The sequence below is a fragment of the Mesorhizobium sp. M0088 genome (genome assembly GCF_040322895.1).
Lineage (GTDB): Bacteria > Pseudomonadota > Alphaproteobacteria > Rhizobiales > Rhizobiaceae > Mesorhizobium.
The window spans coordinates 37,501-81,654 of the sequence record NZ_JAMYUI010000033.1; the positions used below are offsets into that span (position 1 = coordinate 37,501).

At 63.1% G+C, this 44,154-nt stretch carries 43 protein-coding genes and 1 tRNA gene (1 of these 44 only partly in view); 16 read left to right on the forward strand and 28 right to left on the reverse strand.

The genetic code is table 11. The annotated features are described in order from the left end of the window. A protein-coding gene (locus NKJ67_RS30855; RefSeq protein WP_164892966.1) for a M23 family metallopeptidase crosses the window boundary here: on the forward strand, window positions 1–674 show its end. 1,294 nt of this gene lie to the left of the window's left edge; only the last 674 of its 1,968 coding nucleotides appear in the window; its start codon lies off the left edge, out of view; it ends in the stop codon at window positions 672–674. Window positions 675–680: 6 nt separating this feature from the next. Here NKJ67_RS30855 and NKJ67_RS30860 read toward each other — a convergent pair whose 3' ends face one another. The 9 genes from NKJ67_RS30860 to NKJ67_RS30900 form a co-directional block, all read right to left on the reverse strand. Then, the gene (locus NKJ67_RS30860; protein ID WP_352585047.1) at window positions 681–2,240 is read right to left on the reverse strand and encodes an MFS transporter; all 1,560 of its coding nucleotides are present in this window, start codon (window positions 2,238–2,240) and stop codon (window positions 681–683) included. Between the two features lie 221 nt (window positions 2,241–2,461). Beyond that, window positions 2,462–3,967, reverse strand: a complete 1,506-nt coding sequence (locus NKJ67_RS30865) for a L,D-transpeptidase family protein (protein ID WP_352585088.1) — start codon at window positions 3,965–3,967, stop codon at window positions 2,462–2,464. Between the two features lie 148 nt (window positions 3,968–4,115). Then, window positions 4,116–4,481, reverse strand: a complete 366-nt coding sequence (locus NKJ67_RS30870; protein ID WP_352585049.1) for an MmcQ/YjbR family DNA-binding protein — start codon at window positions 4,479–4,481, stop codon at window positions 4,116–4,118. Between the two features lie 115 nt (window positions 4,482–4,596). Then, window positions 4,597–7,203, reverse strand: coding sequence for an ATP-dependent chaperone ClpB (gene clpB, locus NKJ67_RS30875; protein WP_127408614.1), 2,607 nt, complete (start codon window positions 7,201–7,203; stop codon window positions 4,597–4,599). A gap of 219 nt (window positions 7,204–7,422) precedes the next feature. Continuing rightward, window positions 7,423–8,370, reverse strand: a complete 948-nt coding sequence (locus NKJ67_RS30880; protein WP_127266725.1) for a DUF4167 domain-containing protein — start codon at window positions 8,368–8,370, stop codon at window positions 7,423–7,425. A gap of 303 nt (window positions 8,371–8,673) precedes the next feature. After that, window positions 8,674–9,546, reverse strand: coding sequence for a peptide chain release factor N(5)-glutamine methyltransferase (gene prmC, locus NKJ67_RS30885; RefSeq protein ID WP_352585052.1), 873 nt, complete (start codon window positions 9,544–9,546; stop codon window positions 8,674–8,676). Continuing rightward, window positions 9,539–10,618, reverse strand: a complete 1,080-nt coding sequence (prfA, locus tag NKJ67_RS30890) for a peptide chain release factor 1 (protein WP_127266723.1) — start codon at window positions 10,616–10,618, stop codon at window positions 9,539–9,541. The genes prmC and prfA overlap by 8 nt, the downstream gene beginning before the upstream one ends. Before the next feature lie 10 nt (window positions 10,619–10,628). Further along, window positions 10,629–12,899 (reverse strand): phosphoenolpyruvate--protein phosphotransferase, encoded by a 2,271-nt coding sequence (gene ptsP / locus NKJ67_RS30895; protein ID WP_027038177.1) that lies wholly within the window; start codon window positions 12,897–12,899, stop codon window positions 10,629–10,631. An 83-nt stretch (window positions 12,900–12,982) separates the two neighbouring features. Continuing rightward, window positions 12,983–14,236: an aspartate kinase gene (locus NKJ67_RS30900; RefSeq protein ID WP_027038176.1), complete on the reverse strand. Its 1,254-nt coding sequence runs from the start codon at window positions 14,234–14,236 to the stop codon at window positions 12,983–12,985. 258 nt (window positions 14,237–14,494) lie between these two features. Here NKJ67_RS30900 and NKJ67_RS30905 point away from each other — a divergent pair, with 258 nt between their 5' ends. Next, on the forward strand, window positions 14,495–16,351 hold the full coding sequence (locus NKJ67_RS30905; RefSeq protein WP_352585054.1) for a CHASE3 domain-containing protein: 1,857 nt from the start codon (window positions 14,495–14,497) through the stop codon (window positions 16,349–16,351). Window positions 16,352–16,362: 11 nt separating this feature from the next. Here the strand turns inward: NKJ67_RS30905 and NKJ67_RS30910 are convergent, their stop codons facing one another. Beyond that, window positions 16,363–16,932: a putative glycolipid-binding domain-containing protein gene (locus NKJ67_RS30910; RefSeq protein ID WP_127379977.1), complete on the reverse strand. Its 570-nt coding sequence runs from the start codon at window positions 16,930–16,932 to the stop codon at window positions 16,363–16,365. Window positions 16,933–17,218: 286 nt separating this feature from the next. On the opposite strand from NKJ67_RS30910, the gene ubiG reads away from it, so the two are divergent. After that, the gene (gene ubiG / locus NKJ67_RS30915) at window positions 17,219–17,968 is read left to right on the forward strand and encodes a bifunctional 2-polyprenyl-6-hydroxyphenol methylase/3-demethylubiquinol 3-O-methyltransferase UbiG (RefSeq protein WP_023811162.1); all 750 of its coding nucleotides are present in this window, start codon (window positions 17,219–17,221) and stop codon (window positions 17,966–17,968) included. Window positions 17,969–17,988: 20 nt separating this feature from the next. Here ubiG and NKJ67_RS30920 read toward each other — a convergent pair whose 3' ends face one another. Next, window positions 17,989–18,507 carry a flavin reductase family protein gene (locus NKJ67_RS30920; protein ID WP_352585056.1) on the reverse strand — a complete coding sequence of 173 codons (519 nt, stop codon included), beginning with the start codon at window positions 18,505–18,507 and terminating at the stop codon, window positions 17,989–17,991. Between the two features lie 11 nt (window positions 18,508–18,518). Further along, complete coding sequence (locus NKJ67_RS30925) at window positions 18,519–19,643, reverse strand: LLM class flavin-dependent oxidoreductase (protein WP_352585058.1); 1,125 nt, start codon at window positions 19,641–19,643, stop codon at window positions 18,519–18,521. A 110-nt stretch (window positions 19,644–19,753) separates the two neighbouring features. On the opposite strand from NKJ67_RS30925, the gene NKJ67_RS30930 reads away from it, so the two are divergent. Further along, window positions 19,754–20,350, forward strand: coding sequence for a winged helix DNA-binding protein (locus tag NKJ67_RS30930; protein ID WP_127271360.1), 597 nt, complete (start codon window positions 19,754–19,756; stop codon window positions 20,348–20,350). Between the two features lie 13 nt (window positions 20,351–20,363). Here NKJ67_RS30930 and NKJ67_RS30935 read toward each other — a convergent pair whose 3' ends face one another. Next, complete coding sequence (locus NKJ67_RS30935) at window positions 20,364–21,278, reverse strand: DMT family transporter (protein WP_352585060.1); 915 nt, start codon at window positions 21,276–21,278, stop codon at window positions 20,364–20,366. Window positions 21,279–21,374: 96 nt separating this feature from the next. On the opposite strand from NKJ67_RS30935, the gene NKJ67_RS30940 reads away from it, so the two are divergent. Next, window positions 21,375–21,860 (forward strand): MarR family winged helix-turn-helix transcriptional regulator, encoded by a 486-nt coding sequence (locus tag NKJ67_RS30940; RefSeq protein WP_352585090.1) that lies wholly within the window; start codon window positions 21,375–21,377, stop codon window positions 21,858–21,860. A 77-nt stretch (window positions 21,861–21,937) separates the two neighbouring features. Here NKJ67_RS30940 and NKJ67_RS30945 read toward each other — a convergent pair whose 3' ends face one another. The 5 genes from NKJ67_RS30945 to NKJ67_RS30965 are packed head-to-tail and all read right to left on the reverse strand — an operon-like array spanning window position 21,938 to window position 25,032. Then, on the reverse strand, window positions 21,938–22,627 hold the full coding sequence (locus tag NKJ67_RS30945; RefSeq protein ID WP_352585062.1) for a hypothetical protein: 690 nt from the start codon (window positions 22,625–22,627) through the stop codon (window positions 21,938–21,940). An 8-nt stretch (window positions 22,628–22,635) separates the two neighbouring features. Continuing rightward, a complete protein-coding gene (locus NKJ67_RS30950; protein WP_023811158.1) occupies window positions 22,636–23,061 on the reverse strand; it encodes a DUF1178 family protein in 426 nt (141 codons plus the stop codon). Further along, on the reverse strand, window positions 23,058–23,924 hold the full coding sequence (locus tag NKJ67_RS30955; protein ID WP_127409141.1) for a carbon-nitrogen hydrolase family protein: 867 nt from the start codon (window positions 23,922–23,924) through the stop codon (window positions 23,058–23,060). The genes NKJ67_RS30950 and NKJ67_RS30955 overlap by 4 nt, the downstream gene beginning before the upstream one ends. 10 nt (window positions 23,925–23,934) lie before the next feature. Then, window positions 23,935–24,204, reverse strand: a complete 270-nt coding sequence (gene grxC, locus NKJ67_RS30960) for a glutaredoxin 3 (RefSeq protein ID WP_127271365.1) — start codon at window positions 24,202–24,204, stop codon at window positions 23,935–23,937. 27 nt (window positions 24,205–24,231) lie between these two features. Beyond that, window positions 24,232–25,032 carry a ComF family protein gene (locus NKJ67_RS30965; protein WP_352585092.1) on the reverse strand — a complete coding sequence of 267 codons (801 nt, stop codon included), beginning with the start codon at window positions 25,030–25,032 and terminating at the stop codon, window positions 24,232–24,234. A gap of 65 nt (window positions 25,033–25,097) precedes the next feature. Here NKJ67_RS30965 and NKJ67_RS30970 point away from each other — a divergent pair, with 65 nt between their 5' ends. Next, the gene (locus tag NKJ67_RS30970; protein WP_352585065.1) at window positions 25,098–25,973 is read left to right on the forward strand and encodes a class I SAM-dependent methyltransferase; all 876 of its coding nucleotides are present in this window, start codon (window positions 25,098–25,100) and stop codon (window positions 25,971–25,973) included. Window positions 25,974–26,001: 28 nt separating this feature from the next. Here the strand turns inward: NKJ67_RS30970 and NKJ67_RS30975 are convergent, their stop codons facing one another. The 5 genes from NKJ67_RS30975 to argJ form a co-directional block, all read right to left on the reverse strand. Then, window positions 26,002–26,187 carry a Flp family type IVb pilin gene (locus NKJ67_RS30975; protein WP_352441702.1) on the reverse strand — a complete coding sequence of 62 codons (186 nt, stop codon included), beginning with the start codon at window positions 26,185–26,187 and terminating at the stop codon, window positions 26,002–26,004. Window positions 26,188–26,296: 109 nt separating this feature from the next. Further along, window positions 26,297–26,611 carry a hypothetical protein gene (locus tag NKJ67_RS30980; RefSeq protein WP_352585067.1) on the reverse strand — a complete coding sequence of 105 codons (315 nt, stop codon included), beginning with the start codon at window positions 26,609–26,611 and terminating at the stop codon, window positions 26,297–26,299. 128 nt (window positions 26,612–26,739) lie between these two features. Continuing rightward, window positions 26,740–27,162 carry a (deoxy)nucleoside triphosphate pyrophosphohydrolase gene (locus NKJ67_RS30985; protein WP_352554399.1) on the reverse strand — a complete coding sequence of 141 codons (423 nt, stop codon included), beginning with the start codon at window positions 27,160–27,162 and terminating at the stop codon, window positions 26,740–26,742. Next, window positions 27,155–27,907: a GNAT family N-acetyltransferase gene (locus tag NKJ67_RS30990; protein ID WP_352585068.1), complete on the reverse strand. Its 753-nt coding sequence runs from the start codon at window positions 27,905–27,907 to the stop codon at window positions 27,155–27,157. Before NKJ67_RS30990 ends, NKJ67_RS30985 begins: the two co-directional genes overlap by 8 nt. Before the next feature lie 29 nt (window positions 27,908–27,936). Beyond that, a complete protein-coding gene (gene argJ / locus NKJ67_RS30995; RefSeq protein ID WP_352585070.1) occupies window positions 27,937–29,178 on the reverse strand; it encodes a bifunctional glutamate N-acetyltransferase/amino-acid acetyltransferase ArgJ in 1,242 nt (413 codons plus the stop codon). A 169-nt stretch (window positions 29,179–29,347) separates the two neighbouring features. Between argJ and NKJ67_RS31000 the strand changes: the two genes are divergently transcribed. Then, window positions 29,348–30,577, forward strand: coding sequence for a caspase family protein (locus NKJ67_RS31000; RefSeq protein ID WP_352585072.1), 1,230 nt, complete (start codon window positions 29,348–29,350; stop codon window positions 30,575–30,577). A 302-nt stretch (window positions 30,578–30,879) separates the two neighbouring features. Next, on the forward strand, window positions 30,880–31,479 hold the full coding sequence (locus NKJ67_RS31005; RefSeq protein WP_352585074.1) for a TetR/AcrR family transcriptional regulator: 600 nt from the start codon (window positions 30,880–30,882) through the stop codon (window positions 31,477–31,479). A 68-nt stretch (window positions 31,480–31,547) separates the two neighbouring features. On the opposite strand, the gene NKJ67_RS31010 is transcribed toward NKJ67_RS31005, so the two are convergent. After that, the gene (locus tag NKJ67_RS31010) at window positions 31,548–32,465 is read right to left on the reverse strand and encodes a peptidylprolyl isomerase (RefSeq protein ID WP_352585076.1); all 918 of its coding nucleotides are present in this window, start codon (window positions 32,463–32,465) and stop codon (window positions 31,548–31,550) included. A gap of 268 nt (window positions 32,466–32,733) precedes the next feature. Between NKJ67_RS31010 and secA the strand changes: the two genes are divergently transcribed. Next, a complete protein-coding gene (secA, locus tag NKJ67_RS31015; protein ID WP_352585078.1) occupies window positions 32,734–35,466 on the forward strand; it encodes a preprotein translocase subunit SecA in 2,733 nt (910 codons plus the stop codon). A gap of 14 nt (window positions 35,467–35,480) precedes the next feature. Here secA and NKJ67_RS31020 read toward each other — a convergent pair whose 3' ends face one another. Then, a complete protein-coding gene (locus NKJ67_RS31020) occupies window positions 35,481–35,897 on the reverse strand; it encodes a hypothetical protein (RefSeq protein WP_352441708.1) in 417 nt (138 codons plus the stop codon). Window positions 35,898–36,036: 139 nt separating this feature from the next. Beyond that, window positions 36,037–36,930 carry an IS1 family transposase gene (locus NKJ67_RS31025; protein ID WP_352585080.1) on the reverse strand — a complete coding sequence of 298 codons (894 nt, stop codon included), beginning with the start codon at window positions 36,928–36,930 and terminating at the stop codon, window positions 36,037–36,039. A gap of 109 nt (window positions 36,931–37,039) precedes the next feature. Here NKJ67_RS31025 and NKJ67_RS31030 point away from each other — a divergent pair, with 109 nt between their 5' ends. From NKJ67_RS31030 to NKJ67_RS31040, 3 genes are read left to right on the forward strand one after another with little or no spacing between them, the layout of a single operon-like run. Then, window positions 37,040–37,333 (forward strand): type II toxin-antitoxin system RelE/ParE family toxin, encoded by a 294-nt coding sequence (locus tag NKJ67_RS31030; protein WP_352441710.1) that lies wholly within the window; start codon window positions 37,040–37,042, stop codon window positions 37,331–37,333. A 14-nt stretch (window positions 37,334–37,347) separates the two neighbouring features. Continuing rightward, window positions 37,348–38,460: a HigA family addiction module antitoxin gene (locus tag NKJ67_RS31035; protein WP_352441711.1), complete on the forward strand. Its 1,113-nt coding sequence runs from the start codon at window positions 37,348–37,350 to the stop codon at window positions 38,458–38,460. A gap of 10 nt (window positions 38,461–38,470) precedes the next feature. Continuing rightward, entirely contained in the window at window positions 38,471–38,953 is a 483-nt protein-coding gene (locus NKJ67_RS31040) for a hypothetical protein (RefSeq protein WP_352461349.1), read from the forward strand. Here NKJ67_RS31040 and NKJ67_RS31045 read toward each other — a convergent pair. Continuing rightward, on the reverse strand, window positions 38,950–39,168 hold the full coding sequence (locus NKJ67_RS31045; RefSeq protein ID WP_352441713.1) for a histone H1: 219 nt from the start codon (window positions 39,166–39,168) through the stop codon (window positions 38,950–38,952). The genes NKJ67_RS31040 and NKJ67_RS31045 overlap by 4 nt on opposite strands. Before the next feature lie 513 nt (window positions 39,169–39,681). Between NKJ67_RS31045 and NKJ67_RS31050 the strand changes: the two genes are divergently transcribed. After that, entirely contained in the window at window positions 39,682–41,082 is a 1,401-nt protein-coding gene (locus NKJ67_RS31050; RefSeq protein WP_128304567.1) for a lipopolysaccharide biosynthesis protein, read from the forward strand. Next, window positions 41,082–42,362 carry a GNAT family N-acetyltransferase gene (locus NKJ67_RS31055; protein WP_352585082.1) on the forward strand — a complete coding sequence of 427 codons (1,281 nt, stop codon included), beginning with the start codon at window positions 41,082–41,084 and terminating at the stop codon, window positions 42,360–42,362. The genes NKJ67_RS31050 and NKJ67_RS31055 overlap by 1 nt, the downstream gene beginning before the upstream one ends. Before the next feature lie 123 nt (window positions 42,363–42,485). On the opposite strand, the gene NKJ67_RS31060 is transcribed toward NKJ67_RS31055, so the two are convergent. After that, window positions 42,486–42,570: transfer RNA gene (locus NKJ67_RS31060), tRNA-Leu, on the reverse strand. Between the two features lie 275 nt (window positions 42,571–42,845). Between NKJ67_RS31060 and NKJ67_RS31065 the strand changes: the two genes are divergently transcribed. Continuing rightward, on the forward strand, window positions 42,846–43,433 hold the full coding sequence (locus NKJ67_RS31065; RefSeq protein ID WP_023811139.1) for a YqaA family protein: 588 nt from the start codon (window positions 42,846–42,848) through the stop codon (window positions 43,431–43,433). A gap of 34 nt (window positions 43,434–43,467) precedes the next feature. Then, window positions 43,468–43,986, forward strand: coding sequence for a disulfide bond formation protein B (locus NKJ67_RS31070; RefSeq protein WP_352585084.1), 519 nt, complete (start codon window positions 43,468–43,470; stop codon window positions 43,984–43,986). Window positions 43,987–44,154: the final 168 nt, after the last annotated feature.

Here is a 44,154-nt window from a genome sequence, read left to right on the forward strand (position 1 = left end):
TCTCGCAGCCCGACGGTGACGACCAGACCTCGGACAGCTCCGAGCTTCTTTACGTCTCGGCGACGTTCGGCGGCCAGACCCGCAACTTCTACCGCTTCCAGATGCAGGACGGCGGTACCGACTATTTCGATGAGGACGGCTCGAGCGCCGAGCAGTTCCTGTTGCGCAATCCCCTGCCCGCCGGGAAATTCCGCTCCGGTTTCGGCGCCCGCAGGCATCCCATCCTCGGCTATGTCCGCATGCACACCGGCGTCGACTGGTCCGCGCCGATCGGCACGCCGATCATCGCCGCCGGCAACGGCACGGTCGAGAAGGTCGGCTGGGCCGGCGGTTACGGCAAGCAGATCATCATCCGCCATGCCAATGGCTATGAGACATCATACAATCACCAGAGCGCCTTTGCCAAAGGCATCGAACCGGGCGTGCACGTCCGCCAGGGCCAGACCATCGGCTTCCTCGGCCAGACCGGCCTCGCCACCGGCCCGCATCTTCACTACGAACTGATCGTCAACGGCACCAAGGTTGATCCGATGCGTGTCCGCCTGCCGGTCGGCAAGGTGCTGAAGGGCGATGACCTCGTCGCCTTCAAGCGCGAGCGCGAGCGCATCGACGAACTGCTGAAGCAGGAAGACAGCGATTCGCTGAAGGTTGCGAGCGCCAAGATCGACGGTTGATCCGCTTCAGCCTGGCGTATCTTCGGCCTGTCGCGGCCATGGCAATCGATCACCGGGAATGGTCGCCCAGGCGATAACAGCCGCAAGCAGGCAAAGCAGCGCGGTCACTGAAGAAACCGCGGCAAACGCAGCGTCGCTGGCGGCGAGCCTCGCCGCATCGATGGCCGGCGCAAGCCCGGCTGGCGCTGGTTCACCAAATCCTGGGATGGCGGACGTTGCGCTCGCGTCCAGTGCATTCGCGTAGACCCATGCAGCAAGCGAGCCCATCGCCGCCACCGCGATCAAACCGCCGATGCGTGAGACGGCATTGTTGATGCCGGAGGCGGCCCCCGTGTCCTTGTCTTCCACCGCCGTCATGATCGCGGTCGACAAAGGCGACACGACCAGAGCCATGCCGAGCCCCATCAGCGCCATCAGCGGGAATATTCCAATCCAGAAATTGTGGATACCGGCGTAGGTGAGCAAGGCCAGCCCGGCAAACGCGAAAGCCACGACTAGGCTGCCGCAGGCGATCGGAAAACGGGGTCCGATCCGGTCCGACAGCTTGCCGACCGGTCCCGACAAAAGCGCGATCAATGCCGACAAGGGCAGGAAGATGAAGCCGACCTCGGCCGTGCTCAGCTCCCAGCCGGCGATCAGCAGCATCGGCAGATAGAAAAGGTTGGCCGATAGCGCAAAATAGAGGAAGAATGTCGCCACATTGGCGCCGGCGAAAGCACCGACGCGAAACAGGCTGAGGTCGATCATAGGCTCGCACTGCCGAAGCTCGAAGACGATGAAGACAGCCAGCAATACAACGCCTGCGGCAATGCTCGGCCCTGCCATGAGGCCCTCGCCGCTGGCGCTCATCGATGTCAGCCCATAGGCAAGCGCGCCGAAGGCCAATGTCGCGAGCGCTGCACCACCGAGATCCAGGCTGCGTTTCTCCGTCGGCGTATCGGCAGGAACCTTGGCCAGCAGAAGCCAGATCGAGATCAAGCCCAGCGGCAGGTTGATGGCGAAGATCGCCCGCCAGATGCCGTCGCCGAAGGCCGACAGCACGAAACCGCCGAACACCGGGCCAAGTGCCGTGGTCAGCGCTGAAGCCGCCGCCCAGATCCCAATCGCGCGGCCGCGTTCCTTCTTCGGGTAGGCCTTGGCGATGATGGCGAGGCTGCCGGGCACCATGATTGCCGCACCGATGCCCTGCAACGCGCGAAATGCGATCAGCACAATGGCATTCGGCGCCAGCGCACAGGCCAGCGAAGCGACGATGAACAGCGCAATGCCGGCCACGAAGGCGCGGCGCAGACCGAATCGGTCGCCGGCGGCACCCCCGGCCAGGATCAGCGCCGACAGCGTCAATGCATAGGCATTGGAAATCCACTGCGCCTCGGCAAGGCTGGCGCCGAGGTTGACGCGAATCGCCGGTGTGGCGATGGCCAGGATCGAGCCGTCTATGAAGCCAAGCGCCGAGGCCAGAATTGCCGCGATCAGCACAAATCGCCGCTGCGACTGCGGACAAAACGTTCCATGCGTGACCGGGCTGGTCAGCGGGACCGCGGCAGCTTTGCTCGGTGAATGCATGAAACCTTGCTTAAACCCCTAGCGCATCGGCAACAACCGGCCAGTGGCTTGCAGTCATTGAAACCAGCCGTTTGGCCAGGGTTGCACCCCGACAGGGTGCAAATGGCACAGTCATTCCAGCCCCGTTACGTGCAGCCGGCGGGGATTTCGATGAGGCGGCCGCTTGAAAGCTCGGCTTCATCCTGATCATGCAGCTGGTCTATCCCGCCGCACTTCCCAGTTCACTGCTGCGCAAGGTTATCGGCTGAAGGTCCGCCGACAAACTCCACCGTGACACCCGGCGAAACCAGCTTGGCCAACTCCCGCGCATCCCAGTTGGTCAGGCGTACGCAGCCATGGCTTTCGGTTTTGCCGATCTTCGACGGATCCGGCGTGCCGTGGATGCCATAGGTCGGCTTGTCCAGGGCGATCCAGACCGAGCCGACGGGACCGTTCGGCCCAGGCGGAATGGTCAGGACTTTGTCGTTCTGGCCCTGCTTGAAATTGATGCTGGGATTGTAGGTGTAGTTCGGATCGAGCGCGACGCGCGACACCGTGTGAATGCCGGACGGTGACGGCGTGTCCGAAGAGCCGATGGTTGCGGGATAGGCCGCGACCAGCCTGCCGCCGGCATCATAGGCGAAAACCTCTTTCTTGTCCTTGTCGGCGACGATGCGGGCCACCGGCGTCGAAACCAGTTTGCCGAAATTGGCGACCTTGATGGTCGTGCCGGGACGATTGAAATCGAGGTCCGGGTTGAGCGCTTTGAGATAATTCTCATCCATGTGGAAGCGCTCTGCGAGCGCCTCGGTCACCGACGTATAGCCCATGCGATCGAGTTGCGCCTTCTGGCTGTAGTCTTCCGGGATCGACGCGACATAGGGACCGGCCGCATCCTCCGCTGTGATCGTGTAGTTGGCGAAGGCATCGCCGCCGGATTGCGCAAGTGCCGCCTGGATGGCGACCGCGTCGGTCGATCGCAGATTGGCGCCGGTGATCTGGTTGTAGGCAGCGAGCGCTTTGTCGACGTTCGAACCGAAACGCCCGTCGATGACGCCAGGCGAAGCGCCACCCCGGTCGAGCAGCACCTGAAGGGCGGCGACATCCTGGCGCGCTCCCAGCGACAGTGCCGGGGCAACAGTGGTCTTGCCGCCAGTCTCTGGTGGCAGAGCTGCCTGATCGGCTGACGTCGCCGGCTGGGCAGGGTCTATCGAGGCTTCGTCCAGCGGCTGGCGCTTGATGGTACCCGGCTTTGCCGGCTGCAGCGCGTCGGGATAATTGTCATCGTAGCTGCCATCGTCCTGCGGTGCCGGCGGATAGGCTTCGACGGCATTGTCCCCATAGGGATCGTACTCGTCCGCCGGCGGCGGGATAACGCGGCCTTCCTCTTCCAACTGCTGGCGGCGGAACCGCGCCATGTCTTCCGGATCGTCGAGATAGTAACGGTCGTCGCCCTCGGGGGCGCGGCCCAGTTCGCGCAGTCGTGTCTCACGGCGCAAGGCGCGGCGGTCCAGCCGGGTCTGCGGCGGCTGGATGGCGATGACCTTGCCGGTATCGGCATCGACGATCACGCGGTTGCCCCTGGCGTCGTAGTAGATGTCGAGATTGCCGTCCTGGGCGACAAGGATGCCACCGGTATCGGCGGCACGGACAATCGGTGGTGCGCTGTCCTGCGTCGGGGCTGCGATTGCATTGGCAGACAAAAGCCCGCCGGCAAGTACCGAAAGGGTGAAGATCGTACGCAGCATAGTGGCGAAACTCTCCGGTCCGTAATTGCCGCCGCCCGGCATTGTTCTCTGGCGAAGCCCCTCGTCAGCAAACCAGTTACCCACCATATGGTTCCAACATGAACCGGGCATGAAGATGGCGGTTTTCCAGCGCCTCGAGGAATATAGACTAGCTTGCGGCAAGTCCCAATTCCTTGCGCGCCTGTCTGGTCAGTTTCAGGGCTACAAGGCGATGGCTCTCGCGCAGATAATCCTTCAGCGCGGCATCATCCATGCTCTGGCTTGTCCGACGCTGGATCCATGTCATACCGCGCGAGGCAAGATAGGGCGCGGGCCGCAGGCCCGGCTGCTCCTTGAGCACATCATAGGCGATATCGGAACATTTGAAGGTGACGAAGAGCTGCTGGCCCTGATCCCAGCCGCCAACCGCGAAGACCTTGTTTCCGACTTTCCAGACATGGGCGCCACCCCATTGGAAAACGTGACTCGTCGCGGGCAGCGAGGCGCAGAAGCCGTTGTAGTCGTCCAGCGTCATCCCGCCCCCCTTTTTTGCGCACGTCGCCCAAAACTGGCCCCGGTTTGGGGAAAACGACATGCATATGACAAAGACCTAAAACGCCGCGGGTCCGGGAAGGACGCGCGGCGTAGGATCAGGCTGCCACTTCCGCCGCGACGATCGCCGGCTTCGAGCGGAAGTTCAGCCGGTCGGAACCGGCTGTCACCTTGACGGTCGAGCCGTCGAGGATGTCGCCGAGCAGGATCTTCTCCGCCAGCGGGTCCTGCAATTCCTTCTGCATCACCCGCTTCAGCGGCCGCGCGCCATAGGCCGGATCGTAGCCCTTGGCCGCCAGCCAGTCGACCGCCTCCTGGTCCAGCGACAGCGTGATCTTGCGGTCGACAAGCAGGCTCTCCAGCCGCTTGAGCTGGATCTCGACGATGCGACCCATATCCTGCCGGCGCAGCCGGTGGAACAGGATCACCTCGTCGACGCGATTGAGGAACTCCGGCCGGAACGACGCCCTGACGACACCCATCACCTCGTCGCGAACCAGATCGACGTCCTGATCCTCGGTGAGATTGACGAGATATTCGGCGCCCAGGTTCGACGTCATGATGATCAGCGTGTTGCGGAAGTCCACCGTGCGGCCCTGCCCATCGGTCAGGCGGCCGTCATCAAGCACCTGCAACAGCACGTTGAACACATCGGGATGCGCCTTCTCGATTTCGTCGAACAGCACGACCTGATAGGGCCGGCGCCGCACCGCTTCGGTCAACGCGCCGCCTTCCTCATAGCCGACATAGCCGGGAGGTGCGCCGATCAGCCGGGCGACCGAGTGCTTTTCCATGAACTCCGACATGTCGATGCGCACCATCGCGCCCTCGTCGTCGAACAGGAAGCTTGCCAGCGCCTTGGTCAGTTCGGTCTTGCCGACGCCCGTCGGCCCGAGGAACATGAACGAGCCGATCGGCCGGTTCGGGTCCTGCAGGCCCGCGCGAGCGCGCCGCACCGCTTTGGAAACAGCCTGCACCGCCTCGCCCTGGCCGACGACACGCTTGCCGATCTCGTCTTCCATGCGCAGCAGCTTGTCGCGCTCCCCCTGCAGCATCTTGTCGACCGGAATGCCGGTCCAGCGCGAGACGATATGCGCGACGTGATCCGGCGTGACCACCTCTTCGACCATGCCAGCCTTGCCGTCCTGGGTTTCGGCCTCCTTCAGCTTCTTTTCCAGTTCCGGGATCTTGCCATAGGCAAGCTCGCCGGCGCGCTGGAATTCACCCTTGCGCTGCGCAATGGCGAGCTCGTTGCGCGCCTCGTCGAGCTGCTTCTTGAGGTCGGCGGCGAGCCCGAGCTTCTGCTTCTCCGCCTGCCATTTGGCAGTGATCTCGGTCGATTCCTCCTCGAGGCCGACGAGTTCCTTTTCCAGGCGGGCAAGCCGATCCTTCGAGGCGTCGTCCGTCTCGACCTTCAGCGCCTCGCGTTCGATCTTGAGCTGCATGATGCGGCGATCGATCTCGTCCAGCGCCTCGGGCTTGGAATCGACCTGCATGCGCAGCCGCGATGCGGCTTCGTCGACCAGGTCGATCGCCTTGTCCGGCAGGAAGCGGTCGGCGATGTAGCGGTTGGACAGCGTCGCCGCCGCCACCAGCGCGGAATCCGAAATGCGCACCTTGTGGTGCTGCTCGTACTTCTCCTTCAGGCCGCGCAGGATCGAGACGGTGTCTTCCACCGTCGGCTCGTCGACGAACACCGGCTGGAAGCGGCGGGCAAGGGCTGCATCCTTCTCGACATGCTTGCGATACTCATCGAGCGTGGTGGCGCCGACGCAGTGCAGCTCGCCGCGCGCCAGCGCCGGCTTCAGAAGGTTCGACGCATCCATGGCGCCATCCGCCTTGCCGGCACCGACCAGGGTGTGCATCTCATCGATGAACAGGATGATGTTGCCGCTGGCCGAGGTGACTTCGGAGAGCACGGCCTTCAGCCGCTCCTCGAACTCGCCGCGATATTTGGCGCCGGCAATCAGCGCGCCCATGTCGAGCGCCATCAATTGCTTATCCTTCAGCGATTCCGGCACGTCGCCATTGACGATGCGCAGCGCCAGGCCTTCGGCGATCGCCGTCTTGCCGACGCCCGGTTCGCCGATCAGCACCGGATTGTTCTTGGTGCGGCGCGACAGCACCTGAATGGTGCGGCGGATCTCGTCGTCACGGCCGATCACGGGGTCCAGCTTGCCGGCACGGGCATCCGCGGTCAGGTCGCGCGCGTATTTCTTCAGCGCGTCGTAGCCCTGTTCGGCACTCGCCGAATCGGCGGTGCGGCCCTTGCGGACGTCATTGATGACCTGGTTGAGCGCCTGCGGGGTGACGCCGGCCTTGGCCAGTATGTCGGCGGTCTTGGCCGACTTCTCCATGGCCAGCGCCTGCAAGAGCCGCTCCACCGTGACAAAGCTGTCGCCGGCTTTCTTGGCCAGTTCCTCGGCGGTCGAAAACGCCTTTGCCAGCGGCTGGGCCAGATAGAGCTGGCCATTGCCGCCCTCGACCTTGGGCATCGCTTCGAGCGCCGTCTCGACGCCAAGCTTGACGTCGCGAACGTTGCCGCCGGCGCGTTCGATCAGCGACGCGGCCAGGCCCTCATCGTCGTCGACGAGCACTTTCAGGATATGCTCAGGGGTGAATTGCTGATGGTTGCGGGAAAGCGCCATAGTCTGCGCGGACTGGATAAAACCGCGCACGCGCTCTGAGTATTTCTCAAGGTTCATATCTGTCTCCTTCCATCACCGGCCCGCTTTGCGGCACCGGATCCGATTGCGGTGACGGACCCTCCCATTCGAGCCGGGTCCAGTTGAGGCTGATATGGTGCACAAGCTCCGAACCCTCAAGACGTCTCGATATCGGCAACTTCATAATATTGCACGGCCGCCCAAACGAAAACGGCGGAGATTTCTCTCCGCCGTTCAATGCCTTGAAATGCCGTTCGATCAGTTGTCGATATCGACATTGATCGGTTGGGCGTTGCCGCTGTCGACCGGGGCCGCAGCCGCCTCGCCGGCGTTGGCCACGGAATTGGCATTGTCACTACCGCCATCAACCTGATCGGCGTTGACGCGCGGGCGGCGCGGCCGCCTCGGACGACGGGCAGCACCGCTTTCGGCGGCCGCCTCGTTGAGTTCGGCCTGGGCCGCAAGGCCTGCCGGCGAAAGATTCTCGAACGACGGAGCCGGTTCGGCCGCAGCAACGGATTCGGTCGGCGCGGCGGCTTCGGCCTCGCTCGGAGCCTCGTTGCGCTGGGGCTGGCCAGCTTGCTCGGCGGACGATGCATAGTCGCGCTGGCCGTTCTGGCCGTAACCGCCATTGGGGCGACGATCGCGATGGCGCCCGCCATTGTTGTCGCGGCCACCATTGTTGCGCCCGCCATTATTATCACGGGCCTCGCGGCCACCTTCCCGGTTGAGCGCAACCTCGGCCGGCGTCCCTTCGATGACCGGCTGCGGGCCGGCGCCATGGTTGATCACCGGGATCTGGGCATCGGAAACAGTGTTGCTGTTGTTGCCGCCATTGTCGAAATCGTCGCGGTCCTCGTCGCCGTCATCGTCGAAATCATCGCGATTCTGCTGCGCGTTCTGGATCGGCATCTGCGCCTGTGCGGCCGCGATGATGCGATTGTAGTGCTCGGCGTGCTGGAGATAGTTCTCCGCCATGACCCGGTCGCCGGAGCTGTGAGAATCGCGGGCAAGGGTGGCGTACTTTTCGGCGATCTGCTGAGCCGAACCGCGGATCTTCACATCCGGGCCATTGCTCTCGTAGTTGCGCGTCAGGGGATTAGGCCCCTTGCGGTTGTTGTTGTTATTGTTGTTGTTATTGTTACCACCGCCGCCGCCATTATTATTGCGACCGCGCATGCGCCTGTTCTGCTGTTGTGGCCTCATCAAACTCTCTTCATTTTGAAATTTTCGAAAAACTCTTCACGAACGGAGGCGCTCATGCAGCCAGCCGTTTCGTCTCTTCACCGGCGTTCGCCCGCATCGATTGCGTTGGCGCCACGTGCCATCCTGTTCCGGTTACATCACTTGCCGGACGATTCCCGCACGAAGCTTGGGCATCGTTTGCGCAAGAAGGCAGCTATTTCCAAGGAAAACCGAATCGCTAAGAGCACTGCCTGCTTCGTCTCATCCGGTTAAGGCGACCCTAGCCGCATTCCCCGGCATTGCCAAGCGCTTTTTTGCACTGCGTCAAGGCTTTATCCTTTCAAAGACAATAACCCTGTCATTTCCGCCGAGGTCACGAAAAGCACCGCCCGACACGTAGCCGGCTGCAGCGAATATCTCGCAGACCTCGTTGCGTTGCGTATGGCCGATCTCGACCGCAATCCTGCCTTCAGTTTCCAAAAACCTTGCCGCTTCCGCAGCGATGGTTCTGTAGGGGTTCAGACCGTCCGCGCCGCCATCCAGGGCCAGGCGCGGGTCGAAATTGCGGACTTCGTCCTGCAGATTTCCAATGTCTTCGGAGCTTATATAGGGAGGGTTTGCGGCGATTAAATGGTACCGGCCGGAAACTTTTTCGAACCAGTCCGACTGCAGTGCCGTGAACCGGCCTGCAAGACCCAGTTTCCCGGCATTACTGGCCGCCGTCGCCAGCGCACCTGCGGACAGATCGACGCCCGTGGCGTTAGCCGTCGGCACGACGCTGAGCAGCGCCAGCGCAATGGCGCCGGTGCCGGTGCCAAGATCGAGGATGCGACACCTGCCTTCCCGCGCCGCAACTGCCTTGACGAAGGGCAATATCGCCTCGACCAGCGTTTCGGTATCCGGCCGCGGCTCCAGCGTTTCCGGCGACAGCGACAGGCGCAAACCGTAGAATTCACGATAGCCGAGGATGCGATGCACCGGTTCGCCGCCGGCGCGGCGTTTCAGGGCGGCATCGATTTCGGCAACGATGCCGGCGCCGAGCCTGCGTTCGGGGTCCGCAATGGCTTGCGTGCGCGTCGTGCCCGAAAAATGCTCGACGATCAGCCTCGCATCGAGCGCCGGGTCGTCGACAGTGGTGCCAAGCCGGGCCCGCGCTTCCCGCAGCAGCGGGCCGAGTGCGTCGGGCAGGTCAGTCATCGATGCCGATGTCGGCGAGCAATTTCGACTGGTGATCGGCAATCAGCGCGTTGATGATCTCGTCGAGTTCGCCCATCATCACCCGGTCGAGCTTGTAGAGCGTCAAATTGATGCGATGGTCGGTGACGCGGCCTTGCGGGAAATTATAGGTGCGGATGCGCTCGGAGCGATCGCCGGAGCCGACCTGCGACTTGCGCGATTCGGAACGCTCCTCGTCGGCCTTGCCGCGCTCCAGATCATAGAGCCGGGCACGCAGGATCTGCATGGCTTTGGCGCGATTCTGATGCTGCGATTTCTCCGCCTGCACGACCATGATGCCGGTCGGCAGATGGGTGATGCGGACGGCCGAATCGGTGGTGTTGACATGCTGGCCGCCCGAACCCGAGGCGCGCATCGTGTCGATGCGGATGTCTTCGGCCCTGATGTCGATGTCGACCTCTTCGGCTTCGGGCAGCACCGCGACGGTTGCGGCCGAGGTGTGGATGCGCCCGCTCGCCTCGGTCGCCGGCACGCGCTGCACCCGATGAACGCCCGATTCGAATTTCAGATGCGCAAAGACGCCCTTGCCCGACACGGTGGCGATGATTTCCTTGAAGCCGCCGGCGTCGCCATCGCTGGCCGAGGCGGTTTCGAAACGCCAGCCGCGTTCGGCGGCGTAGCGCTCATACATGCGAAACAGGTCGCCGGCGAACAGCGCGGCCTCGTCACCGCCGGTGCCGGCGCGGATTTCGAGAATGGCGTTCTTGTCGTCGGCGGCATCCCTGGGCAACAGCAGGATCTGGATATCCTTCTGCAATGCCTCGATGCGCTCCTCGATCTCCGGCAACTCGGCCTCGGCGAGCGCCCGCATCTCGGCATCGGTGCCCTTGTCGGCAAGCATGGCTTCCAGATCGGCCTGTTCACGCTCGGCCAGGCGCAATGCCCTGACCTTGGCCACCATATCCTGGATTTCGGCATATTCGGACGCCATGCGCACATAGGCATCCGGCGCCGGGCCGGCCGACATCTGCGCTTCGAGCATCTCGAAACGCTTGACGACTTGATCCATACGATCGCGGGGCAAATTGACCATGATGAGGCTGCTACAATGGGATCGAACGGTCGTCGGCAAAGGCCTGCAGCAGCGCCCGCATCGGCAAGCCCTGTGCCGGAGCCATCAGATTGTCGTCGAAAAACGCCTTCAACTCGTCCAGCGGCAGTTCCGTCAGCATCGCCTTGACCGGACCGATCGAGGCCGGCGACATCGAGATCGAACGGAAACCGAGGCCGATCAGCGCCATCGCCGAGATCGGCTTGCCGGCGAGTTCGCCGCACAGCGTCACCGGCGTATTGTTGCGGACGCCGGCATCGGCGATCTGCTTGAGCACACGCAGGAACGGCGCCGACAGCGTGTCGAAGCGGTTTGCCAATTGCGTGTTGCCGCGGTCGACGGCCATGACGAACTGGAACAGGTCGTTCGAACCGACCGAGACGAAATCGACCGCCTTCATCAATTCATCGAGCTGGAACAATAGCGACGGAACTTCCAACATCGCCCCCAGCTTCAGGCTGGTCGGCAAATGATGGGCAAAGCGCGACAAATGCCGCACCTCGCGGTCGATAATCTCGCGTGCCTGGGCGATCTCGCCCAGCTCGGTCACCATCGGCAGCATCAGCTTCAATTCGCGGCCGCCGCTGGCCTTGAGCAAAGCGCGGATCTGGGTGCGCAACAACCCCGGCCGGTCAAGCGTCAGGCGGATCGCCCGCCAGCCAAGCGCCGGGTTCTCTTCCTGGATCGCACCCTTGAAATAGGGCAGCACCTTGTCGCCGCCAATATCGATGGTGCGGAAAGTGACCGGCTTGCCGCGCGCCGCTTCGAGCACGTCGCGGTACAGCTTTTCCTGGGCTTCGGCCCGAGGAAATGTCGAGGCGACCATGAATTGAAGTTCGGTGCGGAACAGGCCGATACCGGCCGCACCCGCTTCGGCAAGCTGCGGCAGGTCGACGGCGAGACCGGCATTCATCAACAGGTCGACCTGGACACCGTCCCTGGTCGTCGACGGCTTCTTGCGCAGTTCGCGGTAGACCTCTTGCCGGCGCGCCCTGAAGCGCACTTTTTCGGCATAAGCGGCTTCGAGGTCGGGCTGCGGCCGCAAATGGATCACGCCCTCTTCGCCGTCGACAATGATGGCATCGCCGTTTTCCGCCATGGAAACGGCGCCCTTCATCTGGCCGGCGACGGGGATGCCCATGGCGCGTGCGACGATGACGACGTGGCTGGTGGCGGCACCATCCTCGAGCACCAGCCCGCGCATCTTGTCGCGGGGATAATCGAGCAGCTCGGCGGCCCCCATCGAACGGGCAACGATGATGGCATCCTTCGGCAGCGATGCGGCGACATCTTCCGGCCCGCGCCCCATCAGCTGGCGCAGCAGGCGGTTGGCGAGGTCGTCGAAATCGCTCATCCGCTCGCGCAGATAGGGATCGGTCATGTGCAGCATGCGGGCGCGCATGTCGCTCTGCACCTTTTCCACCGCCGCTTCGGCCGTCAGGCCGTTGCGGATGGCCTCTTCCAGCCGCCGCACCCAGCCGCGATCGTTGGCGAACATGCGATAGGCTTCCAGCACCTGGCGATGCTCGCCTTCGAAGGCGACGTCGCGGCGTTCCAGCATGTCGTCGATGGACAGCCTGAGCGAGCTGAGTGAGGTCTCCAGCCGGCGGACCTCTTCCTCGCTGTCTTCGTTGAACAGATTGGTGACGACAATGCGCGGCTCGTGCAGCACGACATGGCCGAGCCCGACGCCTTCATTGAAGGACAGGCCGGTGAAGCTGACAGGACGGCGCAGATCGAGTTCGAGGCCGGGCCGGGTCAGCCGCGCCAGATCGCCGGTGGCGATCATCTCGGCGATCACCATCGCCGTGGTTTCCAGCGCCTCGACCTCGTCGTCGCGGTAGTGGCGCATGGTCTTGTTCTGCACCACCAGCACGCCCAGCGTGCGCCCTGCCCGCAGCACCGGCACGCCGAGGAACGAGTTGTAGATCTCTTCCCCGGTCTCCGGCAGATAGGCAAAGGCAGGGTGTTCCTGCGCATTGGACAGGTTGAGCGGCCGCGCGCTGGCGGCAATCGTGCCGACCAGGCCTTGGCCCAGCCGCAACTGCGCCAAATGGACGGCGTTCGGGTTCAGACCTTCGGTGGCGTAGAGTTCGAGCACCGAATCGGCGCGCAGCACATAGAGCGAGCAGACTTCCGCGACCATGTTGGAGGCGATGTCGCGCACAATCCGGTCAAGCCGCTCCTGCGGCTCCAGCGGCTCCTGCATGAGCTCGCGGAGCCGTTTGAGCAAAACGCGCGGGCCACTGGCCTGATCACGCATCGCGGCTTCTTCTCCAATGGGCATTCTGCCCGCCGCAGTTTCCACTGCGACCGGCGCACACGCAACAACTCAAATCGTTCTCGCTACTGCTTATCCAGACCGTAGACGGAATGCAAAGTACGAACCGCAAGTTCCGTATACGGACCGTCGATCAGGATCGAAATCTTGATCTCGGAGGTCGTGATGGCGCGGATGTTGATCGATTTGTCGGCCAGCGCCTTGAAAGCGGTGGCGGCGACGCCGGCATGGCTCCTCATGCCGATGCCGATGACCGAAACCTTCGACATGCCGGCTTCCGACTGCACGACATCGTAGCCGATCTCGGCTTTCAGCCGTTCAAGCACGGCCAGCGCCTTGTCGACATCACCCGACGGCACGGTGAAGGTCATGTCGGTGAACTTGCCGTCCTCGGAAATGTTCTGGACGATCATGTCGACATTGATGTTGGCCTCGGCCAGCGGCCCGAAGATGCCGGCGGCAACGCCCGGCCGGTCGCCGACCCGGCGCAGCGAAATCTGCGCTTCATCCTTGGCGTAGGCAATTCCGGTGACGACCTGCTGTTCCACGATCTCTTCCTCGTCGCAAATGAGCGTTCCAGGCGGATTGAGCAAATCCCCCATTCCGGGCGCGTCGGGATCGTCGAAGGACGACCGCACGAAGGTACGCACCCTGTGCACCATGGCAAGCTCGACCGAACGCACCTGCAGAACCTTGGCGCCGAGCGAAGCCATTTCAAGCATTTCCTCGAACGAGATCTTGGCCAGCCGCCGCGCCTTGGGCTCGATGCGCGGATCGGTGGTGTAGACCCCGTCGACGTCGGTATAGATGTCGCAGCGATCGGCCTTGACCGCCGCGGCGATGGCAACCGCACTGGTGTCGGAGCCGCCGCGGCCGAGCGTGGCGATACGATTGTCCGGGCCGATGCCCTGGAACCCGGCGATCACCGCCACCTGGCCCTCGCCGAAGCGCTTGACCAGGAACGCGCCGTCGATGTCGAGGATGCGCGCCGCCCCATGCGCATTGTCGGTCTTGATCGGGATCTGCCAACCCTGCCAGGAGCGGGCATGCACGCCCATGTTTTGCAAGGTGATGGCCAGCAGGCCGGCCGTGACCTGCTCGCCGGAAGCGACGACCGCATCATATTCGCGTGCGTCGTGCATCGGAGAGGCCTCACGCGTCCAGCCGACCAGTTCATTGGTTTTCCCGGCCATCGCCGAAACGACCACCGCCACCTCATGGCCGGCGTCGACCTCGCGTTTGACGTGACGCGCCACGTTGCGGATGCGGGCGATGTCGGCGACCGAGGTTCCGCCGAATTTCATCACGATGCGCGCCATGGGAGCGAAATGCCTTTGCCTGAAGCCGGAGCCCGGCCAAAAGCCGGAATCCCGAAAAGCGGAAGGCCGGCTGACGCCGGCCGCTGAATGCGCGGCCTCCTTAGCCAAATGATGAAGGTTTCGCAAGGCTGGCGGCCGATTGCCGGCTCCAGAGGCCGGCATATTGCCTTCCGCCCCGCCGCCGCTTACGAAATGCTGCCTGCGGGGAATTCTTTTGGTTCGGCATAACAGATGATGATTGCTCGTCTTCGACGTGCCATGCGATGGCAATCGCTCCCGCTTGTCGCCGGCTTCGCCGTGCTGGCGCTGATTGTCGGCAGCCGTGCCATGCTGGTCGAGGAACAGCGGGCCAACCGCGCCGCCGCGCGCGAGGCAATCGAATATCAGCAATTGCTTTCGGGCCTGCTTTCTCTGGCGCAGGAAGCCGAGGGCGGCCAGCGGGGCTACCTGCTGACCGGCGAGAAATCCTATCTCGAACCCTATCGGAGCGCTGTCGGCGCCATTCCGGGCCAACTTGCCCGCATCGACAGCTTGACCGCCCCCGACGACCAGCTCGTCCAGCCGATCAACCATATCAAGGACGCGCTTTCGCAAAAGCAGGCTGAACTGGCCGAGACGATTGCCCTTTACGACCAGGGCAATGCGACGAAAGCGCTGGATCTGATTCGCAGCGGCCAGGGCAAGGCCGTGATGGACGAAATCCGGACCAGCATGGATACGGTCCGACGCATCAGTGCCGCAGCCGTCGCCGCGCGCGACGCGCATACCGACCAGGTCGAGGCCTGGCTACGCATCGGTTCGCTGGCGGCGCTGCTGGCGATCTTCCTGCTTGCCGGCTACGCGATCGGGGAATCGCGCCGCCGCTTCCGTGAGGTTGCCGTTGCCCAGGATGAGTTGGTGCGCAAGAACGTGGCGCTGGGCAATGAGATCGAGACACGTGAAAAGGCCGAATCCCAGATCCGCCAGATGCACAAGATGGAGGCGGTCGGCCAGCTTACAGGTGGCATCGCCCACGACTTCAACAACATGCTGGCGGTGATCATCAGCGCCATGAATCTCGCCCAGCGCAAGCTGGCGCGCGGCGAGCACGACATCGCACAATTCATCGACGCGGCGATCGATGCCGCGACCCGTGCCGCCAATCTGACGGCCCGGCTGCTCGCCTTCTCGCGTCAGCAGCCGCTGGCGCCGCAGGTCGTCGACGCCAACCGTCTGCTGACCGGCATGTCCGACCTGATCCGGCGGGCACTAGGCGAAACCATCCGCATCGAAACGGTGCTGGCGGGCGGCTTGTGGAAAACCCATGCCGACCCGAGCCAGATCGAGAACGCCGTTCTCAATCTGGCCGTCAACGCGCGCGACGCCATGGGCGATGACGGCAAGCTGACCATCGAGACCGCCAACAGCCATCTCGATGAGAGCTACGCAGCCGCCCATGCCGAAGTCGCGGCCGGCCAGTATGTGATGATCGCCGTCAGCGATACCGGTTCGGGCATGACCCCCGATGTCATCGCCAAGGCCTTCGAACCCTTCTTCACCACCAAGGCGGTCAACAAGGGCACCGGCCTGGGCCTGAGCCAGGTGTTCGGCTTCGTCAAACAGTCGGGCGGCCACGTCAACATCTATTCCGAACCCGGCGAAGGCACGACGATCAAGATCTACTTGCCGCGGTATTTCGGCGCCGAAGAGCCGGCCCTGCCCGACGGGCGAGGCAACAGCCCCGCCGCAGCGGTCGCCGAAACGATCCTTGTCGTCGAGGATGATGCCCGCGTGCGGGTCTCCACCACCGAGGCCATACGCGAACTCGGATACACCGTCATTCATGCCGCGAGCGGCGAGGAAGCGTTGCAGAAACTGGCGGAGAGCCCGAACGTCGCCCTTCTGTTCACCGACATCGTCATGCCCGTCATGAACGGCCGCAAGCTGGCGGAAGAAGCGGTCGCGCGCATGCCGCAACTGAAGGTGATCTTCACCACCGGCTTCACCAGGAACGCCGTGGTCCACAACGGCGTGCTCGACCACGACGTGCATTTCCTCGCCAAGCCCTTCACCATCGAGCAACTGGCGGCGAAACTGCGTGACGTGCTCGGCACGACGCAGGTCGCAGCGGATTGATCACAATCGCTTCAGCCTGACGCAGCCGCACTTCTCCACAGGCCGGGATAATCGACAACGAAGCCGTGCGGCGAGACGTTGAGCGTCTCGTCATAGCCGAACACCGGCGCGGCATAGGCGTAGCGAACGGTGTCGAGACGCCGATAGCTCTGATCGAGGCGCACCAGGCTCAGTTCAGGGAAAGTCAGGTAGGCGGCCGGAGCAGGCGCCGCCTCGCCGATGCCTAGGTCGAACCGGCGGATCGCCAACAGGTTCGATGCCGGTGTGAAGCCAAGATCGACATCGACAAGGCCGTCGACACCCTGCTGGACTTCGCCGTTCAGCATCCACTGGCCGTTGGAATCGCGTTCGATCGCATAGTGCAGCTGGCGCGTGCCGAGAAAGCCTTCGATAAGCGCCGCCCGTGTGTGCCAGCCGGCATCGCAATTCACCTCGTAGGCGAGGCAGCACGGCTTGCCGTCCTGGATGAAGATGGCTTGTCCCTTGAGGCTGTGCCCGCCATCGTTCTGCGAAAGCAGACAGGCATCATGCCCCTCCACGTCCAGCCGATGCCAGAGGATCGAAGCCGTCATTGCTGTCATCGTCACCTCCTTCGAATTCAAAACGATGATGTATTCCTTCGCCCGCCAGGCCAATTGTGTTTCACCGCGGCGCGCTTCAGCTGACATGCCCTGACAGAATCCGGGTCCCTGCCGGCAGAGGAAAATTGTTGCCTTGACATTCGCGGCCTCACGCCCGACTTCCTAGCGCACGACCCCGAAATCGAAGTCGATTTCGGAAAGGATCATGCGCAGAATCTAAAGTGCTACAGCGTCCTTTGCGCGTCCAAGAGGACGTGCGGCGCTGTAGTGTCGAGGAGACCAACCCATGCCAGAGCCCCGACGATCGACGATCGATGCCGGAGAAGTGGAACGCTTTTCCGCCCTTGCCGCCGAATGGTGGAACCCGAACGGCAAGTTCCGTCCCCTGCACAAATTCAATCCGGTCCGGTTGGCCTATATCCGCGACCAGATAGCGACGCGCTTCGGCCGTGACCCACGCGCTGCAAGGCCTTTCGAGGGCCTGCGCATCCTCGACATCGGCTGTGGCGGCGGACTTCTGTGCGAGCCGATGGCGCGGCTTGGCGCCGAAGTCGTGGGCGCGGATGCCTCCGAAACCAACATCGAAGTGGCCAAGCTGCACGCCGCCGAGGGCAATGTCAGCGTCGACTATCGCGCCACGACGGCCGAGGACCTTGCCGACGCCGGCGAGAAATTCGACGTCATCCTCAACATGGAAGTGGTCGAGCATGTCGCCGACATCGACCTGTTCGTCGCCAAATGCGGCGAGATGGTGCGGCCCGGCGGCATCATGTTCGTGGCCACCATCAACCGCACGCTGAAGGCGCTGGGCTTAGCCATCATCGGCGCCGAATATGTGCTGCGCTGGCTACCGCGCGGCACCCATCAGTTCGGCAAGCTGGTGCGCCCGGAAGAGCTCGAAAAGGCGCTGGGCGGCGCCGGCCTGACCATCATCGACCGCACCGGCGTCACCTACAACCCGCTGGCCGACCGCTGGGCGCGGTCGAAGGACATGGACGTCAACTACATGGTCCTGGCGGAAAAAGGCTCGGTCTGATCTTATTCTGAATTCTGGCCTTATTCAGATTTCAGCGGCCTGTAGCCGCCGCGCCAGTAGATCAGCGCCTGGCCGGCATCGTGGGTGCGCACGGTCTCGACCGAGCCGATGACGATGGAATGCGTGCCGCGATCGATCATCTCGTCGAGGCTGCAGTCGAACGCGGCCACCGCGTCCGAAAGCAGTAAAGCTCCGGTCTTGAGCGTCATCCATTCGGCGCCCTCATAGCGGTCCTTGCCCTTGATGCCGCCAAAGCCGGAGAACCGCTCGGCCACGCGCTGATGCTGGGGGCCAAGCGAATTGACGCCGAAATGCCGGTAGCGTTCGATCACCGGCCAGGTCGACGACGACCTGTTGACGCAGGCGATCACCTTGGGCGGCTCGGCCGACAGCGAGACGACCGAAATGACCACCAGGCCGGAGCGATCCTCGCCGGTGCCAGCGGTGATGACGCTGACATTGCCGACGATCAGCCGCATCGCGGCCCGAAAATCCGCGACACCGACAGGATTTGCCTCCGAAGTCGTTGGTTCGGTCATGGGGGTTGCTCCTAGGCCGCCGACTGCATGGCGGCCGCTGCGATACGGATGCCCCGCTGTTCGAGGATAGGCAGGACGGTGTCGCGAAAATACGGGAATTCCTCGACATAGTCGACGAAGGACAGCGTCGAGCCGCGAAATCCGGCCTCGTGCAAGGCGGTGATCCCATCAGCGACCTGTTCGGCCGTGCCGGTGAGCGGGAAGCCGCCATGGCCCGCCGCCATCCGATCGCGGATGAGCGCCAGGAGGTCATGCGGGAACGACTGCGCATGCGCAAATTGCAGCTTCACCAGATTGTCGACGGCTGCCCAGTCGGCATTGGCGCGGGCGAAATGCTCGAGATAATCCTTCGCTTCCTTCTCGGTCGGCCGGCAGACGACATGGGCAAAGGTCAGCACGTCGACAGTGCTGCCGGCGGCGACCGCCTGTTGCTTCAGCGCGGCGATCTCGTCCCTGGAGCGTGACAGATCGATTGCCGGCGTGAACAGGAAGTCCGCATTGCGGACAGCGAATTTGCGCCCTTCTTCCGAGCCGGCGGCGTTGAGGATCGGCAGGCGCGCCGACGGCCGCGGATCGCCAAGCACGTTCTTCAGCTTGAAATAGGTGCCGTCCCAGTCGAACGCCTCGGTGCGATCCCACAGCGCCCTGACGATGTCGAACCATTCCTGTGCGTAGCCGTAGCGTGTGATGTGATCGTCGGGCAGCGTCAGCCCGAGCGCTTCATATTCCGGCTTGTTCCAGCCGGCGACGATGTTGAGGCCGATACGGCCGCGGCTGATCTGGTCGATCGTCGCCAATTGCTTGGTGACGACGACAGGGTGATTGGCCGCCGTGTGGGTGGTGGCGAAAACCGTGATGTTGCGGGTGAGCGCCAGGAGCCCTGCGGCCCAGGTGATCGTCTCCAGCACGTTGCCGTGGAAATTGGTCTCGCCCCCATAGCCGATCCAGCGGGCGATCGGCAGCATGAAATCGATACCGGCGTCGTCGAGCAGATGCGCCAGCCGCAGATTGTTGTCCCAGGAACTGACCCATCGTTCGGGAACCTTGGTGACGGTCATGCCGCCGGAACAATTGGAAGCGAAGGTCCCTAGAAAGAAGGGCTGTGCGTTGGCTGCGGTCTTGTCGAGCATGCTCATCGGTCGCGTTCTCCTCATTTTTAGGTTATATTTTATAATAGAAAGTCTATCATAAAATCATATGGACGCAATCGGCCGGATCGGCGCATGCTGCCGGGCGGGGAGACATGATGAACGACCGGCGCAAACCATTGGAAACACAAGCCAAGCTGCTGGATCGCGGCTGGCATCTGGCGCGGACGCCGCTCGAAATCGACGTCGCCGAAATCGAATATGCGCTGATGCGCTCCTACGAGGCGTTCGGCCACTGGCAGGCGGAATGCCTGGCGACGGTGATCGAGTTTTCCGCCAGCGGGCCGGAAAATGCGCTGCTTCACATCATCAGGATGAACGACCGGCCAAAGAGCGTCCGCGACCTGGCGCAGATGACCAACAGAGACGACATCCCCAACATCCAGTACAGCCTGCGCAAATTGCTCAAGGGCGGCCTGGTCAAGCGAACCGGCAGCGGCAGGGCCGGCGTCACCTACGAGGTCACGCCGCTTGGGTTTCGAGTCACCGAACGCTATGCCGACATCCGGTCCGTCCTGCTCATCGAAGCGGTGACACGCGTCCCGGAGATGGCGGCCAAGCTCGAGGAAGCGGCGCGCACACTGGAGCTGATGACCGGCATCTACGAACAGGCGGCCCGCGCCGCGGCCACTCATCGCCGCCGGCACCCAAGGCCGGAACCCGGTGGCGAAGAGAACGAAACCGACGCCGGCTGAGGCGCGAAAGCGCTTACGCCGCCTGCCTTTGCAGCTTCGTGCCGGTCTGGCTTTGTGCCCTGGTGGTGATGAACACGCCCGCGGTGATGATGACCGCGCCCGCCCAGGTCAGCAGCTGATAGTGCTCGCCGAGGAAGATGGTTCCGGCAAACAGGCCGACGGCCGCCGCCACATAACCGATCTGGCTGAGATAGACCGGACCGCCAACCGCCTGCAGCCGGAAGAAGAAGGCGAACATCGCCGATGCCGACGCAACCTGCGCGACCACCACCAGCGGCACGCCGCCGAGTGGCGCGAAAGCCTCGCCGCCGAACAGGAGGAGAATGCCGGCAAGCAGCATCGCCGCCGACGCCAGATGGCTGCCGACGGCAAGCTCGATCGGGCCGGTGCCGTCCGGCCAGTCGACCGTGCGGTAGATGTTGCCGGCGGCAAGGCTGACCGGAATGAGCAACCCCATCGCCACCCAGAACAAATCGGCCGGCTGGCCGGCCTCGCCGCGCGTCACCGCGACCATGACGGCGCCGACGAAGCCGACGGCGATGCCGACAATGCCCAGCATGTTGGGGCGCCGGACACGCAACAGGATCGAGAACACCAGTGTGATGACAGGCGACAGGGTGAACATGATGCCGGTGTAGCCGGCGCCCAGATGCGGGATGGCCGAGAACATCAGGAGGTTGGGGACGGCATAGGACACCGCGGCGGTGACGAAGAAATAGCGGAATTTGTGCGCGGTGAGCCGGACCCGCTGGCCGCGAGCCAGGAGCACGCACAGCAAGACGCCGCCGGCGCCGAGCGAGATGACGAAGGCCCAGACCATGGCCGGCACGCCGGCAGCCGTGGCGAGCTTGCCGAATGGCAGCGTCAGGCCGAGCAGGCCGCCGGTGACGACCAGCAGGCCGAGCGCCGAATCCCAAAGACGTTTCATTGACCGAATCCTGTAGCGCGGCCCTTGGCCGGCATTGCATGTTAAGATAAGATAATGGAAAGATTCTTAACGTCAAGATATATGATGGTGAGACAATTGGACAGGGCAGCAAGAGCGATCGAGCAATGGAGGCGGGAGCGGCCCGATCTGGATGTCTCGCCAATGGGTGTGCTCGGGCGGCTGAACGAGGCCGCCTCGCTGATCGCCCGCGAGCGCCTGGCGCCGTTGTTTGCCCGTTATGGATTGCAGTCCGGGGAATTTGACGTGCTGGCAACGCTGCGCCGTTCAGGCTCTCCCTACGCGCTGACGCCGACCGCTCTCTACGAGGCGACGATGGTGACGTCCGGCGCCATGACCAACAGGCTAGACCGGCTCGAAACGTCCGGATTGATCCTGCGCGGGCCGCATCCCAACGATAGGCGCGGCATTGTCGTGCGGCTGACCGACAAGGGCCTGGCCTTGATCGACGACGCTGTTGCCGCCCATGTCGCCAACGAGCATGAGGTTCTCGCGGGCCTCACCGGCGACGAACGAGAGACGCTGGCTCAGCTGCTTGGCAAATTGATCGGAAGCTTGAGCTAGCCTATCAATTATGATCATCGGCAACGCATCAGCTGTTTCGGATCGGAATGCGCCAAAGCCTACGAAAGAGGGGCAGGTCAGTTTGACGAATGCCTTTCGGCTCGCCTGATACGCCTCTGATGTCGCCGTCGCGCGAAAAAGACGATCACATCGGCCAGCCAAGCTGGCGCATTGAGATCGAGCAAGGCATTGCGCGAGTCATCAATTCTCCTGGCATGCATCGCTACATTGGAGAATTCCAAGGACTCCAACTCTACCCGACTGGCTTCGACCCAATTGCGGATACTCGCCCCATCCGGCAATTTGGCTGCGAAAGCCTGTTCCCGTCCCATACAAATCCCCTCCACGCGCGCGCGCAATTGCTCTTCATAGCCAATGCCGCGCCGAAAGAGACGTGCATGCGTCGCCTCATGCACGATGGTGCTTGCGATCTGCTCAGTCACCGTCTGTTCGTCCAGAACAAACCGTCGGTCGATCTCACAAGTAGCGGTTGATTTTATGAAGCGCCCAAGAGCTCCGGGAATGGTTGTGATCCAGATCCGATTTAGATCGCGGATAATTCGCCTGTATCGAACAGGATCGAATTGTTTAATCAATCCAAGAGCGGCAACAACCCTGTCTGCATCTTTCCCGGCATGATCGTTGTTACAAAAGACCGGCAGCCCGTCGATCGTTCTCTTGGAGACAAACTTTATGGCCAGCCAATCGAAAAAGCGGATCACCCTGTCCGATAAATGCCGTTTTTCGATTTTCTCCGGCTGGGGCAAGACTGTCCTCAGTTGCGATCGTCCGGGAACACCGGGATGGGCATGAACTCGACGCCGTCCTCGGCTAGGCTCTTGGCCTCGTCCAGCGTCGCCTCGCCATAGATGCCGCGCGGGTCGCTCTCGCCGAAATGGATCTTTCGCGCTTCCTCGGCGAACTTGTCGCCGACATAGTCGGCATTCTCGCGCACCTTCTCGGCCATCGCCTTCAGTTGCGCCAGGGCCTGCTTCTGCGCCTCGCCCATGGCCAGCGCTATGGTTTCCTGCTTGCGCGCCGTGGAGACGGCCGGCGCCATCAGCGCCTTCTGCACCTTGTGCGACCCGCAGGTGGGGCAATCGACAAAGCCGCGCTTCTTCTGGGTGTCGAAATCGTCGTTGCTGCGGAACCAGCCTTCGAATTCGTGCTCGTGCTCGCAGATCAGGGCAAAGCGGATCAAGAGGCTGCACCCCTGAGCCGCGGCGCCTCGCCCGAACCGGCATTGACGGCGAAATCCCGTGCATTTCTGAGATTGGGGATCTTCTTGCGCGCGGCAAGCGACTGCGCCGGGTCGATCTCGGCGACGATCACATCAGGCGCGTCATGCGCGGCTTCCGCGATGATACGGCCCCACGGATCGACGATCAGCGAATGACCGTAGGTCTCGCGGCCATCCTCATGCAGGCCACCTTGCGCAGCGGCGACGACATAGGCGCCGTTCTCGATGGCGCGGGCCCTGAGCAGCACGTGCCAGTGTGCCTCGCCGGTCTGGCGGGTGAAGGCGGCAGGTACGGAAAGCAGGTCGGCGCCGGCCAGTGCCTCGGCGCGGAAGAGCTGCGGAAAGCGCAGATCGTAGCAAACGGCGAAGCCGAGCTTTGCACCCTCGATCTCGGTGACGACGGCCTCGGTGCCCGGTTCGTAAGCCGCGGATTCGCGCCAGCTTTCGCCATTATCGAGGTCGACGTCGAACATATGGATCTTGTCGTAGGTGGCGAGCGCGGCGCCGTCCGGCCCGAACAGCAGCGCCCGGTTGGCGAGCTTGCCGTCCGCGCGCAAAATCGCGGTCGAGCCGATATGCAGGAAGACGCCGAGCTCCCTGGCCAGCCTGCGCGCGGTCGCGACGACGATGTCCTTGTCCTCGGAGGTGAAGGAGGCTGCGCGGGCTTGCCTGTCGCGGATCAGCGCCCCGGTCATTTCCGGCGTCTGGATATAGGTGGCACCCAAGCTGGCTGCTTCGCGCACCAGCCGTTCGAGATCCACGGCGTTGCGCTCGGGACTCTCGCCCGAGCGCATCTGGATCGCAGCGGCTTTGAAAACACCCATCGTCATTCCCTCAATTCGTCGCGCCGTTGGCGAGCAGTTTGTCCAGCCGGCCTTCGGCCTCTAGCTCGTGGAGGTCGTCACAGCCGCCGACATGCGTATCGCCGATGAAAATCTGCGGAAAGGTCGTGCGGCCATGCGCCCGTGAGATCATCTCCTGGCGCAGTTCCGGCGAGAAGGAGGCATCGTGCTCGGTAAAGGCGACGCCCTTGCGCTCGAGCAGCCGCTTGGCTGCCGTGCAATAGCCGCACATCATGCGGGTGTAGATCGTGACATCGGCCATGACGAATTTCCGCTGTTCGTTGCCGACTTATATAGTCGCGGACTCGTCCGCCCGGAAGTCCCCCGGCAACACACGGGCAAAGGTCAGCACGTCGACGGCGGCCGCACCTCCCCTTTTCAGCGCCTTGGTGGCGGAACGCACCGTGGCGCCGGTGGTGTAGACATCGTCGATCAAAAGCACCCTGCGGCCGGCGATCTCGATTTCCGCCTCGGCGGGTACCCGAAAGGCCGCCCGGACATTCTCCTCGCGCTCGCTGCGCTCCAGCCCGACCTGCTGGCGGGTGAGTTTCACGCGCCGCACCGCCGAGGGGGCGAAGGGCAGTTGACTAAGCGTCGAGACCGCCCTCGCCAGTTCCGCAGATTGGTTGAAGCGCCGCCTGAAAAAGCGCCGCCAGTGCAGCGGCACCGGCACCACCACATCCGCGTCGGCGATGAGATCGGCACCGGCGCGAACCATCCAGCGCGCCATCCATGGTGCCAGATCGGTGCGATCCTGGTATTTCAGCCCCTGCACCATCTGTCGGGCAACGCCGGAATAGGCGACCGCCGCCCGCGCCCGCTCGAAAGGCGGCGGATCGGCAATCGCCTCGGCCGACAGAAAGCCTTCGCCCCTATGGTGGGTGAACGGCGTGCCCATGACCGGGCACCATGGCCGCTCCAGCAGCCTGAGCTTCGGCCAGCAGGCGCCGCACAGCACGCCTGGCTGCGAGACATGCCGGCGGCAACCGGCGCAGACCGGCGGAAACAGCATCCGCGCCGGCCAGCCGACAACCGACCGGGCCAGGTTCGTGATCGCGATGGACTTGATCTTGGGCATCGGATCGGCCAGGTGGTTGCTCCTGCACGCCACTATATCAACGATCTCGGAGCGTGGACAAACAAAGGATCTGCCCGTTGCAGCCGATAATGGATACCTCTCTGTGGCTGGCGCACAAGCGGCGCGCGCTTGCCCATCCGGTCGACGGTGCGGACTTTCTCATGCGCCGCACGGCCGAGGACCTTGCCGACCGGCTGGGCGCCGTCGAGCGCAGGTTCGGCAAGGCGGCTGTGCTGTTTTGCCAGACGCCGGCGGCGGCCGAAACGCTCGCCGAAAGCAGCAAGGTCGCCGACATTGTCCGCGTCGAGGCGGACACGGCCTTCCTGAGCGGTGGCGGCGCCGGCTTGATCGCACCGCTCGAAACCGTGCCGTTCGAACCCGAAAGCCTCGATCTGGCGGTGTCGCTTCTGTCGCTGCAGGCCATGAACGACATCCCCGGCATGCTGATCCAGATCCGCCGTGCGTTGCGGCCGGATGGGCTTTTCCTCGGCGCCTTTGCCGGCGCCGGTACGCTTTTCGAATTGCGCGAAAGCCTGCTTTCGGCCGAGACCGAGCTTTACGGCGGCGCCAGCCCGCGTGTCGCCCCGTTCACCGACGTGCGCGATGCCGGTGCGCTGCTGCAGCGCGCCGGTCTCGCTCTGCCGGTCGCCGACGTCGAGACGGTGACCGTGCGCTATGCCAGCCTGTTCAACCTGATGGCGGATCTGCGGGCCATGGGCGAAACCAATGCGCTCACCGATCGCAGCCGGCGGCCGGGCTCGCGCAAGCTGTTTGCCCGCGCGGCGGAAATCTACGCCGAGCGGTTTTCCGACCCCGATGGCCGTGTCAGGGCAAGTTTCTCGATTGTCTGGATGTCCGGCTGGGCGCCCGACGCATCGCAGCAAAAACCGCTGAAGCCAGGGTCGGCCAAGGTCTCGCTGAAAACAATCCTGGAGGCGCCCGACGGGCAATGATCCTGCCCGCAGGCGCGGAAAAGTTGGATCAGGGAGTGGGTGCGAAAGCGTTCGCAAGCTTGCTGTTGTTGTCGCTGAACAGCCAGACGATCCCGTCACGGACCTCACCGATACCGCCGATGATGGCCAGCGACAGCACGGCGATGATCACGCCATATTCGACGGCCGTGGCGCCGGTCTCGTCGTTCAAAAAACCCAGCAGGACTGCTTTCATGGCCTCAACCCCTCTGTCCGGGACCCTACAGCCGACCTGTTAAGAAAGGTTAACGGCAAAGGCTTAACAGGCGATGAAACCGCCGCCTTTCCGAAATCTCTTAACCATGTCAGCAGTCGCCGCTGCTCCTGCCATTGGACCTGATGATGCAGACCGAGCTCGGCTGCGGCTGCAGCACGCTGCGGCGCAGCGTGTAGGTTTCGCGATGGCCGATCGAGCCTGTCGCCGCCATGTCAAGCCCGCCGAAACCATCACGGGCCGACAGCGAGCGTGTCTGGCTGTCGAGGAAAGGGGTTACAATCAGCGCCAGCGCCACCGCGGCCGAACCGAACAGCAGCGTGATGCGCAATATGCCCATGCCCGCATCGGCGGCGCGAAAGCCGCGCTCGGGCCGGATCGAATCCCAATCCCTGTCTAGGCTCATGCTATCGCTCCCCGGCAAATCGACGGCTCGGCCGCGAACGGCCATGCCTCAATTTTTCACGACGAGATAAATCTTCCATTAACGCTGGCTGATACACGCCTCGGCCAGGAACCGACCGAACGCGAGCCTCAGAGAAGATCGATGAGGAACGGGATCAGCGGCGCATCGGCCGGCGGCATCGGATAGTCGCGCATCTGCTTCGGCCGCACCCATTTCAGCGTCTGCCCTTCCCTGGGCTGGGCTATGCCGCGAAAGCGGCGGCAGACGAACAGCGGCATCAGCAGGTGGAAATCGTCGTAGGAATGACTGGCGAAAGTAAGCGGCGCCAGGCACGGGATGTCGGTTTCGATGCCGATTTCCTCATGCAGTTCGCGAATGATGCATTGTTCGGGCGTCTCGCCGGGCTCGACCTTGCCGCCGGGAAATTCCCACAACCCGGCAAGTTGCTTGCCCTGAGGCCGCTGCGCCAGAAGCACCCGGCCGTCGGCATCGACCAGCGCGCAGGCGGCGACCAGCAGCAGGCGTTTGCCGGCGGTCACGACCTCATTCATGACCCGGCGGCCGGCGGTAGTGGTAGCGATAGACTTCCTCGAAGCCGAGCGAATGGTAGAGCGCCAGCGCCGGCACATTGTTGGCCTCGACCTGCAGCCAGGCTTCCCGCGCGCCCCGCAGCCGCGCCCATTTGAGCGCCGACAGGATCAGGTTGCGGCAATGGCCCCTGTTGCGCGCCGACTTGTCGGTGGCGACCTCGAACAGGCCGGCGAGATCGCCGTCATGCACGCAGATAAGCGTCGCCAGCGCCTCGGCTCCATCTTCGAGCGCGAACAGCCCGGCTTCGGGCTGGATGGCGCCGAGGATCTCCGACAGGCCGGGCCGCAGCGAAACATCCGAACCGCTGACCTTGAGCAACGCGCCGATGAAGCGGCTGATGTCCTTGAGCGGAATCTGGTCCATGGCGGCGTCGAGCTGCGCGCCGGCCAGCGGCAGCCGCATGACCAGCGACTCGTCGAACCGGCTCCAGCCCTCGCGGTCGAGATGGCTGGCGAGATCTGGGCCCGACAGCGGCGACATGCGGAACGTCAGCGGCCTTCCATAGGCATCGAAACGGCGGCTGGCCCGGCCGATACGGTCGGCCATGTGCATGATATCGCCGGGATCGAGCGGATTGACCGAGTTCAGCCGCTTGGCCGGATGGCCGGCGGTCAGCCGCACCACCCAGGTGCCGTCATAGTGGACGGCGGCTGCCGGCCAGGCGCGAAAGCCGGCCGCCTCGTAGCGGCGTACGATCGCGAGCATGCTTGCCGGATGCCTGGAGCTCAAAACCGTCAGCTCCGATAATCGCCATTGATGGCGACATATTCCTTGGTGAGATCGCAGGTCCACACCGTCGCCTTGCCGCGACCGATGCCGATATCGGCACGGATGCGGATGTCGTCGCGCTTCATGTAGGCCGACGTCGCGGCCTCGGAGTAGCCGGGGTCGCGCTCGCCTTCATGCGCCAGCCTGTTGTCGCCGAACCAGATCGACAGCCGGTCGCGATCGGCGGGTTCGCCGGCCTTGCCGACGGCCATGACGACGCGGCCCCAATTGGCGTCCTCGCCGGCGACCGCCGTCTTGACCAGCGGCGAATTGGCGATCGACAGCGCGATGCGCTTGGCCGAGCGCGCCGATTTGGCGCCGGTGACGGTGACTTCGACCTGCTTGCGGGCGCCCTCGCCGTCGCGCACCACTTGCAGCGCCAGCGATTTCAGCACCTTGCCGAGCGCCCGGCGGAACGCGCCGAGACGGGCATCCCTGGGATCGGTTATCTCCGGCGCGCCGCGGCTGGCGGCCTTGCCGGTGGCGAAGATCAGCAGCGTGTCGCTGGTCGACGTGTCGCTGTCGACGGTGACCGCGTTGAAGGTCTTGGCCGTGCCGCGCGACAACAGATCCTGCAGGACAGGGGCGGCGATCGGCGCATCGGTGGCGATGAAGGAGAGCATCGTCGCCATGTCGGGCGCGATCATGCCGGCGCCCTTGGAAATGCCGTTGATGGTGACATCGGCGTCGCCGAGCTTGACGGTCGCAGTCGCCAGTTTCGGATAGGTATCCGTGGTCATGATCGCCTTTGCCGCCTCGGTCCACAGCCCTGGCTTGCCGTTGCTGACCAGTCCCGCGAGCAGATGGCTGAATTTGCTGGTATCGAGCGGCTCGCCGATGACGCCGGTCGAGGCCAGGAAAACCTCCGCTGCCGTGCAGCCGGCCGCCTTCGCCGCGGCCTCGCCGGTCAGCGCGGTCGACTCGCGGCCTTTCTTGCCGGTGAAGGCGTTGGCGTTGCCGGAATTGACGACCAGCACCCGGGCCTTGCCTGCGCCGAGATTCTGCCGGCAGAAATCGACCGGCGCCGAGGGGCATTTCGATTTCGTGAACACGCCGGCGATCGCGGTGCCTTCATCGAAGACCATGGTCAAAAGATCGGTGCGGTTCTTGTACTTTATCCCTGCCTCGGCGGTGGCGATGCGCACCCCTTCGATTTCCGGCATTTTGGGGTATTTCTTCGGCGCGAGCGGCGAAATCGTCGTGGACATGGAGGCCTCGGGCGGGAAAAATCGCAGGGGAAGGCCGGTTTGCCCGATAGACCGCGCGGGCGCAAGGCGTTTTCGTCGCTCTTGCCCGGGAGCTCGAACCCGCTCGTGGTTAGGCCTGCATTTCAAATCCGATGGCGTCGCCGGGGCCGATGGCGTTATGATCTGCCCCATGGGCAGGCTTGCGATCCTTGCATGGGCATTTCTGGGACTTTTGCTGCTGAGCGCGGATGCGCAGCCGCAACGGCGGGTAGCGCTTGTCATCGGCAACGGCACTTACGCCGAAGCCGGCACGCTGGCCAATCCTGTGAACGACGCCCTCGACATCGCCGACAAGCTGCGCTCGATCGGCTTCGAGGTCATCGAGGGCAATGATCTCGGCAAGCGTGAACTCGAACGCAGCATCGGCGCGTTTTCCGATGCGCTCCAGGGCGCCGGCGTCGGGCTTTTCTATTATGCCGGCCACGGCCTGCAAGTCGACGGGCGCAACTACATCGTGCCGGTCGACGCCAGGCTGGACGTACCGGTCAAGCTGCAGCTCGAGGCCGTGCCGATCGACGAAGTCCTCGACATCATGGAACAGCAGACCAAGGTCAGCCTGGTGTTTCTCGATGCCTGCCGCAACAATCCATTTGCCCGCAGTCTCAGCCGCACCGCCACCACGCGCTCGGCGAAGGCGCTGGCCGGGCTGGCGCAGTTCGATTCGACGCGTGGCTCGTTCATCGCCTTCTCGACGGCACCTGGCGCTGTCGCCATGGACGGCAGCGGACGCAACTCGCCCTTCGCCGCCGCCCTGCTGCGCCACATCGCCGAGCCCGGCCAGAGCATCAACGACATGATGATCGCGGTGCGCCGCGACGTGGTTTCGCAAACCCGCGAAACCCAGCGCCCCTGGGAGCAGGGATCGCTGCTCGAACGCTTCGAATTCGTCTCGGACGGACAACCCGCAGAGCCACAAAGGCCGGCCGCGGTGCCGGCGCCTTCGACGGAAGTCGCCGCACTTGAACGCTCTGTCGGCGACGACAAGGGATCGATCGAGAAATTCCTGCGCCAGGACTATCTGACGCCGGACACCAGGGCGATGAGCGAGACCGTCAAACGGCTCTACGGCCCATCCGCCATCATCTTCGGAACCCGCTACGACGCCGACGCCATCGTCAAGGTCAAGGCCGACTGGTTCGCGCAGTGGGCCTCCTGGTCGCTAAGCATGGAGGCCGGCAGCCTGGAAGTCGCTCCGCAGGGCGAAGATCGCGCCGAGGCAGTCTTTGCGATGCGCTACGACTATCTTCCAAAGGACACGTCGGCGGCACGCCTGACCGGCAAGGCGCGCGTCACGCTTGGGCTGGTCAAGGCCGGCGGCGGCTGGCGTATCGAATCCGAGACATCGCAGGCGATGCAGTAGGCGTGATCCCACGGCAGCCGGGCAATTTAAGCCGGCAGCGTCTCATAGCGATAGGAATTTTTTCTTGACTCGGTGAGGGCAGCTATGCTACATTTTTGCCCATGGTGCTGATTTGCGCCAGTGACCCGCCGCCCGGCGGGTTTTTGCCTTTGGAGCTTCGCCAACCGACACGCCGGTAGACTTCCAGAGAATAAACTTAACCCCTGCCGCTACCATCCGTTCCTGAAGCTTGAAAACGCGCCGTTTCGTTTGAGCATCGGGTCGCCTATATTGCCGGCGATAGTGTTGGCGAGGAGACAGAGATGGCCGAGGACGCCGATCCGGCGCGCAGATCAATCGGTGCGCGGCGCAACCCCGACAGCGCCGATGCCATTCTCGAAGCCGCCGAGGCCGTGCTGGTCGAAGCCGGTTATGCCGGTTTTTCCATCGAAGCCGTGGCGCGGCGGGCCCGCGCCGGCAAACCCACCATCTATCGCTGGTGGCCGAGCAAGGCAGCGTTGCTGCTTGAGGTCTACCAGCGCCAGAAGCGCGTCGATGTTCCCGATACGGGCCGGCTGGAGGAGGATCTCGTCGGCTTCCTGAAAAACCTGTTCACCCACTGGCGCGAGACATCGTCGGGAAGCGTGTTCCGGTCGCTGATCGCCGAGGCCCAGTCCGACGAGACCGCTGCCGCAGCCCTTGCCGACTACTCGCTGGGCCGACGGTCCCATACCGGCCAGATCATCGAACGCGCCAAGGCAAAGGGCGAAATCCCGGCCGACATCGATTCAGCTGTTGTCGCAGACCTCATCGCCTCCTTCGCCTGGAGACATCTGTTGACCAACCGGCTCGACGAGGATGAAGCGACCATCGGCAAGGCGGTCAAATACGTGATGCGAGGCATAACGGCACTCGCCCCCTAAAAATACGGCAACGAAAAAGGGCGCGGCAACCCCTGGCTGCCGCGCCCTTTTTCAAGGAGCTATCAGTCTTACTTGGCGCTTTCCAGCGTATCGACCGTCTTTTTCAAGTTCGCGTCGGGGATCTCGATCTTGGCGCCGGCGCGCAGCGACTTGACCAGTGCGAAATACTTGTCGCGGATGACCGCCTGCTTGGCCTGGTCCTTGACGTCGTCGAAGGCCGGCGGCTGCTTGGTGCGCTTGTCCTCGAGCTTGATGACATGCCAGCCGAACTGCGTTTGCACCGGCTGCTCGGTGTATTTGCCGACCTCGAGCGCGGAGGCCGCCTTGTCGAACTCCGGCACCATCTGGCCAGGTCCGAACCAGCCGAGATCGCCGCCGCTGGTCTTGCCCGAGGGATCGCTGGTGTGCTCGTTGGCGAGCTTCTGGAAGTCGGCGCCGCCATCGAGCTGCTTGATGATGGCCTCGGCCTCTTCCTTGGTCTTCACGAGGATGTGACGGGCATGCAGCTCATTGGTGGGCGGCGTGTTGGCGATTTCCTGGTCGTAACGGGCGCGGACCTCGGCGTCGGTGACCTTGTCGACGACGCCCTTCTCGACCATCTCGCCATGCAGCGCGCGCTGCTGCAGGAAAGCCATGCGGCGCTGGAAGTCGGGATCCTTGTCGAGCCCTGTGGTGACCGCCTCGGCGGCCATGACGCGGATCTCGATGGCAGCCGAAAGGGCGGCGGCACGGCGCTGCTCGGGCGGCAATTGCGCGAACTGCTGCGACAATTCCCCTTCGGCAAGCACCAGATCTGCTTCGGTCAGGGGCTGGCCGTTGACCGTGGCGATAACCTTATTCGGATCGACCGGTGCCGCGGCTGGCGCTGCTGCATCCGCCGGAGCGGGAGCGGTTTGCTGCGCCATCACAGGCGAGAGCGAAAGGGCCGACAGGCCGACGGCCAAGCCAAGGCTGGCGAGCGACGCGCGGCGGAACAACAGGGGCATAGGGCGACTCCGGTGGGGATTGTTAAGAGGGGTGCTTCCAGATCGGCCAGATTGTGGCGGAATTTGGCGCAGCCAGCAGGGCCGGCGCGGCGTTGACATCAGTTGAGCCCCCTCTTATCTGTCCAACGACTTTGCGTCCAGAACCGTTTTCCGGGCGCTTTTTGTGTTTGCCAGTGTTCACTAATGTGTTTGCCAGTGTTCACGTGGAATTGATGGGGCCGGCCGGCGCTCATCTCAAGATTGAGAATTCTATCGAAAGGACCATTGGATGGTCAGTCTCGGCGGTCTCGCCCGTAAGGTTTTCGGTTCCTCCAACGACCGTCGGGTCAAATCGACCCGGCCGCGTGTCGAGGCGATCAACGCCATGGAAAACGAGATGCGGGCGCTTTCCGACGAGGAGTTGGTCGGCCGCACCGCGAAATTCCGCCAGGACATCGCCAATGGCGCCACGCTGGACGACCTGTTGATCCCGGCCTTCGCTACTGCCCGCGAGGCAGCGCGCCGCGTGCTCGGCATGCGCCCCTTCGATGTCCAGCTGATCGGCGGCATGGTGCTGCACAATGGCGGCATTGCCGAGATGCGCACCGGCGAGGGCAAGACCCTGGTCGCGACGCTGCCGGTCTACCTCAACGCGCTCGCCGGCAAGGGCGTCCACGTCGTCACCGTCAACGACTATCTGGCCACCCGCGACTCCGAATGGATGGGCCGCGTCTACAAGTTCCTCGGCCTCTCGGTCGGGGTCATCGTCCATGGCCTGTCCGACGAGGAGCGCAGCGCCGCCTACGCCGCCGATGTCACCTACGCCACCAACAACGAGCTCGGCTTCGACTATCTGCGCGACAACATGAAATACGAGCGCGCCCAGATGGTGCAGCGCGGTCACAATTACGCGATCGTCGACGAAGTCGATTCCATCCTGGTCGACGAGGCGCGCACGCCGCTGATCATTTCCGGTCCGCTCGAGGACCGTTCGGAAATGTACAACACCATCGACACCTTCATCATCCAGCTGCAGCCGCAGGATTATGAGATCGACGAGAAGCAGAAGACCTCGATCTTCACCGAGGAAGGCACCGAGAAGCTCGAGAACCTTTTGCGCGACGCCGGCCTGCTCAAGGGCGAGTCGCTCTACGACGTCGAGAACGTCGCCATCGTCCACCACGTCAACAATGCGCTGAAGGCGCACCGGCTGTTCCAGAAGGACAAGGACTATATCGTGCGCAACGGCGAGATCGTCATCATCGACGAGTTCACCGGCCGCATGATGCCGGGCCGCCGCTATTCGGAAGGCCTGCACCAGGCGCTCGAAGCCAAGGAGCATGTGGCGATCCAGCCGGAGAACCAGACGCTGGCCTCCGTCACCTTCCAGAACTACTTCCGCCTCTACAAGAAGCTGTCCGGCATGACCGGCACGGCGCTGACCGAGGCCGAGGAATTCGGCAACATCTACGGCCTCGAAGTCACCGAGATCCCGACCAATCTGCCGGTCGTGCGCATCGACGAGGACGACGAGGTCTACCGGACGGTCGAGGAGAAATACAAGGCGATCGTCAGGGAGATCCGCGAAGCCAGCGCCAAGGGCCAGCCGACGCTGGTCGGCACCACTTCCATCGAAAAGTCCGAGCAGCTGGCCGAGCGCCTGCGCAAGGAAGGTTTTACCGATTTTGAAGTGCTGAACGCCCGCCATCACGAGCGCGAGGCGGCGATCGTCGCCCAGGCCGGCAAGCCCGGCGCCATCACCATCGCCACCAACATGGCCGGCCGCGGCACCGACATCAAGCTCGGCGGCAATGCCGAGATGCGCATCGAGGAAGAACTCGGCGACATGCCGGCCGGACCCGAGCGCGAGGCGCGGGAAAAGGAAATTATTGCCGACATCGAGCGGCTGAAGGAAAAGGCGCTGGCCGCCGGCGGCCTCTACGTGCTGGCCACCGAACGCCACGAATCGCGCCGCATCGACAACCAGTTGCGCGGCCGTTCCGGCCGTCAGGGCGACCCCGGCCGCTCGAAATTCTTCCTGTCGCTGCAGGACGATCTGATGCGCATCTTCGGCTCCGAGCGCATGGACGGCATGCTGCAGAAGCTCGGCCTCAAGGAAGACGAGGCGATCATCCATCCGTGGATCAACAAGGCGCTGGAAAAAGCGCAGAAGAAGGTCGAGGCGCGCAACTTCGACATCCGCAAGAACCTTCTGAAATATGACGACGTCTCCAACGACCAGCGCAAGGTGGTGTTCGAGCAGCGCATCGAGCTGATGGACGGCGAGGGCCTCTCCGAAACGATCGCCGAGATGCGCGAAGGCGTCATCGACGAGATCGTCGCCAAGGCCATTCCCGAAAACGCCTATGCCGAGCAGTGGAACGTTGCCGGGCTGAAGGCCGAGATCGCCGAGTTCCTGAACCTCGACCTGCCGGTCGAGGACTGGGCCAAGGAAGAGGGCATCGCCGAGGATGACATCCGCGAGCGCATCGGGCAGGCCGCCGAAGCCGCCGCCAAGGAGCGCGCCGAGCGTTTTGGCCCCGAGGTGATGAACTATGTCGAGCGCTCGGTTGTGTTGCAGACGCTCGACCATCTGTGGCGCGAGCACATCGTCAATCTCGACCATCTGCGTTCGGTCGTCGGCTTCCGCGGCTACGCCCAGCGCGATCCGCTGCAGGAATACAAGGGCGAGGCGTTCGAGCTGTTCCAGGCCATGCTGGGCAATCTGCGCCAGGCCGTCACCGCGCAGCTGATGCGCGTCGAACTGGTCCGTCAGGCCGCCGAAGCGCCGCCTCCGGAAGCCCCCGACATGTTCGGCACCCATATTGACGGCACAACCGGCGAAAACGACTTCGAAGGCGGCGAGACCGCCCTCCTGGTCCGCCCGGAGACAACCGCCATCGTCGCCCCCGAAGACCGCGACCCCAACAACCCCGCCACCTGGGGCAAAGTCGGCCGCAACGAAGCCTGCCCCTGCGGCTCGGGGAAGAAGTACAAGCATTGCCATGGCGCGTTCGCGTAAGCGCAGCGTTTGAATTAAAGGATGAGGCCGGGATTTCCGGTCTTAATAGCCGCAGGTGTTTCCCGCATTGCCTTGCGGTAGCTGCTTTCGTCAGAAATCATCGCCTCAAGGTCGGGGGCATGGTTGCGGAATAGCCTTAAAGCCTCGCCCGCGTTGAGGGCGGACAACTTGTAGCCATTTCGACGGTATTGTCCGATTGAATCATAAGTCAGCTCTGCTTGGACAAGCAGACGGTGTGCGGCCGCAGCAGATCGCTGCTCACTCAAGGCTCTGTCGAGCTGCGTGGATAGCCGGTTAAAGGCCTGCGAAGCTTCGATGTTCCTCAAGGTCTGATGCCACTTCTTTTCTGCATCGCGCACACGCTCAGCTTCCTCTCGCAAAACAAGCCTGCCTTTCGCACTTTGCTCCTTCTGAAAAATTTCATATCGCAATTCGCATTCTGCGCAGCTTAAGGTGTTGTTATACCAACCTTGACTGTCCCTCGCCCAAGGATGGTCAGGCGTGCAATGCTCTACAACAATTTCCCCCTTCCCGCACGGACATGGGGTTCTGCCAATTACGCTACAGTCATCAGTCGACATGAGCATTCTCACGCTTCTTGTAGGGGCCGCGAACGGTCGGCTTCTCAGCTTCCTTCGCCTCGAGAAGCGTAACGATGTCCGCGATTTCCCAAAGTTTATCGGTCACGCCAGCGGCCATCGCCGGGGTCACGCGCAGAGAAGCATGAATGCGCACAAAATTGTAGTACATGAAGTGCAGGGCAACCGCGTTCGCGTGCGCTTGGACCTTCTTTGAGAAGCCGTTGGTCAGGCGCGTGAAGCGGCGCATGTGCATCCGCATCGTGAGGTTCTGGCGTTCGGCAAACGATATGCTGAGATGTGCCAGATCGGGCGAGCCCTCGATGCGGTTTTTCTTGATGCCAGTGCATTCGGCGGGGCTACAGCGACCCTTCGCGCTGTCCGGCGAAGCCCCGTACAGCTTGATCAGCATCGCGTAGTCGATGTCCCTGCCGAACGCGCCTTCAACGACCTCCAGATAAGCGCTATGGCCGTCGCTGGTCAGCTGGACGCGATTGGCAAGGCGGCGCGAAAGATCGTTCATGAAGCCCATTGCGTATTCGCTATCGCGACCGCCGACCAGCCACGACATGACAAGCTTGGTGTCGGCGTCGATGGCTGTCCATGTCCATATGTCGCCAGCGCCCTCTGAGGCAGCTTTGGCCGCCGCAACGTTCTTCTGCTTGGCGTAGGTGAACGACCAGATTTCATCGACTTGTATGCGCTTGCTGGTCAGGTTGCGAACGGCCTGGTCGTGATACTCGGCACATACGGCGCCGGCGTCCGAAAGGAGCTTGGCGATCGTGTTCTTACTCATGCCCTTGGGGCGGGTGATCGCTCGAATCGACTGGCCCTCACAAAGCATGTGCAGGATTTGGGAACGGGTGTTGGTATCGAGCTTGTTCATGCCCACGCCATATCGAGTCAATGCGTCGCAGTCAAGCATTCAGGTCAGTTTAACGCTTGCGGTTAAACGTATGTTGACTTATTTGAGGTAACAGCGGATATCCCGTTCCATGAAAGTCAGATTCGCCCGAAAGATCGACGCTCTTGTGGAGACGGACCAGGCCAACTCAACCGGCTTGCCGACGGCGGTCATTGCGTCGCTCAGGAACAAGCTTCTGTTTATTCGGGCAACGAAAGACGAAAGGGATTTGCGGCAATGGGCCAGCCTGCATTTCAAGCGGCTGAAGGGCGATACAAACGAGTGTGCGATACGTCTCAATGACCAGTACCGAATGCATTTCACGCTGGATAGCAGCTGCCAGCCAAACGAAATCGAGGTCACCTTCATCGGTGACCCTCATTGAGGAGGGAACAGGACGTGGACGCTAAGTTCAACAATTTCGCTGTACCTCCGGGCGTGTTCATTCAGGAGGAACTTGACGAGCGCGGCTGGTCGCAGACCGATTTGGCCTACATTCTCGGAATTCATCCGCAGGGCGTGAACCAGATCATTTCTGGAAAGCGAGGCATCAGCGCAGACATGGCGAAAGCGCTCGGCGACGCCTTCGGCACTTCCGCTGATCTCTTTGCCAACCTGCAAAAATCCTACGAGTTGTCCCGCGCGCATGATCCCGATCCAGCCATTGCCCGGCGAGGTCGAGTTCAATCGAAATATCCGCTGAGAGAGATGATTAAGCGTGGCTGGATTGCCGATGCATCGGCAGACATGATGGAGCTGCAGCTCGCTCGGTTTTTCAGTGTGGCATCCATCGATGATGTGCCGCATTTGGAGTACGCAGCCAAGAAGAGCCACTATGATGAAGTGCCGCCCGCACAACTTGCTTGGCTATTTCGCGTCCGTCATATCGCCAGAGAAATGGTTGCTCCGAAGTATTCTCAGGACAAACTTCGGAAAGCATTGACTGTCATGAAGAGGTGGCTCGCCAATGTCGAGGATGCCCGCCAAGTGCCGAGCGTCTTGTTAGAAGCCGGAGTTCGGTTTGTCGTCTCGGAAGGTCTGCCGGGTAGCAAGATCGATGGTGTTTGTTTTTGGCTCGACAAAGACAGTCCCGTAATTGGAATGTCTCTTAGGTTCGACCGGGTTGATAATTTCTGGTTTGTGCTAGCGCATGAATGCGCCCATGTCCTTCACGGTCACGGCATGTCCCAAGAGATCATCGATGTTGAACTTGAAAAGCAGGACGGCATCGATGCGGAGGAGAAGCTAGCGAACTCCGACGCTGCGGAATTCTGTGTGCCTCAGGACAAAATGAATTCCTTCTATGCCCGGAAGAACCCATTTTTCTCGGAGCGCGATGTAGCCGCGTTTGCGACACGGATGGGTGTTCATATCGGAATTATCGTTGGCCAACTGCAGAGAAGGATGGGCCGATACGACTTCCTTCGAAAGCATCAGGCTAGAATAAGAGAGCATCTAAGCATTGCAACTTTGGCTGATGGCTGGGGCGATGTAGTCCCTGTCGAATTGTAGGAGGGCCATGATGGCCAACTATCACCAACAAATGCAGGCGATCTTTGCACAGTACGCGGCTGAGGTGTCGCCCGATCCTGCCGATTTGCGGGAGGTTGGATCTTGGGCGATGAAACAGGGGCTTTGGCACCCGCGACCTGCGGATATTCAGACCCGCTTCGCCAACGAGATGGCTGAGGCGCTCAGGGAAGAATACCGAACAGACAGCGCCGGAAGGCGATACCGCGCGAACCTGGCTGTGCGGGCGACCACAGACGGTCGCCAAACGTCGCTGTGGGGTGACATCGATACTGCCCCGAGAAGTCATGTCGAAAAGGCTGTAGGCCAGCGCAGAAAGCAAATCGTCGGCGACTGTTGGCAGCTTCGCATGGATGCCGATCACTACAGCGACGCTCATCCCGACGAAGAGCGAATCCAGCTTGTCTTGGATTTCAACGACGACGTTGAAGAGATGATGATCGCTGCCGGTATCGACGAAGAGAAGGCGGCTTAGCTAGATTTCTTCCAGCGCGCCGCCGCTGCCGTTCTGGCGATCTCAGAGCGCTGTTCCGGCGTGAGTGCTTTGAGGCGGGCCTTGCTACCGATAAGGCCACCCTTGCGGGCGCTGGCGAGCGGCTTCTTGTCTTCCGTTTCGCCGGTCGCTAGATCGACAATCGACTTCGCCAATTGGTTGGCATCGCGCGGGCGCTTAGGGTGCTTGTCGGTCATCGCCTAATCGATCAACTTCATGTCCAGATAGTCTCTGGAGCTGTTCCAACGCCAAAATGTGTCGCCGCATTTCAGGCAATCGAACGTTCCTCGTTCCCGTTGCGGCCCGTCCTGATAGGTCGCGAGGTAGCGCGCCCCGCATTTTTCGCAGCGAATTTCATGGGTGCCCGTGCTTGAAATAGCCATGTTCTCAATATCGCATTCAAGCCCGGCCATTCAAAGGTGGAATTTTAAACTGACCCACTACCGCGGCGCTCCACCGTTCGTCGCTCGAAAAGCCAAATAGTTGGCTTTCGTCCGCTGCGCGGATCGCTCCGCACCGCCATGACGAATGCGCGTGCCGCGCACCATCCCCTGCCGGCCCTTCGCCATGGCTCCGGGCGTTCGTCGCTCGAAAAGCCAAACCGTTGGCTTTTCGTCCGCCCCGTCCCGCTCCCCCTCACCCAACCGTTTCTTAATGTGTCTCCGCTACACCAAAGCCTGAAAAGAAGCGGAAAACGGAGAGAAATCGGGGTGCGCTTTTCCGCGGCCACGACTGCCGGGCGGTTCTTGCCGCAGCGTTGGGCGCTGCGCATGGGGCCGTTGCTTGGCCGCATCGATGCCGTGCTGTTCACCGCCGACGAGCGCGGCGAAGCGAGCCGCATGTCGGTCATCGCCTTCTCGGTCCGCATCGTCAGCGCCGTCATCGCCTTCGTCAGCCAGGTGCTGATGGCACGCTGGATGGGCTCGTTCGAATATGGCATCTTCGTCCTCGTCTGGGTGACAATGGTCATCGTCGGAAACCTCGCCTGCCTGGGCTTCCACACCTCCGTCATCCGCTACATTCCCGAATATCGCGAGCGCGGCTTGATGGATGAGCTGCGCGGCATCGTACTGGCCAGCCGTCTGTTCGTGCTGATCGCCTCCACGCTGATTGCCGGGCTCGGCGCGCTCGGCGTCTGGCTGGCGGCGCCCTGGATCGAGAACTACTATGTGATCCCGTTCATCCTCGGCGTCATCTGCCTGCCGATGATCGCCATGTCCGACCTTTTGTCGGGCTTGGCACGCGCCAACAGCTGGGCGTTGTTTGCCCTGTCGCCGACCTATCTGGTGCGGCCCGTGCTGATCCTGCTGTTCATGGCGCTGATGCTGTTCGTGGGCTACGCACCCGATGCCAGGACCGCCATCTTCGCCTCGATCGCCGCCACCTACGCCACGACGCTGGGACAACTCGTCGGTGTCACCCAGCGCATGGAAAGGCAGATCCCGGCCGGGCCGATGAAGGTGCATTTCGCGCAATGGTTCATCGTCTCGCTGCCGATCTTCCTGGTCGAGAGCTTCTTCTTCCTGCTGACCAATGCCGACGTGCTGATGGTCGGCGCCTATATGGATCCCAACGACGTCGCCGTTTATTTCGCCACCGTGAAGACGCTGGCGCTGGTGCATTTCGTCTACTTCGCCGTCAAGGCCGGCGTTGCCCAGCGCTACGCCCAGTTCACCCATGGCGACCCGCAAAGGCTTGCCGCCTTTGCCCGCGAGACGGTGTCGTGGACGTTCTGGCCATCGCTCTTGATGGCGCTGCTGGTGCTGGCGCTCGGCGAGCCGATGCTGGTGCTGTTCGGCCCTGAATTCACATCAGGCTATCCGCTGCTGTTTCTGCTCGTCTTCGGCGTCGTGGCGCGGGCCGCCGTCGGCCCCTGCGAAAGCCTGCTGACGATGAGCGGCAACCAGAACATCTGCGCCGCTGTCTATGCCATGACGCTGGCCTTCAACATCGCCCTCAATGTGGTGCTCATCCCGATGTTCGGCCTGTGGGGCGCGGCAATGGCCACCGCCTTTGCCATGATCTTCGAAGCCGGCGCGCTCTCCTTCACGGTGTGGCGCAAGCTCGGCATCGCCATGCTCATCTTCGTGCCTGCGAAAGGAGCCGCGTGATGGCTGCCATCCCGTTGCTTGAGGAAACCAGCGGCGGCACCGCAGGAGCCATGGTGTCGGGCCTTGCCGGGCTGACCCGCGACGCCGACCCCGCCCATATCGAGATCCTCGCCAACAACCGGCCCGAGCGCAAGCTCGCCATCTACCCGGCATCGGCAGGTTTCGACCTGGTGGAGGAGCTGGATTATCTCTGCGCCCGCACGGTCGAGTCCAACGTGTTCTTCAACCCGCGCTTCCTGGCGCCCGCCATGCCGCGGCTGGAGGATCGCGAGGTGCGGCTGGCGGTCATCCGCGACGGCGACGAATACCGCAACCGGCTGCGCCTTCTGGTGCCGTTCTCGGTGGAACGGCCGGTGGTGCCGCTCGGCGTGCCGGTCATGCGCACATGGTCGAGCCCGTTCGGTCCGCTCGGCACGCCGCTGGTCGACCGCGACGACCCGGTCGGCGTCGTCGAGGACTTCTTCGCGATGCTGTCGCGCCCGCATCTCAAGCTGCCGAAAGTGTTCGTCCTGCCCGACATCCGGCTCGATGGCCCGGTGGCGAGCCTGCTTGCCACCGTGGCCGAGGCGCGCGGCCTGACGCTGGTCACCACCGGCCAGAGCCAGCGCCCGGCGCTGGAGAGCGAGCTCGATGGAGACGATTATCTGAAGGCCTCGCTGCGCTCGCACCATTATCGCGAGTTCCGCCGCCTGAAGCGGCGCCTTGGCGACCTTGGCAAGCTTGAGCATGTCGTGGCGCGCGGCCCCGAAGACATCCGCCATGCCATCGAAGGCTTCCTGTCGCTGGAAGCGGCCGGCTGGAAAGGCCGCGAACGCACCGCCATGGCGATCGACCGCTTCCGCGCCGCCTTCGCCCGCGAAGCCGTGCACCGGCTGGCCGAGCAGGACATGTGCCGCATCCACTCGCTGACGCTCGACGGCCGCACCATCGCCTGCCTGATCGTCTTCGTCGAAGCCGGCATCGCCTACACCTGGAAGACCGCCTATGACGAGACGCTGGCCAGCTATTCGCCGGGCACGCTGCTGATGATCGAGGTGACCAGGCAGCATCTCGACGATCCCAACATCATGATGACCGATTCCTGCGCGGTGCCCGACCATCCGGTGATGAGCCGGCTATGGGCCGAGCGCAAGCCGATGGGCACGCTGGTGATCGGGCTGACGCCGGACGCCGACCGCCTCACCCGCCAGGCCGCCTCGCAACTGCACCTCTACCGCGAAACCCGCAACATGGCCCGCCTGCTGCGCAACCGGATGAAGAGCTTGCTGGGACGGCGGTAGAGCAGGCAGGGTGCGGTCCGTCGAAACGGCGACGGCTGCCCTCCTTCGCCAAGGCTTCGGAGGACACTCCTTCGTCTATCGAGCTTCGAGTGGCCTGCCACCCGAAGCTCGAAGAGCGAAGGGTGGTGCCCCTAGCCGGAATCGAACCAGCACTCCTTGCGGAACTCGATTTTGAGTCGAGCGCGTCTACCAATTCCGCCATAGGGGCTCAGGCCGGGCGGCCTGGATGGCGCGGGACTATACGGTTGGAGGGCTGTTCGTCAACTGGCCAATTCTCCGGCGCTCTCAAGATGCGACCAAACTGCGACTTTCGATTTCGTGACGGGGCTGCCATTGTGCAGCGCGGAAAATCTTTCTAGACAGGCGGCGCATCAAAGCGCGGCACGTCTGCGGGGACGGATGGCGCGCTCTGGGTCTTTGTTGTGTGCATGCCGTTACACCCCACCTGCCTGCGCAATGGAACGACACGCATTAGGAGTGCCGATGCTTCGCGGACTTTACGACTGGACCTTGTCGCTGGCGGCCCGTAAATCCGCCGAATGGTGGCTGGCCTTCATCGCCTTCGTCGAGAGCTCGGTGTTCCTGGTGCCGGCCGACGTGCTCTATTTGCCGATGGCGCTGTCGCGGCCGGATCGCGCCTACCGCTATGCGCTGATCGCCACCGTCGCCTCGGTGCTGGGCGGCATCGCCGGCTGGTTCATCGGCCACTACGCCTATGACGCGGTGGCGAGGCCGATCCTCGAATTCTACGGCAAGTACGACGAGTTCGAAGCGCTGCGCGCGGGGGCAGGCGTCGGCTTCATCGTCCTGATGCTGATCACGTCGGGCGCCGCCCATCTGCCGCCGATCAAGGTGGTGACGATCCTGTCCGGTGTCATCGGCGTCAATTTGCTGTTGTTCGTGGTGCTGGCGATCGTGGCCCGCGGTGGCCGCTTCCTGCTGCTCGCCTGGCTGTTGCGCCACTATGGCGAACCGATCCGCGAGTTCATCGAAAAGCGCCTCGGCCTCATCGCCGGCGCCGGCGCGGCTGCCCTGATTTTGCTCTATATCCTGGTCAAATACGCGTTCTGAACAGAACCATTGCGAGCCGGACGGACCGATTGAAATGACAGCGACCATGAATGCCGACACCGGACGCCAGCGCACGCTGACCGCCTTGTTCCTCGCCGTCGCCATGGCCGCCACCGTCGGCTCGGCGCTCGGCTTCCAGTATCTCGGCGGCTACATCCCCTGCCACCTCTGCCTCGAACAGCGCACGCCCTACTATATCGGCGTGCCGCTGATGGTGCTGGCGGTGATTGCGTCGATGCTGCACGCACCCAGCTGGCTGACGCGCGGCCTGCTGGCGGTCGGCGGCATCCTGATGCTCTACGGCCTCTATCTCGGCGTCTACCACTCCGGCGTCGAATGGCAGTGGTGGGCCGGCCCGACCGATTGTACCGCAGGCGCCGGGCCGGTCGACACCGGCGGCAAGGGCGTGCTCGACGCGCTCGACAAATTCGTGCCGCCGTCCTGCGACAAGGCCGCATTGCGCATCCTCGGCCTGTCCCTGGCCGGCTGGAACGCCATCGCCAGCCTGGTCCTCGCTGCCGTCGCCTTCCGCGGCGCCCTCACCCGCGACTGATTGAGCAGCGCGACGCAGAGTTCGAGCAAAAATTCGCCAGGCTGAGTCGGATGGCGCGGCTTTCGACGTCCGAGCCAGGTCGACCCCCACTCCGTCTCGGCTTCGCCGAGCCACCTTGTATCTACACGAGAGAGATTTCGTGGGATTAGAGCGATTGAGCCAAGGTCC

Coding starts and splice junctions, on each gene's coding strand:
- clpB (WP_127408614.1), bottom strand. CDS start 7,203: ATGAACCTTGAGAAATACTCAGAGCGCGTGCGCGGTTTTATCCAGTCC.
- NKJ67_RS30880 (WP_127266725.1), bottom strand. CDS start 8,370: ATGAGGCCACAACAGCAGAACAGGCGCATGCGCGGTCGCAATAATAAT.
- ptsP (WP_027038177.1), bottom strand. CDS start 12,899: ATGCGTGATCAGGCCAGTGGCCCGCGCGTTTTGCTCAAACGGCTCCGC.
- NKJ67_RS31005 (WP_352585074.1), top strand. CDS start 30,880: ATGGCCGAGGACGCCGATCCGGCGCGCAGATCAATCGGTGCGCGGCGC.
- NKJ67_RS30980 (WP_352585067.1), bottom strand. CDS start 26,611: ATGAGCCTAGACAGGGATTGGGATTCGATCCGGCCCGAGCGCGGCTTT.
- NKJ67_RS31045 (WP_352441713.1), bottom strand. CDS start 39,168: ATGACCGACAAGCACCCTAAGCGCCCGCGCGATGCCAACCAATTGGCG.
- secA (WP_352585078.1), top strand. CDS start 32,734: ATGGTCAGTCTCGGCGGTCTCGCCCGTAAGGTTTTCGGTTCCTCCAAC.
- NKJ67_RS30990 (WP_352585068.1), bottom strand. CDS start 27,907: ATGCTCGCGATCGTACGCCGCTACGAGGCGGCCGGCTTTCGCGCCTGG.
- NKJ67_RS30975 (WP_352441702.1), bottom strand. CDS start 26,187: ATGAAAGCAGTCCTGCTGGGTTTTTTGAACGACGAGACCGGCGCCACG.
- NKJ67_RS30870 (WP_352585049.1), bottom strand. CDS start 4,481: ATGACGCTGGACGACTACAACGGCTTCTGCGCCTCGCTGCCCGCGACG.
- grxC (WP_127271365.1), bottom strand. CDS start 24,204: ATGGCCGATGTCACGATCTACACCCGCATGATGTGCGGCTATTGCACG.
- NKJ67_RS31000 (WP_352585072.1), top strand. CDS start 29,348: ATGGGCAGGCTTGCGATCCTTGCATGGGCATTTCTGGGACTTTTGCTG.
- prmC (WP_352585052.1), bottom strand. CDS start 9,546: ATGACTGACCTGCCCGACGCACTCGGCCCGCTGCTGCGGGAAGCGCGG.
- ubiG (WP_023811162.1), top strand. CDS start 17,219: ATGCCAGAGCCCCGACGATCGACGATCGATGCCGGAGAAGTGGAACGC.
- NKJ67_RS31025 (WP_352585080.1), bottom strand. CDS start 36,930: ATGAACAAGCTCGATACCAACACCCGTTCCCAAATCCTGCACATGCTT.
- NKJ67_RS30920 (WP_352585056.1), bottom strand. CDS start 18,507: ATGACCGAACCAACGACTTCGGAGGCAAATCCTGTCGGTGTCGCGGAT.
- prfA (WP_127266723.1), bottom strand. CDS start 10,618: ATGGTCAATTTGCCCCGCGATCGTATGGATCAAGTCGTCAAGCGTTTC.
- NKJ67_RS31070 (WP_352585084.1), top strand. CDS start 43,468: ATGACAGCGACCATGAATGCCGACACCGGACGCCAGCGCACGCTGACC.
- NKJ67_RS31030 (WP_352441710.1), top strand. CDS start 37,040: ATGAAAGTCAGATTCGCCCGAAAGATCGACGCTCTTGTGGAGACGGAC.
- argJ (WP_352585070.1), bottom strand. CDS start 29,178: ATGTCCACGACGATTTCGCCGCTCGCGCCGAAGAAATACCCCAAAATG.
- NKJ67_RS30900 (WP_027038176.1), bottom strand. CDS start 14,236: ATGGCGCGCATCGTGATGAAATTCGGCGGAACCTCGGTCGCCGACATC.
- NKJ67_RS30930 (WP_127271360.1), top strand. CDS start 19,754: ATGAACGACCGGCGCAAACCATTGGAAACACAAGCCAAGCTGCTGGAT.
- NKJ67_RS30860 (WP_352585047.1), bottom strand. CDS start 2,240: ATGCATTCACCGAGCAAAGCTGCCGCGGTCCCGCTGACCAGCCCGGTC.
- NKJ67_RS30935 (WP_352585060.1), bottom strand. CDS start 21,278: ATGAAACGTCTTTGGGATTCGGCGCTCGGCCTGCTGGTCGTCACCGGC.
- NKJ67_RS31040 (WP_352461349.1), top strand. CDS start 38,471: ATGGCCAACTATCACCAACAAATGCAGGCGATCTTTGCACAGTACGCG.
- NKJ67_RS30985 (WP_352554399.1), bottom strand. CDS start 27,162: ATGAATGAGGTCGTGACCGCCGGCAAACGCCTGCTGCTGGTCGCCGCC.
- NKJ67_RS30905 (WP_352585054.1), top strand. CDS start 14,495: ATGCGATGGCAATCGCTCCCGCTTGTCGCCGGCTTCGCCGTGCTGGCG.
- NKJ67_RS30865 (WP_352585088.1), bottom strand. CDS start 3,967: ATGCTGCGTACGATCTTCACCCTTTCGGTACTTGCCGGCGGGCTTTTG.
- NKJ67_RS30925 (WP_352585058.1), bottom strand. CDS start 19,643: ATGAGCATGCTCGACAAGACCGCAGCCAACGCACAGCCCTTCTTTCTA.
- NKJ67_RS31065 (WP_023811139.1), top strand. CDS start 42,846: ATGCTTCGCGGACTTTACGACTGGACCTTGTCGCTGGCGGCCCGTAAA.
- NKJ67_RS30955 (WP_127409141.1), bottom strand. CDS start 23,924: ATGGGTGTTTTCAAAGCCGCTGCGATCCAGATGCGCTCGGGCGAGAGT.
- NKJ67_RS31010 (WP_352585076.1), bottom strand. CDS start 32,465: ATGCCCCTGTTGTTCCGCCGCGCGTCGCTCGCCAGCCTTGGCTTGGCC.
- NKJ67_RS30910 (WP_127379977.1), bottom strand. CDS start 16,932: ATGACAGCAATGACGGCTTCGATCCTCTGGCATCGGCTGGACGTGGAG.
- NKJ67_RS31055 (WP_352585082.1), top strand. CDS start 41,082: ATGGCTGCCATCCCGTTGCTTGAGGAAACCAGCGGCGGCACCGCAGGA.